The sequence below is a fragment of the Rhizobium sp. 01N424 genome (assembly GCF_056399485.1).
The window spans coordinates 1-54,942 of the sequence record NZ_JBFTRK010000011.1; the positions used below are offsets into that span (position 1 = coordinate 1).

Annotated in this window: 60 protein-coding genes and 6 pseudogenes; 36 read left to right on the forward strand and 30 right to left on the reverse strand. The window is 56.6% G+C overall.

Annotated elements, in window-relative coordinates:
* The first annotated feature begins 141 nt into the window (after window positions 1-141).
* On the forward strand, window positions 142-897 hold the full coding sequence (gene istB / locus AC1DNK_RS23350; protein ID WP_062653598.1) for an IS21-like element helper ATPase IstB: 756 nt from the start codon (window positions 142-144) through the stop codon (window positions 895-897).
* A gap of 132 nt (window positions 898-1,029) precedes the next feature.
* Here istB and AC1DNK_RS23355 read toward each other — a convergent pair whose 3' ends face one another.
* The 4 genes and pseudogenes from AC1DNK_RS23355 to AC1DNK_RS23370 form a co-directional block, all read right to left on the reverse strand.
* Entirely contained in the window at window positions 1,030-1,257 is a 228-nt protein-coding gene (locus AC1DNK_RS23355) for a hypothetical protein (protein WP_477943745.1), read from the reverse strand.
* Between the two features lie 433 nt (window positions 1,258-1,690).
* Window positions 1,691-2,794, reverse strand: a complete 1,104-nt coding sequence (gene darG, locus AC1DNK_RS23360; protein WP_477943578.1) for a type II toxin-antitoxin system antitoxin DNA ADP-ribosyl glycohydrolase DarG — start codon at window positions 2,792-2,794, stop codon at window positions 1,691-1,693.
* 12 nt (window positions 2,795-2,806) lie between these two features.
* A pseudogene (gene darT / locus AC1DNK_RS23365) lies at window positions 2,807-3,481 on the reverse strand (type II toxin-antitoxin system toxin DNA ADP-ribosyl transferase DarT).
* Entirely contained in the window at window positions 3,453-3,782 is a 330-nt protein-coding gene (locus tag AC1DNK_RS23370) for a helix-turn-helix domain-containing protein (protein WP_477943579.1), read from the reverse strand. Before AC1DNK_RS23370 ends, darT begins: the two are co-directional and overlap by 29 nt.
* A gap of 116 nt (window positions 3,783-3,898) precedes the next feature.
* On the opposite strand from AC1DNK_RS23370, the gene AC1DNK_RS23375 reads away from it, so the two are divergent.
* Window positions 3,899-4,060, forward strand: coding sequence for a hypothetical protein (locus AC1DNK_RS23375; RefSeq protein ID WP_477943580.1), 162 nt, complete (start codon window positions 3,899-3,901; stop codon window positions 4,058-4,060).
* A 477-nt stretch (window positions 4,061-4,537) separates the two neighbouring features.
* On the opposite strand, the gene AC1DNK_RS23380 is transcribed toward AC1DNK_RS23375, so the two are convergent.
* Both AC1DNK_RS23380 and AC1DNK_RS23385 read right to left on the reverse strand, forming a co-directional pair.
* Complete coding sequence (locus AC1DNK_RS23380; RefSeq protein ID WP_477943581.1) at window positions 4,538-4,768, reverse strand: hypothetical protein; 231 nt, start codon at window positions 4,766-4,768, stop codon at window positions 4,538-4,540.
* A 22-nt stretch (window positions 4,769-4,790) separates the two neighbouring features.
* Entirely contained in the window at window positions 4,791-4,952 is a 162-nt protein-coding gene (locus tag AC1DNK_RS23385; RefSeq protein ID WP_477943582.1) for a hypothetical protein, read from the reverse strand.
* Between the two features lie 334 nt (window positions 4,953-5,286).
* Here AC1DNK_RS23385 and AC1DNK_RS23390 point away from each other — a divergent pair, with 334 nt between their 5' ends.
* Window positions 5,287-5,466, forward strand: coding sequence for a DUF3309 family protein (locus AC1DNK_RS23390; protein WP_112517517.1), 180 nt, complete (start codon window positions 5,287-5,289; stop codon window positions 5,464-5,466).
* 181 nt (window positions 5,467-5,647) lie between these two features.
* Here the strand turns inward: AC1DNK_RS23390 and AC1DNK_RS23395 are convergent, their stop codons facing one another.
* Window positions 5,648-6,541: a hypothetical protein gene (locus AC1DNK_RS23395; protein WP_477943583.1), complete on the reverse strand. Its 894-nt coding sequence runs from the start codon at window positions 6,539-6,541 to the stop codon at window positions 5,648-5,650.
* Between the two features lie 550 nt (window positions 6,542-7,091).
* Here AC1DNK_RS23395 and AC1DNK_RS23400 point away from each other — a divergent pair.
* A pseudogene (locus AC1DNK_RS23400) lies at window positions 7,092-7,289 on the forward strand (helix-turn-helix domain-containing protein); the annotation flags it as partial.
* Between the two features lie 253 nt (window positions 7,290-7,542).
* Here AC1DNK_RS23400 and AC1DNK_RS23405 read toward each other — a convergent pair.
* Window positions 7,543-8,796, reverse strand: a complete 1,254-nt coding sequence (locus AC1DNK_RS23405; protein WP_477943584.1) for an ATP-binding protein — start codon at window positions 8,794-8,796, stop codon at window positions 7,543-7,545.
* 191 nt (window positions 8,797-8,987) lie between these two features.
* Complete coding sequence (locus AC1DNK_RS23410; RefSeq protein ID WP_477943746.1) at window positions 8,988-9,329, reverse strand: hypothetical protein; 342 nt, start codon at window positions 9,327-9,329, stop codon at window positions 8,988-8,990.
* Between the two features lie 248 nt (window positions 9,330-9,577).
* On the opposite strand from AC1DNK_RS23410, the gene AC1DNK_RS23415 reads away from it, so the two are divergent.
* Window positions 9,578-10,300 (forward strand): Crp/Fnr family transcriptional regulator, encoded by a 723-nt coding sequence (locus AC1DNK_RS23415; RefSeq protein ID WP_477943585.1) that lies wholly within the window; start codon window positions 9,578-9,580, stop codon window positions 10,298-10,300.
* A gap of 61 nt (window positions 10,301-10,361) precedes the next feature.
* Here AC1DNK_RS23415 and AC1DNK_RS23420 read toward each other — a convergent pair whose 3' ends face one another.
* Window positions 10,362-10,562 (reverse strand): hypothetical protein, encoded by a 201-nt coding sequence (locus AC1DNK_RS23420; protein WP_477943586.1) that lies wholly within the window; start codon window positions 10,560-10,562, stop codon window positions 10,362-10,364.
* 13 nt (window positions 10,563-10,575) lie between these two features.
* Here AC1DNK_RS23420 and AC1DNK_RS23425 point away from each other — a divergent pair, with 13 nt between their 5' ends.
* Entirely contained in the window at window positions 10,576-10,872 is a 297-nt protein-coding gene (locus AC1DNK_RS23425) for a hypothetical protein (RefSeq protein ID WP_477943587.1), read from the forward strand.
* 200 nt (window positions 10,873-11,072) lie between these two features.
* Here the strand turns inward: AC1DNK_RS23425 and AC1DNK_RS23430 are convergent, their stop codons facing one another.
* A complete protein-coding gene (locus AC1DNK_RS23430) occupies window positions 11,073-11,210 on the reverse strand; it encodes a hypothetical protein (RefSeq protein ID WP_477943588.1) in 138 nt (45 codons plus the stop codon).
* A gap of 416 nt (window positions 11,211-11,626) precedes the next feature.
* On the opposite strand from AC1DNK_RS23430, the gene AC1DNK_RS23435 reads away from it, so the two are divergent.
* From AC1DNK_RS23435 to AC1DNK_RS23465, 7 genes and pseudogenes are all read left to right on the forward strand, one after another.
* The gene (locus tag AC1DNK_RS23435) at window positions 11,627-12,100 is read left to right on the forward strand and encodes a hypothetical protein (protein WP_477943589.1); all 474 of its coding nucleotides are present in this window, start codon (window positions 11,627-11,629) and stop codon (window positions 12,098-12,100) included.
* A gap of 94 nt (window positions 12,101-12,194) precedes the next feature.
* Window positions 12,195-12,986 (forward strand): exodeoxyribonuclease III, encoded by a 792-nt coding sequence (xth, locus tag AC1DNK_RS23440; protein ID WP_477943590.1) that lies wholly within the window; start codon window positions 12,195-12,197, stop codon window positions 12,984-12,986.
* A gap of 128 nt (window positions 12,987-13,114) precedes the next feature.
* Entirely contained in the window at window positions 13,115-13,318 is a 204-nt protein-coding gene (locus AC1DNK_RS23445; RefSeq protein WP_477943591.1) for a hypothetical protein, read from the forward strand.
* Between the two features lie 99 nt (window positions 13,319-13,417).
* A pseudogene (locus AC1DNK_RS23450) lies at window positions 13,418-14,115 on the forward strand (DUF899 family protein).
* Window positions 14,116-14,571: 456 nt separating this feature from the next.
* Window positions 14,572-14,811: a hypothetical protein gene (locus AC1DNK_RS23455; protein ID WP_477943592.1), complete on the forward strand. Its 240-nt coding sequence runs from the start codon at window positions 14,572-14,574 to the stop codon at window positions 14,809-14,811.
* Between the two features lie 420 nt (window positions 14,812-15,231).
* Window positions 15,232-15,387, forward strand: coding sequence for an entericidin domain-containing protein (locus AC1DNK_RS23460; RefSeq protein ID WP_477943593.1), 156 nt, complete (start codon window positions 15,232-15,234; stop codon window positions 15,385-15,387).
* A 791-nt stretch (window positions 15,388-16,178) separates the two neighbouring features.
* The gene (locus AC1DNK_RS23465; protein WP_477943594.1) at window positions 16,179-16,556 is read left to right on the forward strand and encodes a helix-turn-helix domain-containing protein; all 378 of its coding nucleotides are present in this window, start codon (window positions 16,179-16,181) and stop codon (window positions 16,554-16,556) included.
* A 944-nt stretch (window positions 16,557-17,500) separates the two neighbouring features.
* On the opposite strand, the gene AC1DNK_RS23470 is transcribed toward AC1DNK_RS23465, so the two are convergent.
* Window positions 17,501-18,148 carry a cupin gene (locus AC1DNK_RS23470; protein ID WP_477943595.1) on the reverse strand — a complete coding sequence of 216 codons (648 nt, stop codon included), beginning with the start codon at window positions 18,146-18,148 and terminating at the stop codon, window positions 17,501-17,503.
* 1,254 nt (window positions 18,149-19,402) lie between these two features.
* Between AC1DNK_RS23470 and AC1DNK_RS23475 the strand changes: the two genes are divergently transcribed.
* On the forward strand, window positions 19,403-20,812 hold the full coding sequence (locus tag AC1DNK_RS23475) for a Dyp-type peroxidase (RefSeq protein WP_477943596.1): 1,410 nt from the start codon (window positions 19,403-19,405) through the stop codon (window positions 20,810-20,812).
* A gap of 149 nt (window positions 20,813-20,961) precedes the next feature.
* Here AC1DNK_RS23475 and AC1DNK_RS23480 read toward each other — a convergent pair whose 3' ends face one another.
* Both AC1DNK_RS23480 and AC1DNK_RS23485 read right to left on the reverse strand, forming a co-directional pair.
* Entirely contained in the window at window positions 20,962-21,942 is a 981-nt protein-coding gene (locus AC1DNK_RS23480) for a L,D-transpeptidase family protein (RefSeq protein WP_477943747.1), read from the reverse strand.
* A 193-nt stretch (window positions 21,943-22,135) separates the two neighbouring features.
* The gene (locus AC1DNK_RS23485; RefSeq protein WP_477943597.1) at window positions 22,136-23,023 is read right to left on the reverse strand and encodes an adenylate/guanylate cyclase domain-containing protein; all 888 of its coding nucleotides are present in this window, start codon (window positions 23,021-23,023) and stop codon (window positions 22,136-22,138) included.
* 208 nt (window positions 23,024-23,231) lie between these two features.
* Between AC1DNK_RS23485 and AC1DNK_RS23490 the strand changes: the two are divergent.
* Window positions 23,232-23,621 (forward strand): annotated as a pseudogene (locus tag AC1DNK_RS23490) (NAD(P)-binding domain-containing protein); the annotation flags it as partial.
* Window positions 23,622-23,768: 147 nt separating this feature from the next.
* The gene (locus tag AC1DNK_RS23495; RefSeq protein ID WP_477943748.1) at window positions 23,769-24,275 is read left to right on the forward strand and encodes a DUF1932 domain-containing protein; all 507 of its coding nucleotides are present in this window, start codon (window positions 23,769-23,771) and stop codon (window positions 24,273-24,275) included.
* 175 nt (window positions 24,276-24,450) lie between these two features.
* Here AC1DNK_RS23495 and AC1DNK_RS23500 read toward each other — a convergent pair.
* From AC1DNK_RS23500 to AC1DNK_RS23520, 5 genes and pseudogenes are all read right to left on the reverse strand, one after another.
* Window positions 24,451-26,472: pseudogene (locus AC1DNK_RS23500) on the reverse strand (ATP-binding protein); the annotation flags it as partial.
* Window positions 26,473-26,625: 153 nt separating this feature from the next.
* Window positions 26,626-26,808, reverse strand: a pseudogene (locus AC1DNK_RS23505) (PAS domain-containing protein); the annotation flags it as partial.
* Window positions 26,778-27,470, reverse strand: coding sequence for a hypothetical protein (locus AC1DNK_RS23510; RefSeq protein ID WP_477943598.1), 693 nt, complete (start codon window positions 27,468-27,470; stop codon window positions 26,778-26,780). The gene AC1DNK_RS23510 and the pseudogene AC1DNK_RS23505, both read right to left, overlap by 31 nt.
* Before the next feature lie 1,009 nt (window positions 27,471-28,479).
* A complete protein-coding gene (locus tag AC1DNK_RS23515; protein ID WP_477943599.1) occupies window positions 28,480-28,734 on the reverse strand; it encodes a hypothetical protein in 255 nt (84 codons plus the stop codon).
* Between the two features lie 62 nt (window positions 28,735-28,796).
* A complete protein-coding gene (locus tag AC1DNK_RS23520) occupies window positions 28,797-29,042 on the reverse strand; it encodes a DUF982 domain-containing protein (protein ID WP_477943600.1) in 246 nt (81 codons plus the stop codon).
* Window positions 29,043-29,164: 122 nt separating this feature from the next.
* Between AC1DNK_RS23520 and AC1DNK_RS23525 the strand changes: the two genes are divergently transcribed.
* From AC1DNK_RS23525 to AC1DNK_RS23545, 5 genes are all read left to right on the forward strand, one after another.
* Window positions 29,165-29,476, forward strand: coding sequence for a hypothetical protein (locus tag AC1DNK_RS23525; protein WP_477943601.1), 312 nt, complete (start codon window positions 29,165-29,167; stop codon window positions 29,474-29,476).
* 266 nt (window positions 29,477-29,742) lie between these two features.
* Window positions 29,743-29,886 (forward strand): DUF1127 domain-containing protein, encoded by a 144-nt coding sequence (locus tag AC1DNK_RS23530; protein WP_477943602.1) that lies wholly within the window; start codon window positions 29,743-29,745, stop codon window positions 29,884-29,886.
* Window positions 29,887-30,147: 261 nt separating this feature from the next.
* Window positions 30,148-30,519 carry a response regulator gene (locus tag AC1DNK_RS23535; RefSeq protein WP_477943603.1) on the forward strand — a complete coding sequence of 124 codons (372 nt, stop codon included), beginning with the start codon at window positions 30,148-30,150 and terminating at the stop codon, window positions 30,517-30,519.
* A gap of 192 nt (window positions 30,520-30,711) precedes the next feature.
* The gene (locus tag AC1DNK_RS23540) at window positions 30,712-30,918 is read left to right on the forward strand and encodes a hypothetical protein (RefSeq protein ID WP_477943604.1); all 207 of its coding nucleotides are present in this window, start codon (window positions 30,712-30,714) and stop codon (window positions 30,916-30,918) included.
* A 401-nt stretch (window positions 30,919-31,319) separates the two neighbouring features.
* On the forward strand, window positions 31,320-32,009 hold the full coding sequence (locus AC1DNK_RS23545) for an AprI/Inh family metalloprotease inhibitor (protein ID WP_477943605.1): 690 nt from the start codon (window positions 31,320-31,322) through the stop codon (window positions 32,007-32,009).
* A gap of 70 nt (window positions 32,010-32,079) precedes the next feature.
* Here the strand turns inward: AC1DNK_RS23545 and AC1DNK_RS23550 are convergent, their stop codons facing one another.
* Window positions 32,080-33,120, reverse strand: a complete 1,041-nt coding sequence (locus AC1DNK_RS23550) for a phosphatidylglycerol lysyltransferase domain-containing protein (protein ID WP_477943606.1) — start codon at window positions 33,118-33,120, stop codon at window positions 32,080-32,082.
* 143 nt (window positions 33,121-33,263) lie between these two features.
* Between AC1DNK_RS23550 and AC1DNK_RS23555 the strand changes: the two genes are divergently transcribed.
* Window positions 33,264-34,391: a flavin-containing monooxygenase gene (locus tag AC1DNK_RS23555; RefSeq protein ID WP_477943607.1), complete on the forward strand. Its 1,128-nt coding sequence runs from the start codon at window positions 33,264-33,266 to the stop codon at window positions 34,389-34,391.
* A gap of 180 nt (window positions 34,392-34,571) precedes the next feature.
* A complete protein-coding gene (locus AC1DNK_RS23560) occupies window positions 34,572-34,715 on the forward strand; it encodes a hypothetical protein (RefSeq protein ID WP_162702755.1) in 144 nt (47 codons plus the stop codon).
* A gap of 71 nt (window positions 34,716-34,786) precedes the next feature.
* Here the strand turns inward: AC1DNK_RS23560 and AC1DNK_RS23565 are convergent, their stop codons facing one another.
* On the reverse strand, window positions 34,787-35,311 hold the full coding sequence (locus AC1DNK_RS23565; protein ID WP_477943608.1) for a sigma-70 family RNA polymerase sigma factor: 525 nt from the start codon (window positions 35,309-35,311) through the stop codon (window positions 34,787-34,789).
* Window positions 35,312-35,635: 324 nt separating this feature from the next.
* Between AC1DNK_RS23565 and AC1DNK_RS23570 the strand changes: the two genes are divergently transcribed.
* From AC1DNK_RS23570 to ligD, 6 genes are all read left to right on the forward strand, one after another.
* Window positions 35,636-35,875 carry a hypothetical protein gene (locus AC1DNK_RS23570; protein WP_477943609.1) on the forward strand — a complete coding sequence of 80 codons (240 nt, stop codon included), beginning with the start codon at window positions 35,636-35,638 and terminating at the stop codon, window positions 35,873-35,875.
* A gap of 11 nt (window positions 35,876-35,886) precedes the next feature.
* A complete protein-coding gene (locus tag AC1DNK_RS23575) occupies window positions 35,887-36,270 on the forward strand; it encodes a hypothetical protein (RefSeq protein ID WP_477943610.1) in 384 nt (127 codons plus the stop codon).
* 210 nt (window positions 36,271-36,480) lie between these two features.
* Entirely contained in the window at window positions 36,481-36,645 is a 165-nt protein-coding gene (locus AC1DNK_RS23580; protein ID WP_477943611.1) for a DUF982 domain-containing protein, read from the forward strand.
* Window positions 36,646-36,759: 114 nt separating this feature from the next.
* Window positions 36,760-36,966, forward strand: a complete 207-nt coding sequence (locus AC1DNK_RS23585) for a hypothetical protein (protein ID WP_477943612.1) — start codon at window positions 36,760-36,762, stop codon at window positions 36,964-36,966.
* Between the two features lie 55 nt (window positions 36,967-37,021).
* Complete coding sequence (locus tag AC1DNK_RS23590; protein WP_477943613.1) at window positions 37,022-37,207, forward strand: hypothetical protein; 186 nt, start codon at window positions 37,022-37,024, stop codon at window positions 37,205-37,207.
* A gap of 816 nt (window positions 37,208-38,023) precedes the next feature.
* Window positions 38,024-40,669: a DNA ligase D gene (gene ligD, locus AC1DNK_RS23595; RefSeq protein WP_477943614.1), complete on the forward strand. Its 2,646-nt coding sequence runs from the start codon at window positions 38,024-38,026 to the stop codon at window positions 40,667-40,669.
* Between the two features lie 156 nt (window positions 40,670-40,825).
* Here ligD and AC1DNK_RS23600 read toward each other — a convergent pair whose 3' ends face one another.
* A complete protein-coding gene (locus tag AC1DNK_RS23600) occupies window positions 40,826-41,017 on the reverse strand; it encodes a CsbD family protein (protein WP_112386590.1) in 192 nt (63 codons plus the stop codon).
* A gap of 485 nt (window positions 41,018-41,502) precedes the next feature.
* On the opposite strand from AC1DNK_RS23600, the gene AC1DNK_RS23605 reads away from it, so the two are divergent.
* The 3 genes from AC1DNK_RS23605 to AC1DNK_RS23615 all read left to right on the forward strand — a co-directional run bounded on the left by AC1DNK_RS23605 (window position 41,503) and on the right by AC1DNK_RS23615 (window position 42,681).
* A complete protein-coding gene (locus AC1DNK_RS23605) occupies window positions 41,503-41,643 on the forward strand; it encodes a hypothetical protein (RefSeq protein ID WP_477943615.1) in 141 nt (46 codons plus the stop codon).
* A 93-nt stretch (window positions 41,644-41,736) separates the two neighbouring features.
* A complete protein-coding gene (locus tag AC1DNK_RS23610) occupies window positions 41,737-42,048 on the forward strand; it encodes a PepSY domain-containing protein (RefSeq protein ID WP_477943616.1) in 312 nt (103 codons plus the stop codon).
* A 21-nt stretch (window positions 42,049-42,069) separates the two neighbouring features.
* Window positions 42,070-42,681 (forward strand): general stress protein, encoded by a 612-nt coding sequence (locus AC1DNK_RS23615; protein WP_477943617.1) that lies wholly within the window; start codon window positions 42,070-42,072, stop codon window positions 42,679-42,681.
* Between the two features lie 486 nt (window positions 42,682-43,167).
* Here the strand turns inward: AC1DNK_RS23615 and AC1DNK_RS23620 are convergent, their stop codons facing one another.
* Window positions 43,168-43,716: a response regulator gene (locus tag AC1DNK_RS23620; RefSeq protein WP_477943618.1), complete on the reverse strand. Its 549-nt coding sequence runs from the start codon at window positions 43,714-43,716 to the stop codon at window positions 43,168-43,170.
* A gap of 201 nt (window positions 43,717-43,917) precedes the next feature.
* On the opposite strand from AC1DNK_RS23620, the gene AC1DNK_RS23625 reads away from it, so the two are divergent.
* Window positions 43,918-45,675, forward strand: coding sequence for an FAD/NAD(P)-binding protein (locus AC1DNK_RS23625; protein ID WP_477943619.1), 1,758 nt, complete (start codon window positions 43,918-43,920; stop codon window positions 45,673-45,675).
* Between the two features lie 252 nt (window positions 45,676-45,927).
* Here the strand turns inward: AC1DNK_RS23625 and AC1DNK_RS23630 are convergent, their stop codons facing one another.
* Entirely contained in the window at window positions 45,928-46,116 is a 189-nt protein-coding gene (locus AC1DNK_RS23630; RefSeq protein WP_477943620.1) for a hypothetical protein, read from the reverse strand.
* A 43-nt stretch (window positions 46,117-46,159) separates the two neighbouring features.
* On the opposite strand from AC1DNK_RS23630, the gene AC1DNK_RS23635 reads away from it, so the two are divergent.
* Window positions 46,160-46,396, forward strand: a complete 237-nt coding sequence (locus AC1DNK_RS23635; RefSeq protein WP_477943621.1) for a DUF2934 domain-containing protein — start codon at window positions 46,160-46,162, stop codon at window positions 46,394-46,396.
* A 256-nt stretch (window positions 46,397-46,652) separates the two neighbouring features.
* Here AC1DNK_RS23635 and AC1DNK_RS23640 read toward each other — a convergent pair whose 3' ends face one another.
* From AC1DNK_RS23640 to AC1DNK_RS23665, 6 genes are all read right to left on the reverse strand, one after another.
* Window positions 46,653-47,003, reverse strand: a complete 351-nt coding sequence (locus AC1DNK_RS23640; RefSeq protein WP_477943622.1) for an HNH endonuclease — start codon at window positions 47,001-47,003, stop codon at window positions 46,653-46,655.
* Window positions 47,004-47,130: 127 nt separating this feature from the next.
* Window positions 47,131-48,282, reverse strand: a complete 1,152-nt coding sequence (locus AC1DNK_RS23645) for a sugar ABC transporter substrate-binding protein (RefSeq protein WP_477943623.1) — start codon at window positions 48,280-48,282, stop codon at window positions 47,131-47,133.
* Window positions 48,283-48,327: 45 nt separating this feature from the next.
* The gene (locus AC1DNK_RS23650; RefSeq protein WP_477943624.1) at window positions 48,328-49,548 is read right to left on the reverse strand and encodes a CHASE3 domain-containing protein; all 1,221 of its coding nucleotides are present in this window, start codon (window positions 49,546-49,548) and stop codon (window positions 48,328-48,330) included.
* A gap of 339 nt (window positions 49,549-49,887) precedes the next feature.
* Entirely contained in the window at window positions 49,888-50,115 is a 228-nt protein-coding gene (locus AC1DNK_RS23655; protein WP_477943625.1) for a hypothetical protein, read from the reverse strand.
* A gap of 841 nt (window positions 50,116-50,956) precedes the next feature.
* Window positions 50,957-51,325 carry a hypothetical protein gene (locus AC1DNK_RS23660; protein WP_477943626.1) on the reverse strand — a complete coding sequence of 123 codons (369 nt, stop codon included), beginning with the start codon at window positions 51,323-51,325 and terminating at the stop codon, window positions 50,957-50,959.
* Between the two features lie 493 nt (window positions 51,326-51,818).
* Window positions 51,819-53,270 carry a CYTH and CHAD domain-containing protein gene (locus AC1DNK_RS23665; RefSeq protein ID WP_477943627.1) on the reverse strand — a complete coding sequence of 484 codons (1,452 nt, stop codon included), beginning with the start codon at window positions 53,268-53,270 and terminating at the stop codon, window positions 51,819-51,821.
* Window positions 53,271-53,343: 73 nt separating this feature from the next.
* Between AC1DNK_RS23665 and AC1DNK_RS23670 the strand changes: the two genes are divergently transcribed.
* Window positions 53,344-53,751, forward strand: coding sequence for an NUDIX hydrolase (locus AC1DNK_RS23670; RefSeq protein WP_477943628.1), 408 nt, complete (start codon window positions 53,344-53,346; stop codon window positions 53,749-53,751).
* A 70-nt stretch (window positions 53,752-53,821) separates the two neighbouring features.
* The gene (locus AC1DNK_RS23675; protein WP_477943629.1) at window positions 53,822-54,817 is read left to right on the forward strand and encodes an extracellular catalytic domain type 1 short-chain-length polyhydroxyalkanoate depolymerase; all 996 of its coding nucleotides are present in this window, start codon (window positions 53,822-53,824) and stop codon (window positions 54,815-54,817) included.
* Window positions 54,818-54,942: the final 125 nt, after the last annotated feature.

A 54,942-nucleotide genomic window follows, 5' to 3' on the forward strand; every position in this document is an offset into this window, starting at 1 on the left:
GATCGGCGGACTGACTTGCAAAAGCATCAGCGCACTCATCAGCACCTACAAGGCACCACGACATTCCGCCGAACCCGCCGCTGTCGGCGAGCATGCCAATCTTCGCGGCAAAGCCTACTTTCATTAAGGAGACAATCGAGAATGCTGACCAATCCCACTGTCGACACGCTGCGCCAACTCGGCCTTTCCGGCATGGCTTCCGCCTTCCAGGAACTGGAGATGCAACCGGAAGCGAGAGGCCTCCAGCACGGCGAATGGCTTGCGATCCTGCTCGAACGGGAACAGACCGCGCGTCGCCAGAAGCGCTTCGAGGCAAGAGCGCGTGCTGCCAAGCTCCGCCATGACGCTCAGGTCGAGAATGTCGATTTTCGCGCAGCACGCGGTCTCGACCGTAATCTCTTCCTCAAGCTTTCCACCTGCGACTGGATCAGGCAGCGGCACTCCTTGCTATTGATCGGGCCGGCCGGCGTCGGCAAAAGTTGGCTGGCCTGCGCCCTTGGCCACAAGGCATGCCGCGAGGACCTTTCCGTCGCTTACCACCGCGTCCCCAGGCTATTCGCCTCGCTCGCCCTGGCACGAGGCGACGGCCGCTATGCGAAGCTGCTCAAGAGCCTGGCCAAGACCGACCTTCTGATCCTAGACGATTGGGGACCGGAGAAGCTCAGCGACGAGCAACGACGCGATCTCCTGGAAATTGTCGAAGATCGCTACGAGCAGCGCTCGACCATCGTGACCAGCCAGATCCCCGTGGACCACTGGTACGATATGATCGGCAATCCCACGATCGCTGATGCCGTATTGGATCGCCTTGTTCACAACGCCTATCGCATCGACCTTTCCGGCGAGAGCCTGCGCAAACATCGAAACCTGTCAGCCGAGGATGCAACTCAGGCTTGACCGAGCCGATATACGTCGACATTGATAAACCACGACCCAGAGACCTTGCGGCCGTCCGGCTTAGCCTCGGAACCGCGTCCGGTATAACGCTGGAATAAGCGTCCGGTTAAAGATCGGAATTCCTGTCCGGTTTCATTGGAATACGCACCAAGTACCGAACGGCGGCTCATCGTCGTCGAAGTTGCCATTGCTCGCAGCGTCATAGGCGTTAATGCTTCGACCGCCACCGCGGGTGCCAAATGCAGTCAGTTGCACCATTACCTCCTTGGCGTGATCGATGGCCTCTTCCTCGCTGAATGCGTGCCCGTCAGCGACCTTGATCGACACCAACTCCCCGTCGTCGCCTAGCCCGATGATTATCTTTTTATAACGAAGAGGGTTTGGCTCTCGTCCTAATCTGAAATCGATAAGGCCGTTCCCGTAGACGTTCGCTACAGCCGTGAAATTTATCCACGTCAGGCCACCGGCCACCAAGGTCACTGCGAGCCCGTAAATGAGAAGCGGGCCGCAGGCGTGGTAGAGTTTGCCCTTGGCGTCACCGGCTTCAGAAATTGCAATCAGCGAACCGCCGTGAACAGCCAATAGGGAGGCGAGCAACCATTTGCCATAATCGAACTGTTTGCCGAGTGTCGTAAAAAACAGTTCTTTCTGTGTCTGGTAGCGGGTCTCCATCGATATAAACGATTGGGCTTCGACAGTCGGCTGACTGCCGGCACCATTAACATTTGCCGATGGAAACGTCTCTGCCACTGGGTTCATCCAAAGCGTTAGTTCGCCGAAGCTGTTTTTTTGATCAGTCACTCATTGCCGGAGCGACCGCGGCCTCGAGCTGTGTCGTGACCTTCGAAGGCTTGCCAAGATCGAGTTGCAGCCATCCGGCTTTAACCAGCCTGTCCAGTGCCAACTCAATGTGCGGTCCGCTGAACTGGCCTTTCCTGGTGTTCCAAGCATAAACAAGCCTCTGCGCCTCAAGCGCGCTGGTGGCTCCCTCGTGCTTGGCAACCCAGTAGACCGTCGCCAGCAACTCCAAGCCGAAAGGAGTTTCGAAGCCACTAACGAGGTCTGCCACGCGGTCAAACCTCTTTAGCGTCTCCGGTCGATCAGAAAGAAACCGCTCTGCTTCCTCATTGGCTCCCGGGATGATCGAGAGCTGCTTCGTTGGCTCATCACCACCATCAGCATATCCGGAAAGCAAATGTCCTTCGACGTCACGCAGCACATGACGAAGGTTCTCAGCGTATGGGCCGTAGGGGGCTTTTCGATAGGTGAGCGCAAGCTTCTCTCCCGCCTCTTGAAGGAAAAACATCAGCTTGTGCGCTTCGAGGAGAGTAACAAATGGGTCCATCAGTCCATTGAGATAGCGCTGGAGAAGGGCGACCAGTGCAGCCCGGCCGGGGCTCATGCTGGGCACCTTGCGATTCCGCGCAAGGGCTTCAGCATCAGGCGCTCCGTTCGGTTCATAGATGGTGACCGAGAGGCTTTCCAGCGGCTCTACAGCATCGATAATCTTAGGGCGAACTTTGGACCAATCGAGCCCACCTAGTCCCGAACCCAGCGGTGGGATCGCGATCGAGTTGATCCGGTAACGCTTGATGACGGACACGAGGTCAAGAAGGCCGCTGTCAATGTCTTCCATCCTGCTCTTACCCTTCCAATGGCGCTTGGTGGGAAAGTTGATGATGTACCGCGGTGACAGCTCTCCCGTCTCAAAGACAAACATTTTCCCGGGATTGACTTCGCCACGCTTGCAGGCCGCTTCATACGCCTTGAAGTTCTCAGGGAAGACGTTCTTGAATTGCAGAGCGATGCCGCGCCCCATAATGCCGACGCAGTTTACGGTGTTGACGATGGCGTCTGTATTCGCCTGTAGGATGTCGCCCACTACGGACCTAATCATTGTATCCCCCGATCAGTAGTACCAAGCAGGTAGCAATGCCACCTGAGGCTTGTGCGCCGTTTGCAGAAGGGCATTCTGAACCTGGTTGAATGTTGCCAAGTTCTGCGCTGCGATCCTATCGACCAAATGCCACGGGAACCGCTTATACATCAGAAATTCTGCTTGCTTCGCTTCTTTGACGTCCGATTGAGCCCAGCTGTTCGATGCGATGTGAGGCCAATTGAGCTGATCAAGCTGGTTCACATCCTTCCAGAAGCTCGTGTAGGCCGCGCCAGCGTTGCTACCTGTGAAGGCCCAGCTTTGTTTGGTGCCAGCCCACTCGATGACCTTATGTAGATCGGCCTCAAGATGAACTATTGGGCCTTGGCCGCCTCTATACAGAAGCTCAGGACTGTTGGCGCAATGGATGACATAAAGCATAACGGATCACGGGCAAAAGTAGAATGGCACAAAATCTGCCACCTTCGCGTCAGCGTAGCATTTAACCGGAAGCTCAAATCGCCTCGCCTTGATGGTGCCCATGCCGATCGTTGTCCCAGCGGCGTCCATCCCGACGATTGTGGAGTCGCAGAACAATTGTCCCGATGAGATGATCGAAGGAAGCCTGTCAACGTTCACGATATGGTAAATCTTCGGGCTTGCAGGAGGAGCTGTCATCTCAACCGCCCGCACCAGGGGGTGCATCATTCTCCATGAACTCCGGATACTGCACGACTTCGCTCTCGATCGTGTCCACGGACCTCTGCTGAACTTTAGCGAGCCTGACGCCGGGGCCACCGGCGACCAACTCACCATCGGCTTGGAACACGACGCCGGCCTGCTCAATCGCCCGCTGGACTGCCTGCACATTCCCGGCCGAACTCCGCTCCGTCCCGACGGTTTCCATTCGCTTTATGGTCTGGACCGACAGGCCGGTGGCCTTCGCAATGTCTTCTTGCTTCAGGCCGACGAGCGCTCGCCCTGCCTTCAGTTGATCGGCCGTGATCATCGGTCCATCCTCTAAATGTCACTTTTCGTATAATTTATGTACCGCAGAGATTGACGCGCTGCAAAACGTTCATTATACCTAGCGTACAACATAGCAATTCGCAAGGAACACTGCAGATGCCGAACAAGTCAGTTCCGGCCACGGCCAAAGGCATGCCCAAATTCGACCGTGCCCACATCATGCAGATGGCTTGGGCCATGTTTCGCAAGCAGTGGAATGGCAGCCGACCGGCAAACGAAGCAAGCCGCCGCAAGTCGTTCTCGCGCTGCCGTGGATGACGGCCAAGTGGCAGGCTGCCGAAACGCTCAGAACCGTCGTGGAAGCGGCGGGAGCATCGAGTGCTCGCCGCCGCGCTCTCCGAGGTCCGCCGCCTGCTCTCAAGGAAAGCGTTGGCGACCATAGTCCTATCGACCCTTAAACGGAATCCCGTTTCGGCCATTGGAAAGCCCTTTGTTACCATTTCGTCGCACGCGATTTATCCACACCATGGCGACGGAAGGCGAGAGCGTCTTCCGATCAATTAGTTAGCCTGTAGATACCCTGTGGAGAGGCAGTGGAGGGGATGTGCAAAAAGCGTGCCCCATCGAACGAGGGATGAAAAGCGTGACTTGCGCGGCATATGCGAATCCGCTCAGATACTATTCTCGGACGATGGCCTCCGCCGCAAAGTCGCCATCTCCGAACCAGGGCGCTCCGACGTGATGTCGAGAAGCGCCCTTTTCATTTCCAGGAATGCGGAGCCGTTGCCTACGGTCTCAGTCGCCTTCACCGATGTAGGTGAGGACGGGACTGCCGCCTGCCGTCACCTCGCGGACAAGCCTCATCTTCTCCAAATCAGAAATGACATGCCGGGAGAGACGACGGTCTCCGACCAGCCACGTACTGCCGACTTTCCGTTGATGACGAAACCGTCGAATTGCAGTGACTGCATCGCGCTGCGTCTTCGTCAACGCAGCTTCGACGGCATTCCCGTATCCTGTGGTCATGTTCGAACTCCTTGACCCGTGGCTAGGCAGCGATGCGCCTGGCGGCCTTATCGGCGAGCTTCCGATTGTCACCGTGCTCCTCGATGATCGTCTGTGCGTCCTCGACGGAGATCCTGTGTTTCTTCGCCAGCGTGATGGCGTCGTAAGGTTTTTCGGACGCAGGTGCGCCCTTGGCGTTAGGCATGGTAGTCTCCAGTGCTTCTGTGGTGGTGCAGCGCTATCAATGGTCCCTCTCGAAGGGACTGCTGCCGCTTGGATCAGATATGGTGATTCCGCGGACGGAATTCCATAGTCGCCCCTGATCGGTGACACTCTGGAGTTAGCTTGAAGGGCATTGGCGCGGGGAACCGACCCAGCTCGCTGATTTGTTGTCGTCGTCGACCGGATATTCTTGGAGATCGCCTACAGCGGGAACAATCCCAGCGTGTCCAATGTTTAGGGTAGCTGGACCGACAATACTGTCATTTTCAGGTCCGGAGCGAAGTCATTCAATTCGTAAGGAAACCTGGAGAAAACGCATGAGCACCCTTTTGATTATTGTCGTGTTAATCCTCGTGCTAGGCGGTGGCGGCGGCTACTATGCTCACGGCCGTTATGGAGGCCGCGGGCTCGGCGGCGTCCTCGGTCTGATTGTCGTCGTCTTGATCGTTCTCTGGCTGTTGGGTGGGCTCCATGGAGGCGCCGTAACTCCTGTGTGACATTACGCGGCGGGAGGTTCCGACCAACCTTAGAAAATCTGACACCGTGGGTCTCCTACCCACGGTTTTTGCAAACATGAGCGACGGAACGCGTCGTAAAAGTTAACTTCGTGTGGGGACGGTGGGATAAAAGGGAGCTCCGTCGATGGTGACACCATCGACGGAGTATCTTGCAGGCGGATTACGCGAGCGGGCCGCGACCTGTCAGGAGGACATCCTCTTCATCGTCGCGCTGGCGACCGCCAAGAGCTGCAGCGGCACTAGCAATAAAGGCACCGATGAGAAGTGAGATCGATCCGACAAGCGCCGTTGTGGCTGCGGCCTTTCTCGCCTTGTCAGCAGCAGTCTGCGCGGCGACCTTAGCCTCGTCGATTTGCTTGAGGACCATGTCTACCCGAGTACGGGCGTCCGCCTCTGACAATCCGGTCCGAGCGGCAACGATGCTCGCGATGTAGGTCCTGTCGCCTTCCGGAACTTCGCCCTTCGCGGCGTCGTTCAATAGAATTCTCGAAACCTCCGCCGAAGCCGCGCCGTCGTCTCTTGAAGCATTCGCGCTGACCCGCTCAGGCCGCAGAAGGGCGTCAGTGAAATAGGAAGTCGAGAGATCAGGTTGTGTCGAAGTGGCGGACGCCGCTGTAGCCGCTGTAGCCGCCGTTGCCGCAGCACTTGCGCCCGCACCTGCCAGCGAGGTCAGAGACGAAGCCAGAAAACCGACCACAAAAACAGTCGATATGGCCCAGCTGATGAAGCCGTGGGCTGTGTCGCGGAAGAAGACCTCGTCAGTGTGGATGGCTGCCCATTTCGTCCGGAGCCGTCCAGTCAAGTAGCCGCCAAGCGCCGAAGAGAGCCATTGAACAACGACGAGCCAGATCGCGGCTGTAATGCCCACGGTGGCAGCGGAGCTGCTCTCCCCAGACCAGGGCGAGACCATCGTCAGGCCAACACCAGAGCCCAGAAGTAAGAGAATGAGCGTGACGCCGATGGCCGCGAAAGCGCCCCCCAAAATCGGGCCCCATGAGATGGCGGATCTGGAGGATTCGACGGGAATATCTCCCTGTGTTTCCAAAATAGACATCTTTGACTCCTATCGTACGAAGAGAGCGAGAAGAATGATGATCGGCAGTGGAACACCGAGAAGCCAGAGTAGAATACCGCGACCCATGATGAAAACTCCTTTTGAAATGAATATCTTGCGCCCATCAAACGAGTGAGTTGAACAATGGTTCCAGAGCTTTACTTGGGTTGAGTGAAGCCGGGACTTGGCGTGGCAAATTCATTAAAGCCTCGCGGCCTTCGGGCGATACCATAGGGGCGGGGAGCAAGCACGCGTCTATGGATCAAGACCAGTGGGAGTAGTGGATTCCTGGGCGTTGCTGCTATCGGTCTCCAACGCGCGGCCTGACACCGCTTGTCCTTCCGCTCGCTAGCGTCCGACCCGTTCCATTGCACTCTCTGAGGTTAACGGCAGGCGTCAGTCTCAGACGGAAGCAGAGAGGTTCGCCTCGATCGGAGGTTTCGTCGCGCTCGCCGTATAATTGGTAATCGTCGATGCGGCGACGACTGCTACGACCTCCAGCACGTGCCGCTAATCGAAACTGACGTTCAACATGTTAGATCTTCCGCGCATGGATATGCGCAAGCAGGTTGGTCGCAATTTCGCTCGCCTTCGTCGGGAAATGGGCCTGACACAGCAGGATGTGGAAACGCGCTCCGGCTATGGCCAGCAATATCTCAGCGGCCTTGAAAGAGGGAAGCGAAACCTCTCCGGCATCACGCTAAATGAAATTGCCCACGCGCTGGGAGTGAGCCATGTCGAACTCGTCTTTAAGAACTCCCGCGTTCCCGTTGGAATGGTTGCAGCCATGTCAACGCAGGGCGCGACCACAGAGGCGACCGTTGCAGATTATCTGTCGCTCACGGTTCGCATGGGGGAGCTTGCAGAGATCTGGACGACGGCCCATTGGGTAATCGGCCCACCACCCAAACTTTCGGACCTTGGTGCTACGGTGAACAACGCAATGCGCTTCTCTCTAGGGCTGCCACCAGGCAAATCCTCATAAGCCCGATAAATCCACTTCACATCGACCAAAGGATTGAGAGGGGCGCAGCCTGGAGGCGTTCGGCAAACGGCGTGATGCGGTCATGATCATGCAGGACGAGGCCACGTACGAAACGGTCACCGACCGCTGCCTGCAACTGACGTAACCCGCGAAAATCATCGGCCTTGACGGTCGCAGACGCCTTTACTTCAATACCGATTATTCGCCCGCGCCGATCCTCAATCACGACATCAACCTCATCCAGATCCTTCGTTCTGTAATGCGAAAACGATACGCGTCTCTCAGACCAGGATGCCAACTTCATCAGTTCGGAGACGACGAAACTTTCTAGCAAGGCGCCAAATCGGGTCTTGTCGTTGGATAGCCTGGCCAGTTCGTCTTCGCGCAAAGCCGCCAGAAGCCCTGTATCGATGAAATGTATCTTTGGCGTTTTGACAAGCCGACTGAGCCGGTTGTTCGACCATGGCATCAGAGTTTTGATAAGGAATAGACGCTCTAAAATGGCTATGTATTTCTGAGCGGTGACGCCGGACAATCCCAGTGCAGAACCGAAGCTGCTATTGTTGATCAATTGGCCGGCATGTTCTGCAAGGATGTTCAGGAGGAGCGGCAAACGATCGAGCTGATCGATGTTGGCAACGTCGCGCACGTCACGATCTAGGATCAGAGTGACATAGTCTTCGAGCCACGAGACGCGCCGGGCCAACGTGGTTCGCCTCAACGCTTCAGGATAGCCTCCGGCCAGAACCATTCTCATCAATTCCTTGCCGAGAACAACCTTATCCTCTACGGCCGGTTCGTCCCCCGCAAACAGCCGGTCGAGCATAAGGCCTGGACTCGATCGGATTTCGGCCTGCGCAAAGGGAAGAAGCGGAATGACTGCCATCCGGCCGGCCAAGGAGTCAGCAATAGCTGGAATGGTCGAGAGATTGGCGGAGCCCGTAAGCAGAAATCGTCCCGGCTCCTGATCGTCATCCACGCTTGCCTTGATTGCAAGCATCAGATCGGGGGCTCGTTGGACCTCGTCGATAACCGCGCGCTTGATCCCCCGGATAAACCCGGTCGGGTCGGCCTTCGCGGCGTTCAAGGTTCCCGCATCATCCAATGTGATGTATGGCCGATCCTTGTCCGAGAACATGCGCGCGAGCGTCGTTTTCCCTGCCTGCCGCGGCCCGGATATAAAAACGACACGGGTGTCGGCTAGAGCTGCCTCCACAAGAGGCAACGCTTTACGATCGACAAGGGGCTTCGAATTCGAATGATCAGTCATACGGCCATTCTTAACTCAATGACCGTCCAATTTAAAGTGAAATGCCGTCCATTTTCAATCTAGCAAACGTCCGATCTTAACTAACATCACTTTTGGCCTCCGAGCAAAAGCCTTGGCAAGGAATTGGGAGAATGGCTGACTGAGGGAAGGGGTGCCGGTAGCAAACGCTCATGGCTGTGCTTTCGTTGCGCTTACCGCCGGGTGATCTCCGGGCATCCGCGACGGTTTGCAAACTGCATGCGCTCTGGGCCGCGGCGGGTATACCCCTGAATGACGATGCTTCGGGGCGTGACGCGGAGAACCTGCGCGCGACGAAGGCCCTCACCACGGGCAATGTCAAGCGCGTCGTCCGGATCGCATCCTCGGTCCCGTCTACGATCATATCGGTCATCGTCCCGATTAGGGTCGTAAATCCCGACCCCGCCAGGTCCGACCCGCAACTCCATGTCTTGCGCTCCCGCGATAACCGGAGCGACGGTCAGGCCACTCATTGCGGCGAGCCCGATCAGTACGAACTTGATGGTTCTGTGCATTTTGATCTTCTCCGTTTGATCGTCTGAAACATTGGGAGAGATTAATTGTTCCAGCGGGCAGGCGCAGCAGCGGCTTGAGCGCAAGCTTTCAGACATGGGGCCGATGGGGTCGGTCGACAATTCTTGCTATGTCGCCTCCTTAAGCATTGGGCTTTGTACGGTAAAAGACAGTCGGTTGTTCTGTATTTTCAGGTCATTAGGTTCGCTTGCATCGAGTCGGATTCACTCCGAACGCTGTGGGGACGAGAATGCCGACTGACGAGCGTCAATACCGGAACGAACTGCTAAAAAAACTTGACACAAGCGACCTCACGCTTCTCGCTCCCCATCTCGAATTCGTGACGCTGGACATTCCCTATCAGATCGAAAAAGCCCACGCGCCAGTCGATTACGTCGTCTTTCTGGAATCAGGGCTGGCGTCGATCGTTGCCAGACTACCGGGCGGGCGGGATATCGACGTGGGAATTGCCGGGCGTGAAGGCATGACCGGTGCTGCGATAGTGCTTGGTGGCGAGCAATCGCTGAATACGACCTTCATGCAGGTATCAGGTACTGGGTATCGTATCACATCTGCAAAGCTACAGGAGGTGATCGATGCTAGTGCCACGCTGCGCGGTAAGCTGCTTGCCTACGTTCAGGCATTTCTGGCGCAAATGTCCTCGACCGTGCTTGCCAACGCCCATGCCAAGCTTGAGGAGCGCCTCGCGCGTTGGCTTCTCATGGTTCACGACAGGATGGATGGCAACGCGATTTCGCTAACCCATGAATTTCTGGCCATCATGCTCGGCGTGCGGCGCCCCGGAGTTACGGTTGCGGTTCATATCCTGGAGGGCAAGGGTTTCATCCGCGCCAATCGCGGCAAGATTATTGTTGTCAACCGGCTCGGCCTGATGGACGAAGCCAAGGGCTCCTACGGAGCAGCGGAGGATGAATATCATCGGCTTATGGGTGTGAAAATTCGCAAGACCTAGCGTCCCCAATCATTTCTGAATGACACCATACCGGACAGGAAAGCCCGGGGCGACAGAGAAATCAGTAACTCTCGTCTTCACCGGGCTGCACGTCCACCGCCGACCCGGTTTTCTCCTGAGCTCGCCCAGGGCCAATGCGCGGAGCCAATCCTATGTCCTGAAGGATCTGGGCCTTTTCAGCTTGCGAGAATTCTTCCATGGCGCTGATAAGCTCCTTACGCCCGCCGCGGCGATAGATTTCAGTCAGCTCACTTAACTTCATGAGTATCTCGCAAATGGGTTCTGTTCGCGCCTATAATCAACTCCCAAGGCAAATGTTCCGCGATGGCGGTGCGGATGATCTCCACGCCCGTGCGCTGTTCCATCAAAGCATTTCGCGGGCGAAGACGGCTGCAACCGTCGAAATCGGGATCGTGATGATGCTGATCAACCCCCAGAGCGCGAACCCTGAACTTGGTCCGTTAAAACAGAAGGCGTTCAGAAGCGCCTTCCAGCGAATTATCCAGGGCAACGATAGCCCAATCGACATTCCAATCAGCCATACCATCAAATGTCCTCCTCCAGTATCCTGATGACAAAGGGCCGAGAAGAGGTATTCGTTCCAGCATCGCGCGAGCGAATGATCTAAAAGGGCTCGCCACGACATACAGATGCGCGCCACGCGATGCTTCCGGGTGGTCCGCCAGGTCGCATCAGCGCGGAGAAGTAATCACAAAAGGTGAGTGGCGTCGCGTGACGCAAGCGTGACAATACCACCAAAACAGGTTCCTGATCACTCCTCGTCTTGCAGATATTCAACCTCTTGCTCGACGTTGATGAAGAGCTTATCGATCATCCACATGCCAACGAAGGTGAAGAGCATGATGGCGACGATCCAAGATAAGCGTAGGTGAGACGGCAGCGTTTCCATTGTGTGAGCATGCTGAAGGTCGCATTTTCTCACAATTTGCCAATATGGATTACGCCTGCACAGCCGCACCGCAGGATGATCATCTCGCCGCTACCCCGACGGAGATCATTTCGCAGTAGGCGGTTCGAAGTAGGAGGTTGGAAGATGGCCGGCCACCATCTCCCCAGCAACCTTCGCGCCTCTTCCAACGCCGCCCTGATCCGTTTTGAACACGCAGCTTGCCCCGCTGGGCCGGACGCCTGGTGGTGGAACCGTAGGAAATGATAGGTCGGCTGGTTCGTGTCGTTTATGCGTATGCGGGATCGGCGGGCAAAGACGGGTTTAGCACCACCAGGCTGAAGGTGAGATAAAGTTTGTTAGGCGCGATGGAACTTAGGGACGACGCCGGACTTCCTTCCGCACAAAGGAGAACGGATATGCCAGACCATAAGAATTCCCCCGCGGTACAATCGATGGAAATCGAGCAGGCAGGACAGCGCAAACGAGCCTCGAAGGGCGATCTCGAGACTGGGCTTGAAGCCACGTTCCCCGCGTCCGATCCGGTTTCCGCAACGCACACCACAGTGTCCTCCGGTCGAACGGACACTGACACTGCCGACCGCGTAACGGAAGGCGAGGATGACTATGGACTGGTCGACCAGGCACTCCAATCGACGGGCGAAGGTCATCACGACGGCGTCCGTGCCGGGAGAGATGGCGTGCGCGCTCTCGGACGGGACGTTGATCGCCTGGGCGGCACTGCAAGTGAAATAGCTTCGGGAGCTACGTCGCTCGCAAAATCCGAAGTCCGCGGTTACGTGAAGGACATCGAGGCCCGGATCCGCGAGCGCCCTATTGCGGCGGTCGCAATCGTCGCTGCGCTCGCCTTCGTATTCGGAGCGACGCGCTGAGGAAGCCGACCCGCTCAATAAGACAATAGTCGACACGGGTCGACGGTCTGCCGAGGGTTCGCCGGAGAGGGTCAAACGCTCGATCGGGGATTTCTTGAAAATTGCCACGTACAATGTGAACGGCGTCTTGGGCCGATTGCCTGTCCTCCTAAAATGGCTGAAGGAGGACAGGCCCGACATTGTCTGCCTTCAGGAACTGAAGACCGCCGATGATAGATTCCCACGAGAGGAACTTGAGAAAGCCGGGTACGGCGCGGTTTGGCACGGGCAGAAGAGCTGGAATGGCGTCGCGATCCTGACGCGAGGTCAAGAGCCCCATCTTACCAGAAAGGGGCTGCCCGGCGATCCGAGCGACGCGCACAGCCGCTACATCGAAGCCGCCGTCGACGGCATCCTGATCGGGTGCCTCTATCTGCCGAATGGGAATCCCGCCCCCGGCCGGAAGTGGGACTACAAACTCGCGTGGTTTCGACGACTTCAGGAATACGCGTCGGAGCTCCTCGAACTGGAGGTGCCCGTCGTCCTGGCCGGTGACTACAACGTCATGCCGACGGATATCGACGTCTACAAGCCGGAGCGGTGGCTGAACGATGCGCTGTTCCGGCCGGAAGTCCGCCGTGCCTATGCGGATCTCGTAGCAAAGGGGTGGACCGATGCTGTCCGGCATCTGCATCCGCACGAGCGCATCTACACCTTCTGGAAATACTGGAGGAACTCGTTCGAGCGCGATGCCGGCTTGCGGATCGACCACTTCCTGCTCAGCCCGGCCATCGCCTCGTCACTCCGATCGGCAGATGTGCGCAGGAAGCCTCGGGGCTGGGAGCACACGAGCGATCATGCGCCCGTCATGATCGAGCTCGATTTGACAGCACTGGTGAACGACTGATGGGAGCGAAGACGAACACACCTCTACAGACACCTGACGGCCGATACATCATTGTGCGCGGCCGGCTCTGGCGAAAGACGAACCCGGGCCTTTCCGAAGAAACGCGTACTCGCTTGGTGGCGGAGCTGATGGCTGCTCGCAGAGCGGTAAAGGAAGCCGGCGACGACGATGTGCGACTGCGGGCTGTGCGCAAGGCGATCGACGCTGCGAAGATCGCGCTCGGCGAGCGGGGGCCGGTGTGGTGGCATGACGGCGCGCCTGATCTCAATCGTCACATGGCAAAGACGACGTCTTATGCGGCTTGGCATCGACGGATGACAGGCGGCCGTTAAGAACGGTCGAAAAATCGGATCGACCTTGTCGGCAACGGCCGCCGTCATACGTCTAGTTATCATGTCACGTGGAAAAGCGGAGCAAGGGAGAGACATGACATGAGCGAGTTGAGGTCAGCAACGGAACTGGCAGCGAAACGCGTCAGCAGATTTCCGAACGAAACCGCCGAATACGCCGCGGCAAGAACGGCTCTCCTTGCGGAAGAGATCGAAGCCCGGCGATATCTTACCAAACTGGCCGAACAGCGCATGCGGCTTCCTCCTGGCCCTGTCGTCGAGAAGGACTATCGTTTCAGGGACGAAAATGGCCGCGAGCTGGCTTTGACCGACCTGTTCGGAAAGCATCACACCCTGGTGACCTATTTTTGGATGTTCGGTCCGCAGCGCGAGAGGCCTTGCCCTATGTGCACGAACTTCCTAGGCGGCGTGAATGGGAACGGCGCCGACGTGAAGCAACGGGTCGCGTTCAAGATTCTCGGGCGCAGCCCGGTCGAGAGGCAGCGTGCGTTTGCGATCGAGCGCGGCTGGCAAGACCTCGATTTCGTAGAGACCGTTGGCGACGATTATGCCAGAGACCTCGGACTGCTCGACGACAAGGGCTATGAGTACCCGGCATTCACCGTTTACCAGAAAGACGGAAACACGGTTCGCGTTTTTACAACGGCGAGATGCCTGCCGAGGCCGCTGATCCCGGCCAGGATCCGCGAGGCGCTGTCGATATCGCAACCCTATGGAATATATTGGACATGACGCCGGCCGGACGCGGCACGGACTGGTACCCGAAGCTCAGCTATTGATCTGGCGGCGTCGACAGGCTGTCAGAGCTTCCCTCGTTGAAAGCGCAGGCCTTCTTTCGATATTGGCGCTTTCCTCAAAAGAGATCTTCAAGGTCCTCCAATCCGGTAAAGTACCAGAAACTGTCATTTTGCGCGGCGATCGACCGGTTGGGGAGCGCGAACATCTGCCCTGTCCATGAGGCCGAGGAAAGGGCATGGGAGGCGCCGCGGTCATGTCAAAAGAAGGATGCTGGACGCAGCGCCGCTGCGCAGAAGTCGCCGCAGCGCCTCGCGCGCTTCCGGACGTCTTGTGGCACGCGATATCGGGCAGGGCGGGCCGTTACCTAGAATGTTGTCCATTTTGGATTTCGGTGAAGAATGGTGCCAAGGCAGAGAGTGGTCTTTATCATTCACCGCCAGATGCGGCCAATAAGGCCATTCGCCCACCGAAACACACTAACTACCGGAAAACGCGTCTTGATCGAGAAAGTACTGGAACTAGACGGGCGCGATGCGGGTTTATCGCCACCAACAGAATGGAAGACCCAAATGAGCGATAAAGAGCAGGCGCCGATGGTGACGTTTAACAGGATCGATAAGAGTGCGCACTTTTCGTTCAGGGGGCGAAGGTATGAACTGCAGGGGAAGTACAACAGCCTCGATGACGCTCGACAGGTAGCGGAGAAGCAGTGCCGCGCCATGGGCTGGAACGGTTAACTCAAAATTAACCAAAGCCGAGCATCCTGTGCGCAGTTTCCCCATGTAAGTAGCTGGTATTTATCGGCCGCGCTCCCCAATGAGTGCGGCCTTCTTTTTGCGCTAACCGAGTAAATGAACGTGATACGCAATATCCGAGAGAACACGACCATTCTCGAAGTCGTCTTCACCCACGAGGGCGTCGAGCGATATGTCCATACCCTTGCGGTATTGTCTGCAAGATCTGTTGGAGCCGGCATCGCAAAGGCAGTCCAACAGTTCCAAAAAGAATGTCCCGGTGTCGCGCTTACTGATGGCGTCACCATCGCGCTTCGAAATGCGGACCTATCGTGAAATTCGTAAGCTGGTAAAAGACGGCCGATCGGGAACATCGAGCGGTTTGCGAAGTTAGTGTTTCCTTAGGCGCAAAGGAAACCTCACATGAAAATCATAACTGCAATTGCCGCTGCAACGCTGTTGACTGTGGCGCTCTCTGGCTGCGGCAACACAATCCGCGGCATGGGCAAAGATACCGCCAATACGGTGGACGCTACACAGAACGCAGGCCACCGAGTAAACCGCGCAGCCTCGAACTAAGTGAGGCTCAGATAGGGCGTGGGATTTATTCTGCGCTCTCTACGCCTTTTGGCTGAATTGTATTAACTGCGGATCTCCTTATTCATCACTGGGTCGGGGAAGTAGAATAAGATGATCGAAACCCCTATATGCCAAAAGCCCGTCGCACCGGAATGCGACGGGCTTTTTTTGTCTAGGCCAGTTTGATGGCCGCATCTCTTTGCTTCCGGCATTCCTCAACGAAGCCAAGGCATCGGGACCGGACCGAACGAAGCGCCGGCCAGCCGATTTTTCCGCTCGTGGCCGTAGCTGCGTGCGGGTTCAGTCAGGTCGCCTGAAACGATCCAGCGCGAAAATGCCGAGGCAACGCCGCGCATCATCGATGACTTGATCAATGGCGTCGGGTCAATAGGGGGTGCCGTCCTTGTCTGCGCAACAAGCGCCCTCGGAAGGTTCACGCGATTTTGCAACTCGCCAAGCGATGGAATTGCGTGGTGACAGGCGGAACTCTTGCAATCGTCGAACTATCTCGAACCGATCGAACTCGTTGTGAACGTCATAAGGATTACGCCGGCTGCAGCCGTCGCCTTCAACAGGTCGCTTGGAAGCAGCGCTGGGGCGGCCGAGCGTTGGCTGACTTGAGGAGGAGCCTACGCCTGTCAACGTCTGGCAGCCGGCTAAAAGGAAGACTTCCGACCAAAACCTCTCGCATAATCAGGGCCGAATGATAGAGTTGGCTTTTCTCAACCAATGGGAGCCGCGACATCGCTAACGTCAGCAATCCAGACCATAACCCACGCCGCGTAACCGACATGGATGCCCTCATCGGAGTGCGCCTGCGGGTCGCGCGCCTTTCTGCTGGGTTAAGTCAGACAGTCGTAGCCGACCATCTGGGGATCACATTTCAACAGGTTCAAAAATATGAGCGGGGCGCAAACCGCATTGCAGCCACGACGCTCAACAACGTCGCCGCCCTCTTCGGGGTTTCGATCCTCTATTTCGTGGAAGAGGGATCGGGGAAAGGTACGGCCGAGGAGGTACCGCTACGTCCGAAGTCTACAGACTTGGCCATGACCAAACGGGGCCAGCGTCTTCTGAGATATTTCGCGGCATCGCCGGACAAGGTTCAAGACGCGGTCTTCAGATTGCTTCAATCCACTGGAGGAGACGAAGGTGAAGGCGACGACTGATTGGCGGATGGTTTGATTTGTTACCGGGGAGGCCGGCGTTGGCCTCGCCGGGCGCAGTCGCCCAGATTGACCAAATCGACCATCCCGTCTGCCTCTCGGTCTCCAGTAGGACGCCATTAAAATCCACTGCCAGCCTTTAAATATGTCTACGGTAATTATCGTCGGCTTTCTCGGAGACCTAGTACCGACGATAGGCATACCCTGTTGCTGGCGCCCTGAAGGGCGTAGACAAGCCCCATGGCCGCACACCCATTTGATTCCTTCAGTGCAGATTCTGATGGACCGCAGCGTCTCTCATGGCTAGGTGTTCGGTAGACAGCGGGGCTTCTTCGCTAGCCCACACCAACATCGCCAGCGCGGCGATGGCCAGGTATCCCAGTTTGCTCGTTAACGCGCTACGCGCAGCTTGAGCACGGGTGCAGCCGGTCCTAGTTATCGAGTTCATTTTGTCGCACTCGCTGCAGGTTCGTGCTAGGAAACCTTTATGCGGCTCGGTCCAATCCCCAGATATGGGCTGGACCGGCAGAGCGCCCTTGGCTGTGGCTCAATCTTCCCAGATCCAACAATTTCGAACAGCTGGTAAGGTTCTCATTCTGTAAGACATACCGAGATGCAGAGACGCCACTTCACCAATTTTTGAGACGATACTCCCTAAAAATTGGACACCGATTGGTTCGAAATTCGAATTGTTGACTGGGCGAGCAACTAGATAGCACCCGACCACCGCCGCCTATCGAACAATAAAAATGGGGGTTCAGTGGGTCTCAATGCTTGCTGTCGTCTGCGGGTCAACAAGATCGTGGCCGAAGGGGTTTGCAGCCACCAGAAGGGCTAAAATCAAGATCGCGGCAGACAAAGAGATCGCGGGGGATGTCATGCTGAACCCTAAGAAGAGAAACGCGAACGCACTACCTATCGCGCTCTCGGACGATAGCTTCCAAGTGTCAAGCATTCGTAAAGGCCAGGGGGTTGCCGACGCCCATTGAAATCCTTGGATGTGCTAACGATCGGAACTTTCCAAGCCGACCAGACCTGGCGACGTTCGGTCCTGAAAACAGCCTCGGAGTAAGGAGTTTCGGGCATCCAACCACCGAGATTGGCCGTGACCATGCGACGACAGCGGGGCCGCTGGTGCCTTGCACGGGGTCAGTCTCGGGCAGATGTAGCTGGGCTATCCGGGCGCAAACTGCCTTTGAAGGAGGTGAAGCTTGGATGTCAGCTTCTTGTCCACGGGGATATGCGCCGACTACCTCGAAATCGTCACTAGCATCAATCCGCATGTGGCCTGTGCCGGCCGGGAGAAGAATACAATCTCCAGCGCTCAAGTCGATTTCGTTCCCGTCAGGCCCGCCGATCAGCAGCTTGGCATGGCCTTTGCCGACACCTAGCACCTCATGCGCACCCGAATGATAATGCTGGTAGTCAAACACACCGTTCCGCCAAAGTCCCGTCCAACCATGCGAAGCAAACAGTTTCGCAAACTCGTCCGATCCATCCTTTGTGATGAAGACGCCACGATAAAGCAAAACGGGAAGGGAAGGGTTGTTGGGAACCCACGCGCTCGCGTCGAAGATCAGTTTTTCGATGTCCACTTGCTGCCTCCGGCCTCCGTGGCTGATCACAACCTTGCAATGGCTGTCGCCGCTTTGCCCCGTGGTGACGTTCAAAAAAGGTTCCACGCTGCAACGGCGGCTGCGATCCAGAACAATCCACTGACCTCAGCTGCGATCAGATATCCGGCTGTACGTTCGCTCATGCTCTCCTCCATCACTCCCATATTGTGACAATGCAACATGTCGCGTGAAGGTTCCCACGTCGAGGTCCTTGGCGAGGCTTCGCTTGTGCTGTCGATGCACCAGGCGGGCTCCTCAAGTTGTTAGCGTTCTAGTAGGATTTTAGAACGGGAGCGCACCCATATCGCGAAGGGGCAAGTGCAAACCGTAATATCTAGGTCACCGACGTAGATCCAATCCCTGGAGTGCACCGGCCTAGCGCGGTTTGCCGGGATCGACCAGACGGCCATCGGTCGTCACTATAAGCAATTCAAAAGAAAGCCCCGCTTGCGGCGGGGCGAGTGGCGGGAGTGGACATAGCCGGCAGAGGAACAAGCCGGCACTTCATAAACGCGGGTTGACCTGTATTGGTTCCTTGCGGGACCGGTCGACGAACATTCGGCAAAAAGAGTTGCTTCGAAAGTTTCGATAGGATCGCGCCAAAACTTTCTCAGGAACCACAGCCCAAACATCGTCAATGTAATGAATAAGAGGACGCCCAAACCTTTCCTAAAGACGTTCAATATGGACACGCTGCTGACCGAGATTCCATGTGCGTCGCTGGAATGTCATTGCGGCTTTACAAGGAGAGCCGGGGACATCCTTTGACTTTCCAACCGCCAGCGGATCACTATGGCCGGCGCCATATCGCATTTTGCAAAGGAGTTGCCCATGCCTCCGCGTTCATGGGTGGAACGCGTCTTTAAGGTTGTGCGATGGAGAGACCATGCCGAGGGAGGTCATTTTGCGGCGATGAAGCGCCCCGTGGAACAGGCAGAGGACATCAAACCCTTTTTCGCGGGCTGGGTCGAAGTGCGTAAAGACCTGCCTGCGGAGGTAGATTGAACACTATCTCGGTGTCCGGATTTGCGCCGATGCCCGTGCGACAGCCTAAAAGGTCCCTGGGACAACGCCGCGAATTTGATCCAGATCAGGTCAAATTCCCCTAAATTTCGAGGGGGGAGGTTTTTACGCTCACCGCAACTCGAAAATATAAACCCAGAAATCATAGTTGCGTTGACTCTAATACATGGTCAGAGCCTCCATGCTCCGTCTCTAATGGAGGAGCGCAAGATGTCAGTAACGTTGAACACGTCTATATCCTGGAAGAATGCAACACCCGACGATGCAACTATGCTGGATAGTCTACAACCCAACATCATAAAAGCTCACGTTCGGGAGTTTTTGACCCTACTCTTTCTCCAATTCGAAGATCAAGCAGGTTCGAAGCACTTTCTCAAGACTTTATCGAATTCGATGATGAAATCGGCCAAGCAACACCTGGACGAAATCGAGGCGTTCAAGTCAACGCCGCCTGTGGCTGGAACACCCTATGTCGGCGTTGGTCTGACAAAGAAAGGTTACGACAAACTCGGAATAACCCAGACGCCGGGCGACAGTCTCTTTGGGAGCGGGATGCAGATGTCCGAGCTAAACGATCCCGATGCCAGTACCTGGGACCCGTACTTTGGCGATGACATTCACGCGGTTGTCCTTGTCGGAGATATGCTCAACGAGACGAAAGTTGCTGCGCACGACCAAGTTGTCAGCCTGATCAACAGCTCCTATGGCGTCAAAATTGTCGGCTCGCAGGATGGGTTGGGCCTGCACAACAACAACGGCCAAGGGATCGAGCATTTCGGCTATGTCGATGGCCGCAGCCAGCCGCTCTTCCTCACAGAAGATATCGAGGGCGAGGAGAACGGGACCGATGGGACCGCAAACTGGAACCCCGACTTCCCGCTTGGCCAGGTCATCGTCGCTGATCCGGCGGCCCCCGATCCAACCGTGCATTTTGGAAGCTACTTCATTTATCGCAAACTCGAGCAAAATGTTCGGCTCTTCAAGGAGGAAGAGGAGAAGCTGGCCGTTCGGCTCTTCGGTGCAGAAAACGAGATCGCGGGAGCCATGGTTGTCGGCCGCTTCGAGGACGGCACCCCCGTCACCATGCAGTTCGAAGACGGAGTTGAATCTCCGGTGCCCAACAACTTCAACTATTTCAGCGACAAGAGCGGCGCGAAGTGTCCGTTCTCCGGACATATCAGGAAAACCAATCCACGTGGGTCGGGCGGGTTCGAAGATCAGGATGGCGAACGCAAGCACCTTATGGCGCGACGCGGCCAGACCTATGGCGTCAGGACTGACAATCCGAATGACGGCCGGATTGACAACAAGCCGGACAAAAACGTCGGCCTTCTGTTTATGGCCTTTAACAGCGATATCGGCAACCAGTTCGAGTTCACGCAAAAGAACTGGGCGAACAACCCGGGTTTCCCACGTGTGCCGGCCGGTTTTCCTTCGCCCGGTGTCGACCCCGTTATCGGCCAGATGCCGAGTGATGGCCTACGCCCAGACATGGAGGGAGCGACTGAGTGGGGAAATCCCGCTTCCATGATAACGACACCGGCTATGCCGCGAGCCGTCACCATGAAGGGTGGCGAATACTTCTTTATGCCGTCACTGGCCTTCCTTAGGGCGCTGTGAGGTGAGGAGGTCAGCAGTCATCGCTGGCCTCCTTTTTTCACCACGCCTGCCCGCGGTCTGTGAAGGCGCTCAGCACAGCTGAAGGCAGGCTCAGAAGAGGCGTATTCAAGCTAGGTGTCCCGGGCCGCGGCATAAACGTCCGCAACATTCTACCGGTCAAACTCGACAATGACCCCGGGTTTGACCATGCTGCTCAGCTCTTCGACGTCCCAATTCGTAAGCCGGACGCAACCGTGAGATCCGGCCTTATCGATCAATGACGGTTCTGGCGTGCCGTGGATGCCGTAGGTCGGTTCCGAAAGATCGATCCAGACGGTGCCTACCGGGTTGTTAGGACCGCTCGGAAGCGTGAGTTTTGTCTTGTTCTTGCCTTGCTGAAAGTTGATTTTGGGATTGTAGACATATGGCGGATTGCGCGCCACACCGTTGACCTTGTGCTTGCCCGAGGGGGAGGGATTGTCCTCGCTGCCAATTGTCGCGGGATAGACGGCCAGGACTTTGTTGTTCTCATCGTAGGCAACAAGCTCGCCTGCCTTGCGATGCGCCTCAATCCGCTTGACGTTTCCTGTCCGGGGAGCGCCGATCACGGCTACGGACAGCGTTTCGCCCGGGACAAATTGCGCAGTCGGGTTCAGCGCATAGATCAGGTCGACGTCCATATGGAAGCGCTCAGCCAATTTTTCGGCGATGCTGGTATAGCCAAGATGGGCCATTTTTGCCTGATCGGCGTAGTCTTTCGGAATCTCCGCAACGATGTCGTCGCCGTCATCGGGGGCAATAATGTAGGGCCCGACGACGTGCTTGTCGTCGGACAGTTGCGCTACTATGTCAGCGTCCAACTTTCCATCGACGGGAAGTCCCTGCAGCATTTCGAAGCCCGAGATCGCTTTCCGAACGTTTGCGCCATCCAGTCCGTCAATGACCCCCGGGGACGCGCCAGCACGATCTAGCAACACCTGAAGGTGAATGATCACGGGATCTGGCTGGGCGTTTCGTGGGCTTTTGTTGTTCTCCTCAGACAAGAGAGTTGAGAGATCGGCATTATTGATCGCCTCGGGCGATAAACCTTGAGCGTGAGCTGCTCCCATCGATGCGAGGGAGATGACGGAGCTGAGAAGGAATGTTTTCATCATTCCGCCTAATGCTGCCAACCTGCCTGATGTTCCATCGACGCGCGCGATCACTGCCTTGGCGAATGCTTGCGTTCGCTGCCGGCTCCGACAGAAAGGCGAGCTTTTGAGGAGCGATATGGTTCTTGAAGCGACCATACGTCATCTCGATCGTTCCTCGCATGATGCCCATCGAGCAACCGAGCCTTTGTCCTTACTGCGACTTCTGACCTACAATGATCTCAGCAAGGCTTACAAATTTTCCCGCCGGATAACGTTGAAGATAGGCTTCAATCATTGCCGGATTGCCGCTGTCGCGAACGCTTTCCCAAAACGACACCTCCACCGCGGGATCCTCGCTGGTCGCCGGGCCACGATCAAGGCGTGTCCGGGCGAGGTCGGCAAAGGTTCCGTTTGGATAGCGCTCAAGATAGATGCGAAGCTCTGCACCATCATCGTCCTCCCGGATCGACTCCCAGAATGCCACCTCAGCGGCGTCGCCCTCAACGACCAATGTCGCGTCCTTCGACGGCGAGTCGATAGATTTGGGCACTGACAGCATGGGGTCGTAGTCCGGGTCAAACAAGACCTTAAATACGCGAACCGGCCGAGGAATGTTCTTGACGCTATGTTCGCCCATATCCTCAAATTTGGCAGCGACCCGATCGCGCAGGTGATCGCGAACGCCCCGCGTCACACAGATTCCGCCAATCTCGGCTAAGCCCTCAAGGCGCGCCGCGATGTTGACACCATCGCCAAAAATGTCTCCATCCTTGACCATTACGTCTCCGATGTTGATGCCAATGCGAAAATTCATCTGATGATCTGGCGCCTCATCGGCGTTCGCGCGGCCGATGGCAAGCTGAATTGCTATCGCGCAGTTGAAAGCCTGAACGACGCTTGGAAATTCGGCAAGGACACTGTCGCCGGCCGTTCCGAATATCTGGCCGTTCGCACTTTCAATCAGACCGTCGACCACTGTCCGGTGGCTTGTGAGTATAGCAAGGGTTTGCTCTTCGTTGACGTGCATTAGACGTGAGTAACCCTCGACGTCCGCAGCCAGAATCGCGGCGAGTTTTCGTTGCAGGGGTGGTGCTTCCAAGATCGATCCGATCCGACGGTTTGTGTTTTCAATAGAATGTGCAATCTGACGAGGTTGTTCCGCGACATGGTGCAACGGCGATCTTTGCCTTGAAACGAATGTTTGCCTTTCGAGGACAAGACCGGTGGCCCGCGCTTGCACCGAACTCTGGCGCCTCTAGTTTCAAGGTGAACAAGAACGCTGGAGAGATGCCGTGACGAAGATCGCAGTGATTGGGATGGGCGCGATGGGCAGTGCGGTGGCGAGGACACTGCTCCGCTCGGGCGCAGAGATCGTCACTCACCTTGAAGGACGCTCGGCTCAAACACGAGAACGGACGACGGCCTCAGGGGTCAAGGACATCGATCTAAAAGCATTGCTGACGTCGGACATCATTCTGTCCATCGTTCCGCCCTCACAGGCATTGGCCGTAGCCGAACATATAGGCAGGCTAGCGCGCGCCGAGAACTCTGCCTGCGTCTTTGTTGACTGCAACGCCGTCTCGCCAGAGACCGTGGCCAAGGTTGCAGATGCTTTCGATGAAAGCGGTATAATGGTACTGGATGGCTGTATCATCGGTGGGCCGCCGGAGCCGGGCAAGCGCGGCCCACGCCTTTATGTCAGCGGCGGAGCTGGGCAGGTCGTCCCAGTGCTCGTCGAATACGGCCTCGATGCTCATTTGCTGGAAAGCGGCTTGGGCGCGGCCTCCGCCCTGAAAATGAGCTACGCGGGCATCAACAAAGGCTTGATTGGACTGGCGACCGCGATGCTCTTGGCTGCAGCAAAGAGCGGAGCTGATAAGGCGCTGATGTCCGAACTGGCAGAAAGCCAGCCCCAACTTTTGGCGAAGCTTTCGACGAGCATTCCTGACATGTATCCGAAAGCATACCGCTGGGTGGCAGAGATGGAGGAGATCGCCGCCTTCCTTGGAACGAATGCGCCCGGTGCAAGTGTATTTGCTGGGATAGCGGGCGTGTTTCAGAAGATGGCGGTCGACAATTCGGGTGACCAGGTCCTGGCGGCGGCTTTATCCGAAATGCTGGAGACGGGATCAGCCCACGGCAGTATCAATCGCTACGATGCACTCAGCAATGGGAATTTCGATGCCGGCAGCAAGGGCCTCGAAGCCGTTCCAAGCGCTCGGGAACGGCAGGATCATGCGGAATTGGAAGACGAACTAGAGGAGGGGCTCGAAGACAGTTTCCCGGCCAGCGACCCTGTCTCGGCGACTGTTACCAGTATCCCGGGTCGCGCCAGGGCTTCGGAGAATTGATAGATGCGGTCGATCCCAATCAGTTGTCGTTGATCGCGTCATCGATCTCGACGCCGATGGCAATGGCCGCAGTATGTTTTGCGAGGTCGGCTGGCAGGGCGTCGTCCGCGTTGGAGACGGATGGTAGGCTCTCAACAGCGAGTCATCGCCTGTCCAAAGAAGATTTCGCCCCAAATCAGGACTTTATCAATTCCTGTACCCGCTTCGTGAGTGTGCCTATGTCGAAAGGCTTGGTGATGACCTGCATGCCCGGTTCGAGATGACCGTTCCCGAGAACTGCCGTTTCGGCATAGCCAGTCACAAACATGACTTTGAGTTCGGGGCGAAGCTCACGCGCCGCGTCGGCGACCTGCCGGCCGTTCATTCCGTTCGGTAGTCCGACGTCTGTGATCAGGAGATCAATCCTCACGTCCGAGCGCAGTATCTTCAATCCTTCCGGACCGTCACCGGCTTCCAACGTGCGATAACCGGCGTCCTCGAGTACATCGACGACCAGCATGCGGACCAATGCCTCGTCGTCAATCACCAGTACGGTCTGTCCATTTTCGGACTGGAAGTCGCTAAGTTCGGCCTCTGCGGTGGCGGGAATGTCTTCCGCAGTCGCGTGACGAGGCAGGAATATCGTAACGGTGGTCCCTCGCCCGACCGCGGAGTGAATCCTGACGTGGCCGCCGGACTGGTTCACGAAGCCGTGGATCATCGACAGACCCAACCCCGTGCCGAGGCCAATAGGCTTTGTCGTGTAAAATGGTTCGAACGCACGCTTTGCCACTTCGGATGTCATGCCTACGCCGTTGTCCGATACGGCCAGTGACACATAATCTCCGGCAGGTATTTCCCGCAGGCTCCCTGCCGCCCGGTCGATCGTTCGGTTGCCCGTCTCAATTGATATCAGGCCGCCATCAGGCATCGCGTCGCGAGCGTTGATGCAGAGGTTGAGGAGCGCGTTCTCGAGCTGGTTGGGATCGACCAGTGTTGGCCAAAGACCTTCGGTGGCATGGAACTCCACAGCCGTCTGAGGACCAACCGTGCGGCGAACCAAGTCCTCCATATTCACCACGAGCCGGTCGACATTCGTTGATTTCGGCTCCAGCGTCTGTCGCCTGGAAAAAGCCAATAGGCGGTGAGTAAGCGCGGCAGCCCTCTTCGCTGCACCCTGCGCGCCCGTCATATAGCGCTCGAGTTCGGCAAACCGGCCCTGCTCGATCCGGGTCTGCATCAGGTCGAGGGAGCCCGAGATACCTGCCAGCAAGTTGTTGAAGTCGTGGGCGAGGCCACCAGTAAGCTGTCCGACGGCTTCCATCTTCTGACTTTGCCTTAGCGCTTCCTGAGCCTGCTCCAATTCGGCTTCACGCTCCTTCACGTGAGTGAGGTCGCGTCCGACAGCGATAAAGTTCACGCCGTCCAATTCCGGGGCGACTGTCCACTCGATATGCTTCCAGCCGCCATCGCTTGTGGCGATGCGGTTTTCGAAACGGGTCGGCTGACGAGTCATTGCCATGCGGCCTATCGCCTCTATCGTCGGTGGCTCGTCCTCAGGATGCATGAAAGTGGCATAGCCTCGGGAGAGAAGCTCTTGCTCGCTCCATCCCAGTACCAGTTTCCAAGCAGGACTAACCGCCGACATCATCCCGCTATAGTCAGCCCTTGCCAGCATGTCCTGTGAGAGATTCCACAACCGATCACGTTCTGCGGACCGGGCCTCGACTTGAGCCTCGAGTGTCTCGTTGAGCTCTCGAAGACGCGTTTCGCTTTCCCGCAACGCGTGAACGCCGCGCGCCCGCTCAACGGCGATCCGGGTGCGCTCCGCGAATTCCTTGATCAGAGCGAGTTCTCCATCGCTCCAGTTGCGCTTTTCTCCATGGTTGACGAAAAAGACTGCCACGAGCTTACCTTGTTCAAGCACGGGCACGTTGACGAACGCCCGCGTGCTTTTTCGTTCCAAGGCGTGAGCGGCCGCACCGGCCGTCCTGGAATCGGTTCTTGTGTTATTAATGACAGTAAACTCGCCGAGCTTGAGACTATCGACGAAGGTTCCGTACGCGCGCAGTGGCACTGTGCCGGAGAGCGATTCGACACCCATCGCGGTCCAGTCGCGATCTGTATGGAGTGTCTCCGTGTCGGGATCTACCGCGGAATACCCGACCCGGCTGCTGCCGAGCGTTTGCCCGAGAACTTGTGCGGCGGCATACGCGATATCAGCAGGTTGCTCAAGATCGCGGATGGCGTTGGTCAGATCGACAAGAGCGTTACGTCGGATCTCCGAGGACTTTCTTGCCGTGATCTCCAGGGCTGTCCCGGTCACCCGCAAACAGCGGCCGGCCGCATCGAACGCGCCACGCCCCTTCGCGGCAATCCATCGCTCAATGCCGTCTTCTTTTCCGATCGTGCGATATTCAACGTCGTACAAAGCTCTGCGAAAAGGATCGGCGGCAGCGAGGAAAGCCGCCGTAGTCGCGTCCCGGTCGTCGGGATGCAGCCCGTTGTAGAAATCGTCCATGTTCACCCCGACTTCGGGCGAAATGCCGAACATCGCTTTCGTGCGGGGGGCCAGATCAGGATGTTTTCCACCAAATCAACATCCCAAAGGCCAACGTCAGCGTTGGCGACGGCAAGGCGAAGGCGCTCCTCGCTGGCCGCAAGTGCCATTTGCTCGCCGTTAAGACGCCGTTCGAGCAGCACACGGACCGTCGTTTCAGGGGTGATATTGAGGACAGCTGCGACGCTACCGTTCTCGTCGCGCAAGGCCGACAGTGAGTAGTTGAACCAGGCAGTCTCAGTTCCGCCACCTTCGAGACGCGCCATCTCAAACGGTGCGTCCTCGAAATAGAGTGGGGCGCCTCCCGCGCGAACGCTGTTGAACTGGGGTTGAAGCTCGTCCCAAATCTCTGCCCAGACCATGGAGCCGGGCTGGCCGAGGGCCGCGGGATGTTTCGCAGCTAGGATGCGTCGATACGGATCATTGTAGATAAGAGCATAGTCCGGACCCGACCAAAGGCAGATGGGGAAAGGAGAGTCGAATATAGACCGCGCCATTAAGCGCAACGCTGGCGACCAACGTGTTGTCGGACCCAACCTGGTTTTCGCCCAATCAACAGCTCTAGCCAGTGAACGAACCTCCCCGGGGCCTGCAAAAAGCGAAGCCGCATCAAGACGCGTTTCGTCCTGGGTATCTGATAGGTCGTCGATCGTCACGTTCACTCCCAAATGCGCGCGAAGTCTATGCTATATAGAACAGACCTCCAATCTCTGACAGGGCCGTTGAGAAGGCCGCTTATGCAAAGATGCTTTTAGTCTCAACGCTTCGGATGGCGGCCCTGCGCCACGGCGCCTGAGCGAACTTCCTCGCACAGTTTGCGACCGTTCTCGGGGTCGGGTAGTATCGAACTGGTCGACATCTGGCAGCGATCGCATGGCTTAATCATTGCCCGCAGTGATCTCGAAAACCGCGATCGTCATCGACTTCAGTATGCAAGAAACCGGTGCCAGTCAGCCACCCTTGTCGAGATGTTCCGACCGTTCCCAAGGCAGTCTGGCGACGAGGTGAAGCACGGCCGCTGCCGACATTGAGACTTCGTGTCGTTGGCCGTTCCGAAATGCCACCAGCGTCTTCAACGTTCTGGCTGTGGTTAACTCGCTAGATGCTGGCCCACATGGGCAGTTTGTCGAGAAACTACGTGCAGGCGTCACTGCCGGAAGCCGCACCAAGGCGCTCAACCGTTCCCAGCGCTCTGATACTTTAAGCGCGTCGCCTGGTCGAAAGACCGCAAGTTTGGGTCCGGTGGGCGTTGCCATTGCCAGTGCGTGGATAGCGTCTGAAAACGCCTCCAGCTGGGCAAGCTTGGAGACAAACTGTGCGAAACCAAATGTTCTGGATTTCGCGTCGCCATCCTTGGGACGCACGTCTATGACCGCGACATCGGGACGGTTGTTGGCTAGCCACGTCACTGCCTCATGGCACGTGTCCAAATGCGTGACGTCACGAAAGCCAGCTCACCTAAGATCTCCTCGACATCAGGGCAATGATAGGCTCGTCCTCTTAAAGAAGAGCATTTTTCTAGCGGAGACTGTCCACGCTTACCTCCCTTGGTAGCCTGGTACCGGATACCAGTATAGTTCGTATGCTACATTTGCAATATCGCGCGATCACAACGCGGGCCGTGAACCTGGCTGACGATCGTCAGGAAGACGCGATGGCCAATGGTTATTCGGCGGTCCTGCTTCTATGTCGCTCGATTACCTCTCGCCATCGCATCACGTAGCCATTGACGATGGCTCTATTCACTCCGGAAGCCAGCAGTCGTCTTTCGAGATCGTTCGGATTGAATTGGCCAAGGGTGGTTCGCTCCGGGTAGTGTTTGAGAGTGTACCGAAACATATCCTCCCAGCTGCGGCGAACTCCGATAGACTCGTCAGCCAAGTCTTCGCGGCACAGATTAATGACCTCGATCAGCGTCATGATATTCTCCAGTCCGCGGTTTGTTTTCACCAGTCTTGCTGGTGGCCGGTTACGCTGCAATCTCAGTCCATAGCGATGTTTGCTTCCTTCGCGGCGGCGATAAATGCAAGCCGCGCGTCTTCGTGTGGCACCCTGCGATCCATCGCTGCGAGGCAGATTTCCTGCGCGGCCCAGAAAGCCTTTCCGGAAGTGACTGGCCATTGCGAAATCAGAAGGTCAAATGCGGTCCGCATGTTCGAAACAGGTATAAAACCCGATCGCGGTCTAATTTGCACTACAACTATCTTGGACCAGCCTGCCAAAATCATGAAAGTCCGATGTTTCCGATGTCGATCTCAGTCCGTAACACGTTCGGCGAGCATACGTTCCGGATCTGGAGGGAACATTGGGGACGGCCAGCCCTTAGACAGATGATTGAATGGAGATCGTTATGTCGGACAACAGCACAAAGACCGTTACCGCAACGTTTCAGACACGCGAGGGTGCCGACCTCGCTATCGAACATATGGTCCAACACGCGGGGCTAGACCGCGCCGATATTTTTGTGGAAGCCGGCGGCCACTCGAACAGCTCGGGAATAATACCAAACGGTGGCGATGCTCCCTCGGTACACCACGGTGCTAGAATGGATGCTGCGCTCGGCGGCGAAATCATCGTTTTGGTCATGGTCAGAGCCGACCAGATACCGACCCTCCATCGCATTTTTGGCGACGCCGGCGCAATCCACGTTTCCAGTCGCTAGGGCTTCGCTCAAAGCAGGAGCGATCAGCACGCTGCCGTTCTCATGGAACGATATGAAGGCAGTGGCGGCAAATCTTCTGCCACGGTTGATTCAAATGACGCGATGACTTGATGACTTTTTAGTCAGGTTATGCGCTTTCTGCATGGCTGGGATCGCGCCTTAGCGCTGCAAAATTAGCCTGACCTCCATTACATGAAGGTCATCGAGACAAACGAAGCGCCAAGGACTGGCAGCTGTGTTTCGAAAGCCCACGAAAGGGGRTAATCATGAACGTAGCACGCACTCTGAAGAACTGGCGCAAATATCGTCAGACGGTCTCTGAACTGGGCCGCATGTCCAATCGCGAACTCCACGATCTCGGGATTGATCGCAGCGAGATCCGCAATATCGCACGTGCTGCCTCTCTCTAACCGGTAGCGGACAGCCAATTCTGGAGCGCCTGCCGATATTCGGCGGGCGCTTTTTCATTGTCCACTAATATCAAGTCGGCTTCTCGTCATCCCGAAATTTCTGGTGATATGCCTTGCGCGGCCCAACCTATTCTTCCAACGCAAAGACAAATCTTTATTTTTATTGACAACTTGAACCCAAACAGATCGAGGACAGTTATGTTCGCAACCGTACAATCGGTTGAGTTTGCCTACCAAGTAATCTCACAGAGAAGAAATGGCATGAACATTAAACCTATCGCCGTGGTTGTCGTAGAAGACGAGCTACTCCTGCGGATATCGATCGCCGGTGAGCTTGAGGACGAGGGCTTCCTTGTGTTCGAGGCGTCTAACGCGGACGAAGCCATTGCTATAATTCAGGCGAACCCTAAGATCCACGCTTTGTTCACCGACATCGATATGCCAGGCAGCATGGATGGGCTCAAGCTCGCCGCCTTCGTTCGCGACAGATGGCCGCCGATCAAGATCATTTTGACGTCTGGGCATCATGACCTGGCGGGCAGTGGGTTTGACATAGATGGAAAGTTTTTTCCCAAGCCATACAAGGCCACTGAAGTGGCAAATAAAATTCGGCAAATGACGGCGATCTGCTGAGGGGGAGCGTGGACCGTCGACAGCCTCAGATCGATCGGTCGCCGATGCGGTGTTCGTCCGACAAGGGACGATGTCAAAGTTAATTGGCAGTGCTCACCGATCGGCCTATGTTGGGTCGTCGGTCGGAATGCAATGGCAGCGACCGCTTGGGAGTTTTACGAGCTCTCGCCCCTCTAACAGGGAGGGCGATCTATGTCGGAGCTATTCCGCGCGATTTCGTTCAATGATGACGTGACCCCGGCATTCGAGGCCATGGCTGAGTACTGTGCAACGCACCGCGTCACTCCGGACAGCCTGGAGGGATGCTCCTTGGCATCGCGCCTCTTCGACCTTTTGCAGGCCGGATATACGACCAAAACCGAGTTGTTGGCTGCTTTGGGCGAGGCACGGCAATGTTAGTGGTTCGCGCGATCCCCAACGCAGCTAATCAATCTCTTCCCCCTGTCATGGGGCAACCCATGAAAGAACCGGCTGTTGATCTCATTCTTCGGATCGGGAGTTCCGTCGGCAGGGTACCGAGCTCCGCAAGATGATGGAAGCGGATTTTTGAGGCATCCATTTTTCACCGTCCTGGCATCCGGTTTAGCAGGTACCAACACCTAGCTCCCAAAAGCTGTAAGGTTTCAGAAACGTCGTTCAGAGTGAGGTTTCGACCTTCCGTTTAGGGAAACGTCCTGGCATCCTCGAAATCCATCCTATTGGCTAGCCCGCCAATCCTCACCCGGAAGAGACGTACACTCTGTACGGCGTCGTACTAACGTGACAATTTGCGATCGACGCAACGGCGACGGGGGATTTTGATGTTTGGGCTCCGAGGTATTTCTCTGGCAATTGTCAGTGCCTCACTCAGTATTTTTGCTCCGCCGGCGCTGGCGCAGGTCAGCGACGACATCGTCCAGGCGACTACGGGGACTTGGCTCATCGCTTCCGCCGATGGTTCACTCGGTTGCAGAGTGCAACTGTCAAAGGACAAAACGATCGGTGGATACGCATTAACTGAAGAAAGTCCGTGCGGGCCGCCATATCATGACATGCTTGCCGCATGGGACTTTGCCGAACCTGGCATCGTCTTCCGCGATGCCACCCGGAAATCCGTACTCGGTTTCGAAGAACAGGAGGGCGGACCGTGGCGCACGCCGCTGGAGGTCGAGCCGGCGGTCTACTTGGTGCCAGAACCAGGCACAATGGAAAGAGTACCCACCAAGACGGCTGTTTCCGGAACTTGGGCTCTTTTGGATCGAAAAGGGAAGACGCTATGCCATGTCACCCTACTTGATACACCAGCGGCGGGCTACGACGACGCCAACGCCCTTGAACTCTCCAAAGACTGCAATGGCACTGTCCGAAAGACCAAAATTACCTTTTGGCAGATTTCCGAGATTTATCTGTCCTTCTCTGCAGGAGAGGAATCGTCTTACGGCTGGATGCCAGCTGCCGACGGCTTCGTGACCGACGATGGGAAGTACCGGCTTCAACGTGAGAAGAAGTAACGCAACAACCGGACGGCGCGGGGACGATTGCCTCGCCCAGGATGCCGCTTTGAACTCGCAAAAAGCGTCCCTAGAGGGTTTTAAGAAGCCGGAGAAGAGCAAGAATCTCTAAGGGCGTCCGCCGTTTGAAGGCGATGTACATCGGTTCCTCGTCGCCATGGAACCTTCGTTTGAAGGCGGCTTGACCTTGGAGATTGAAAATATGGGTATTCACAGCACGGGAGTCGAAAGCACGCTTGAACAGGCTTCTCCAAAATCCACTTTCCAAAAATCCGCTTCGCCCGATGGCCGCAAGAGGCGAGAGGCCCAATGTCACAACAGCGCGTCCTTCCTCCCGAAAGCGGTCCGCCGCGAACCTCGTCAGCCCGATTTCGGCGTGGGATGTCGTCCCCGTGAACTTCCGCTTGAAGGCGGCGGTATATCCAGTCACGGAGCCATTACTAAAGAGCGGATCGAAATCGAGGATTGCGACAGGACGGTTGTCCGGATCAAGGATGAGAAAGCGGCGCATGTCTGGTGACAGGGCACTTAAAAAAGGCCTGTTGAGGAAGCACATTTCCCGCCGGTTGACGATTCGACCCGATCTCCAGTCTTCTGAAACGGCTTCGATCTGCTCTTGCGTGGTTTTCGTCCCATCGCATTCTACTATCGAGAAGCCTTTTTTGATAAGCCAGCGCTCAGAATAACGTACGGTCTCGTTTCGTTTGCCAGCGAAGTCATGGGTATCAAGAGTGAGACGGGTGTCCACGCCCATGCGATTGACGCGGTAACCGAGCCCAGCCAGCACGGAAGCCGTCTGCGTTCCGATCTGAACAAAACAGGGGCGACCTGCGGCTTTCACAAAGCCTTCAATATATTTGCGTCTTTCGATCGGGGCGGCCACCGGATCACCAAGGACAAAGGTGTGGCCCATCTTGGTGGCGTAGGCCAAGTATCCGCTATCATCGCCGTAATGGCGCAGGTTTCCCTGAACCGCTGTCGAATAAGCTAAGGAGAAATCTCCATGTTTTCTACAGAGATCGAGCTTTTCTTCGCTGGGATAGGGCGTGTTCGGAAGGTTAGCAACGTGGCGATCGAACACTGAATCGATGAATCTGCGAACACCCGGCATGTCGAATCCCCCCGCTGGCAGCCAGCATCCTAGCAGTGCCAGAGGCAACATGAATCACCTAACGCGAATACTGTTTTAGGGGCTTCTACATGAGCTTTCGGCGAACACTGTTGCTATTCGGCACAGCCGTGCGATGTTGCGTCATGGAATCCGATGACACAATCGAGAAGGCCGTGATCGTCGGGGGAGGACTCTCGGGACTGACCGCCGCGTACGAGCTCAAACGCGCAGGTATAGCTGCGCGTATCTTCGATAAAGATGATCAGATTGGTCGAACTTGGCTCGATCGCCATCCTCAGTTGTCTCTGAATACACACAGGAGCGTGTCCCACCTGCCGCACTTGGAGTACCCCGGCGGAACGCCGGCCTTTCCACGAAGGACAGACGTAGCGGTTCATCTCCAGGAGTTCGCGCGACGGCACGATCTGTCGGTTGAGCACGGTGTGACGGTTTCAGATATTAGGCGAACTAAAGACTGTTTCACGATGCAAATCAACGCCGCGTCGATCCGGGCTCGGAACGTCGTCATCGCGACGGGCAGGGACCGCTACCCCGTCATGCCGAATTTGCAAGGGGGTGACGCCTACCGCGGCTTGCTGATCCACTCATCCCAATTTGGTGATGCCAAGCAGTACGAGGGAAAGCGGGTTCTGGTCATAGGCGGAGGCAATTCCGGCTTCGACGTCCTCAACCACCTTTCTAGGGTTCGTCCGGCCCAAACGTGGGTGTCTGTTCGTAGCGGCTCGATTATACTACCGAAACGTTTGCATGGAATTGCAGTCCATCGATTGTCACCTTTGATCGCCTCGCTGCCCTCGAAGGTCGCGGACGTTTCGATCGCCTTGACGCAGTTTTTGGCGTTCGGAAGCCTGGCGGACACAGGACTTCCAGCGGCCCACAAGGGTGCAGCGACGCGTCTCTCGAATGAACAAATCGCCATTCCTGTCGATGACGGGGCAGTCCGCTCGATAAGGGATGGGAGGACGAAAGTCGTTCCGGAGGTCTTGGGATTTTCGGGAGAGATGGTCTCGCTTGCGGACGGCACATCCATCGATCCAGAGATCATAATTGCCGCCACGGGATACGGCGCGGGCCTCGGAAGCCTAATTCCCGCCTTGGACGGAACGGAAGGGGTGAGTATTCGGCAGAGCAACCCCCACGAGGGCCTTTGGTTTGTTGGTATGACACCGGGCCTGATCAGCTATTTTCACAATGTGCGGCGTGAGTCCCGTCAGATAGCCAATGCTATTCGCGCACGAAGATATCGTTAGTTCACCTAGACTTCGCCGACCTATTGTTGCCTCAAAACGGGATCGATTGCCGTGGCCTGGCAGCGCCTGCTGCTCCTTCAACCTCTTATAGTTGTCCGGCGGCGGACGAAATTCGCGTATTAAGCCTCGGTTAAGGTTCGTTAGCAAATATGAATATGCATTTTGCAAATGGAGGTTCGAATGTCGCAGGCTCATCTGATCGATCATCTTGAAGCAGCCAAGAAACTTGCCGAACTCAGCGATCAACCGTTCGTCGCCTACTTGATAAAGATGGCGAAGGACGCCGCGATTAAGGCGGAGTCCGAGCGAAGACGGGTCGCGTAAGTTGACGCGATCCAAGAGCGCGAGAGGCGGACCTTTACGTCAGTTGAGTGAACACTTGCGTTGCTTGCTTGTCACGAAGCTGCAGTCGCTTCCACCACACTGCCATCTCCCAAAAGGTCGGCCAAGTGGTGGCGAGCACGAGAAACCCGACTTTTTATGGTCCCGAGTTCGCAACCGCCGGAGTGTGCTGCTTCAATATAAGACACACCGGCGGAGACAAGCATAAGTGCCTCGCGTTCGTTGGTGGAAAGACGCAGCAGCGCGGTATTTACGTCAATTGCCCGCATGTTCCAGTCCTGACTGGCTGCCACCGGCACATCTTGCAACGCCACGTCCGAAATCAGCCCGCAGCTCTCGCGTTTCGCAGCCCTGTATCGGGTGGCGTAAAGGTTGCGCATAATGGTGAACATCCAGGATTTCATGCTCGTTCCGGCAGAGTATTGATGCAGATGTTCAATGGCACGCTTGAGCACTTCTTGAACGAGATCGTCGGCGTCGTTTTCGTTGGACGTAAAGCGGTAAGCAAATTTCCGTAGAGCCGGCATCAGTTCAACGATCTCGCGGCTCTGTGCTGTGCTTGCTGGTACGTATAGCATTGATGATCTCCCAAAGAGCCACAACGCAATGCCTACGTGGACGTTCCCGACGAATTCCGTACGATAGCGGACGCATTTATTTTGTCTCGCGTCATTTCTACAAATATGAATTGGTCAATTACGCTTGAATTGTAACAACTTAGGGAGTGAAATAATAGGCTGATCTATGTAAGGGGCTCTTTCACGAAGGGACTAACATGTCCGGAAGCGGACAATTCATGCTAGATAACTGGTAATTCGGTGTATCCTGAAGATCAGCCGCTGCCACCGGCTGGGCCCACTGAGAGAGGAAACACGCTCTCGCCCGCAACAGAAGGCGACACCATGTTAATCGATGACCTCACAGATGCAGAACAGCTTCAGCTTTTTCAAGATGTTTTCACCGAATGGGCCGAGGCTACAGGTAACTCGCTCGAAACACAGCTAGCCAAACAGGCGGCTTCCATTGCCCTCAATTTGATCGCCTTCGGAGCCGACACTCGCGAGGCGCTCACCGCCGACCTGCATCGGTCGATGGGAGTCATTTCCTCTGCATCAAACGATAACATCCAGTCATATTCTTGAGAGGATTGTTGATGACCTTTAGCGACCTATTGGGCAAACATGTACTTGTCGTCGACGACGATTATCACCGGGCCAGCGAAACAGTGCTTTCCCTAGAAGATCAAGGAAGCGAAATCGTAGGTCCTTATCCGAATGTGCCGGAAGCAATCGAAGTTATCAATCACGCGGTCGTCGATGCCGCTGTTGTCAGTGTCCGGGTCCAACTCGCAGGCGTGGTCTCCCTAGCTGATCGACTGCTCGCTCATCGGATACCCTTCGTCTTGATAACAGAAAACGACGAACCGCAGCTGCTACAGCGTTTTGGCAAGGTGCCCGTTTTGAAAGAGCCTCTCGAGCAGGAGCAAATGGTGATCGCATTGGCGGTCGCGGTGGCCCAGTCAGCGACCCGCCATTGACGCTCGTTCATAAGTGAACTTGGAAATGCAGAACATTCGCCGTACTACCTCACGGCGCGTCAAACTGTCCATTAAGAGCCTGCTATCATTTGCCTAATCCTATTTGCGACTTCAGTAGGCTGATGACGATTGCCCCGGAGCCTGTTAGCAGCGCTTACGCGCGGCGCCAGCAATCCAAGCGGCGCATAATCTCGCCCCTCATTTAAGCTCGTGATTTCGCGATGGCCTGTCACTTCTGGGAGGGCTCTTTGGGCCGCCCAGCCAATCTGCACTGCAACGATGGACAACACGGTACTGCATGAAGACGCGCGTCTCGCGTTTCATCGCCGTCGCAACACCGGTCTTATGTCTGATATTGTACCATGTCAAAATTAGTTGGCGGCACCGGCCGATGGGTCGTATGTTGGATCGTCGGTCGGAATGCAATGGCAGTGACCGCTTGGGAGTTGATACGAGCTCTCGCCGCCCCTCTAACAGGGAGGGCGATCTATGTCGGAGCTATTCCGCGCGATTTCGTTCAATGATGACGTGACCCCGGCATTCGAGGCCATGGCTGAGTACTGTGCAACGCACCGCGTCACTCCGGACAGCCTGGAGGGATGCTTCTTGGCATCGCACCTCTTCGACCTTTTGCAGGCCGGATATACGGCCAAAACCGAGTTGCTTACTGTATTGGGCAAAGCGCGCAAATCTTAGTGTCTTGCAAGGTTCTGACGCACCCAACGAATTTCCACCGATTACGGGACGAAGAATGAAACAGTCGGCTGTTGATCTTATCCTTCGAGGAGAGCGATTCGTTGTTCGGGTGACCGAGCTAGGCAAGGTGACCGAGCAGGATTTTACAGGCATTCACTTTGCACTTTCCTGGGCGTCAGGACAAAGCGTGCGCCTTGGCTTGCGGCTGCCCGACCAGCCCGTCTTTACCTCAGAATCGTAGTCGCAGTGTGCCGTATCCCACCAGGAATAATTTTCTCAAGTGCAAGGCTGACTTTGCGTTATGGTGTCGAAAGCCAGCGATACCATTGTTACTTTAGAGGACGGAATTCTGTGGCAGCACGTAGCTGCCATAGTCTCATGCGGTCTTCGGCACCACATTGGTCGCCTTGGGACCTTAATCTTCCTGCCAGGCTCTGTGTCTAACAACACCTTCTGGCCATCGGGCAGGGATTGAATGATGAACGCCCGAGGCGCGGAAATTTGGACGCAGATATCCGCTCCGCTGTCATCCAGGTTAAAGAGAACCCCTCGTTCAATTTCGAAAATCAGACCGTTCCAGTGGCGATCTATGCTCACCGTGGCATTTTACGGGCGGCAGCACGCGGTTGCTTGTGGTCGCCTCCAACCAGAAAACACAGCGTCAGAAGCACACGACTTCGGGTCGTCGCTTGATCCATCGATCGATCGGAAGCGGTCCTTCTTCCCAACCGACTGGGCTCCAGTCTATGACGAAGGAGCGTGGAATTAGGATATGCCTGGCGTTGCGCCGAACAATTAGCACGCTGCAGTCGCAATCCATCGGTTCTATCATCAACGCACGACACCCGCCGTCTGTATCGATGGTTTCTATGACAATTCGCATCGCGCAGCTCCAAGTTTAAGAGCTCCGCTTTGTGCAATCGACCTTGCTTCCAGGGTCGCGTCGCGGCGCGTTCCCCGCTGGCCAAATGGTGAATGCAAATCGCCCGCACCACCGGTGGGGAACCTTGATTGAGGTTGGGACATTTCGACTGTTTATCAACACGGGGAAGACGCCATGGCTGACAATCTGTCGAAGTACCGCGATAAGCGGGATTTCAAGAAAACCGCTGAGCCCAGCGGGGAGACTACCGTTCAGTCGTCAAACCGCCAGCGTTTCGTCATTCAAAAGCATGATGCGACCCGTCTCCACTATGACCTACGCCTCGAACTCGACGGCGTTTTCAAATCTTGGGCTGTCACCAAAGGACCGTCGCTCAATCCCCAGGACAAACGATTGGCCGTCGAGGTCGAGGATCATCCCCTCGACTACGGTGATTTCGAAGGCACCATTCCCAAGGGACAATATGGTGGCGGTACCGTCATGCTATGGGACCGTGGATACTGGGAACCAGAAGGAAACAAGAGCCCAGAGCAAGCATTGGCGAAAGGCGATTTCAAGTTCACCCTCGATGGCGACCGACTTCACGGTAGCTTTGTTCTCGTTCGAATGCGTGGCAAGGAAGGTGAAAAACGTACCAACTGGTTGCTGATCAAGCACCACGACGATCATTCGGTCGAGGAAGATGGCGCAGCAGTGCTCGACGAGAATCATACGTCGGTAGCGTCGGGGAGGACGATGGAAGCGATTGCTTTGGGAAAGGGCCGAAAGCCGAAACCGTTCATGACAACAGGAAGTGCTGTCGAGGCAGACGCCGTTTGGGATAGCAGCCAAGGACTTGCCAATGAAGGGCGGAAAGCCGGAACGAACACCAAGGCTAAAGGCAAAGCTATCGTCTCTGACATGCCTGAGTTTGTGGAGCCGCAGCTGTGTGAAACATTGGAGCGGCCGCCAACGTCCTCCGGCTGGATTCACGAGATCAAGTTCGACGGATACCGAATACAGATGCGCATTCAGGACGGCGAGGTGGCTCTGAAGACTCGGAAGGGGTTAGACTGGAGCGCCAAGTATCCCGCGATTGAGCAGTCAGGTTCAAAATTACCCGACGCGATCATTGACGGAGAGATTTGCGCCCTTGATGAGCATGGCGCTCCGGATTTTGCAGCGCTGCAGGCCGCTCTTTCGGAAGGCAAGACCGACGACCTTGTCTACTTTGCTTTCGATCTCATTTTCGAAGGTGCCGAAGACCTCCGCGAGCTTCCGTTGTCAGGGCGCAAGGAGAGGTTGGCGACTTTGTTGTCCGACGCTGGTGATGATCCCCGTCTGAGGTTCGTCGAACACTTCGAGACCGGCGGAGACGCTGTTTTGCGGTCAGCATGCAAGCTTTCTCTTGAAGGGATCGTCTCGAAGAAAGCCGACGCCCCCTATGAATCAGGGAGGACGAAAACCTGGGCCAAGTCAAAATGCCGGGCAGGACATGAGGTCGTTATCGGGGCATACGCAACCACGAACGGCAAATTCCGGTCGCTGCTGGTCGGCGTAAATCGCGGTAATCATTTCGTCTACGTGGGTCGGGTGGGAACGGGCTACAAGGCTAGCGTCGTCGACGAGCTGCTGCCGCGCCTCAAGAAAATCGAGGCATCAAAGTCACCATTCACCGGGATTGGCGCACCGAAGAAGACCCCGGATATTGTGTGGCTGAAGCCAGAACTGGTCGCGGAAATCGAGTTTGCCGGCTGGACCGCTGATGGACAGGTCAGGCAAGCAGCGTTCAAAGGACTGCGTGAGGACAAGCCAGCACGCGAGGTGGAGGCTGAGAAGCCAGCAAAACCGGCGGCGACCGATCTCCCGGACCCGACCGGCAAGCCGACGGCACCGAAGCCATCAAGATATCGTAAGGGTGCGAAAGTCGACGTCATGGGCGTTTTGATCTCTAGCCCAGACAAGGCCCTGTGGCCTGACGCTCTCGATGACGACCCGGTTACAAAAGTCGATCTGGCGAAGTATTACGAAGCCGTTGGCCCATGGCTCATCGAACACATCAAGGGACGGCCATGCTCGATCATCCGGACGCCGGATGGTATTGGCGGAGAGCAATTCTTCCAGCGCCATGCCATGCAGGGGACCTCCAACCTGATCGAGCAAGTGAAGGTCAAGGGCGACAAGGCACCCTACCTGCAGATCGACCGCGTTGAAGGGTTGGCAGCAATCGCGCAGATCGGTGGCACCGAGCTTCATCCATGGAACTGTGAGCCAGGCCAGCCGGAAGTACCGGGTCGCCTGGTGTTCGACCTCGACCCCGGTCCTGACGTCGATTTCTCGACCGTCGTTGAAGGGGCACGGGAAATTCGGGACCGGTTGGAGGAACTGGGCCTCGTCAGCTTTTGCAAGACGACCGGAGGAAAGGGCCTCCATGTGGTGACGCCGCTATTGGTGCCGAAGGGCAAGAAGCTGTCATGGGATGAAGGCAAGGCGTTTGCCCATGATGTCTGCCAGGAGATGGCAAGGGATAGTCCCGACCTTTATCTCATTAAGATGTCTAAGGCTCAGAGGAATGGCCGCATCTTCCTGGACTACCTGCGCAATGATCGAACTTCGACCGCAGTCGCACCGCTTTCCCCGCGAGCACGTCCTGGCGCGACCGTGTCGATGCCGCTGAACTGGACACAGGTGAAGGCAGGTCTCGACCCAGCGCGATATACCATCCGTACGGTGCCGGGGCATTTAAAGAACAGCAGCGTGTGGGAGAGCTACTGTGATGGTCAGCGCTCCCTTGAACAGGCGATGAAGCGATTAAATAGAGGGAAGACGAGAGCCGTATAGCATATCGAACGTCATGTCATTCGAATGTCCATCACTGGAAGAAGGTCCGTTGGCAGCGACGCAGGCAACACAATGCCGACAGTCTCCACGCGGACGGCAACAAAAAAGGCCCACCGGGTAGCACCTCTGGTGGGCCTTCTTCACGTCAACAGAAGCTTACGCTTTGTCGACAACCTTCTTAACTGCATCCTTGGCTTCGCCTTTGGCCTGCTGCGCATCGCCCTTGGCTTCCTGCGCAATACCGTTGGCTTGCATCTCACGGTCGCCAGTGGCTTTGCCGACACCCTGACGGGCTTTGCCTGCGAGTTCGTTTGCCTTACCGGAAACCTTGTCAGCTGTGCTGCCCATCGAATTTCTCCTTTTCAGAAACTGAATTGTTTCAGTGGGATATCAACGGCAGTCTCAAGAGATTGTTCCATGCCCGGGCAATCCTTTGGTGCTACCGGCTGATGGATTTGACCACGCTGCGTGCCCAGCCGTCGCCGCGACCGGCGGCGAAGTAGAGGTTTCGCTTAGAAACGGCACCCGTGGAGTACGATCGGGTCGTCGTCGCCGAGGGCAACGGCCCGGCCACCCGTGAGCTTCTCGTCTCTGGCGAGGAGGAGCCTCGATGGCTCAACGTGACGGTGGGCGATTTCATAGTTCCCACGGGTGACGGGGACAACAGCCTCAGCCGGAAGAATCGCTGGTCGAAGTTAGGGTCGCGCTAACCGGCGACGCGGCATGGCGCGCCACGCGCATTGCAGCTTGTGATTGTCGGCGACAAATAAACCCTGTGTCTACGTCGAGAAGGGAAGGGTGTGCCGAAGTTCGCTCAAAGTGGTGCAGAGACCATGTCACATGTCGCCCTGCAGCAAACCGCTCTGCGATCCGTCCACACGCCCGGCGTCGAGCAAGTCGTCAGAGAGCTGTTCAGTTCAGACGCCGACAATTTCGAACTGCTTGAGAGCGAGACCATCTCGCATAGTGCTTAAAGCACGAGTTACAACAGCCTCGCGAACAAATAAATCATTGGAACTTCTAGGTTTTCAACGTGTTTTCGTTCCACCCAACAGGAGGTAACACCAATGAAGAAAATCACCCTTCTCACCGCGAGCCTTGTGCTTATAGCATCTGCGGCTTTCGCCCAGAGCCAGACGCCAACCACCTCGCAGACGACGCCTGCGGTCAACACCGAGCAGAACCCTGGCGCCCCAGTCGCTGGCAAGAACAGCTTCACCGAAGATCAAGCGAAATCCCGGATCGAGGAAGCCGGTTACAAGGATGTATCCGGCCTGAAGCTGGACGACCAGGGCGTCTGGCGCGCGGCCGCTTCCAAGGATGGCAAGCCAGCAAATGTCTCTTTGGACTTCCAGGGCAACGTCACGCTCGCGAAGTAACACCATAACGGAGAAATTCCCATGAAAACCACGATCACAGGACTTTACGACGGCTACGACGACGCCAAGGCAGCCGTGAAGGCGCTCGAAGATGCGGGCGTCCCCTCGGACGATATCAGCATTGTCACCAATAAGGCAAACGGCGACCCCGATGTCGAGGGGCAGGGCAACCGAGCGGGTGAAGGTGCCGGCACCGGCGCCGGTATTGGCGCAGTCGCGGGGGGCGCAGGTGGCCTCCTGACAGGCCTCGGCATGCTTGCGATCCCCGGCGTCGGCCCCGTCGTTGCTGCAGGCTGGCTTGCTGCGGCGGCAGCCGGTGCGGTCGCTGGTGCGGTTGCGGGCGGCGCAGTTGGCGGTATTGTCGGCGCAATGATTGATTCCGGCGTGCCGGAGGAGGACGCGAACTTCTACGCAGAGAGTGTTCGTCGTGGCGGTTCCGTCGTGACAGCCCGTGTCGAAGATGACCGACGCGCACCTGCCGAGGCGATCCTCAATTCGTCACGTGTCGATGTCGCAGCTCGCCGTGCGAGCTACACCGAGCAGGGTTGGACACGCTTTGACGAAGCTGCGGATCCCTACACACCGGCGCAGATCGCCGCTGAACGCGACCGGTATCGTGACAATCGTCTGTAATCACAGCAACACAAAAAATGGGAAGCCTCGCAGCCTATGCGGGGCTTTTCTTGCTGATCACCGGGGAGCCCCACTGCACGACCGAGATACACAGGAACCCCGTAGCGCTCTCGTTTCCTAAGATGCTCTCGTGTCGACTGGTCAATCAGAACGAATTCCCGATCGCCGCATGGCTTCGCTCGTGAAGTGGACGCGCGAACCTCGCTCCGCAACCCGAGCGACCTGACCAGACCCCGGCATTGTTGTTTCATAGCGTCGATGATGACCGAGCGACTCCAACCATTGGCGTCAGGTTCGCCGATCGAATGGCTTGGGGACGCGACAGAGTTCACGACAGCTCCTCTCAATTGAGGCGCAGAAGTTCCGACCAACCGGCCGCGTCTGTCAAGCTTCCATCATGGGACGGTTTTCCCGTTGGTCAAGCGGTGTCACTCCGACGGCTCATGGTCGATCGTTGGGCCATTTCTTGGGAAGTTTCCTCGCTGGCTAACCGCCGGAAGCAATCAGTCCGAGCAGTTCAAACCCCGATGCCGGCTTTGCGAGAAACGAAATGCCAAGTTCGTCATCGTGATGGGCAAGCGTGATCAATCCGGACGTAACGATGATTCTGATTTGAGGCCATTGAGTGCGAACCGTCGCAGCCAGACCAAGGCCGTCCACACTCCCGGGCATATCGACGTCGGTGAAGAGAATATCGATCTTGTTATTTCTGAGGTGAATAAAGGCTTCGTCGGCGTTCGCTGCTTCAAACGTACTATGTCCTGCCTCTTCAAGGAAATCGACAAAGTTGTAGCGGAGCTGGGGCTCGTCCTCTACGATAAGCACGCTGTGGCTCATGCCGAAACGGTCAGGCGTGTTCGGGCGTGCGCGCGAGATTACCTCTGCACCATCCTTCGAAGCGCGTGTCAGCTCAAGCAGATCACGTTCGAGCACGGCCTGTGCCCAGTGTTTATTGTCCTGCCCGAAGGGACGTCCAGCTTGCTCCCAGAGAGCATAGGCACGTGCGGCGGTCCAATCGTTTCTATTTTGATCCATAGCTAGGTCTCGCAATCGTGAAGTGGGCAAGTGTGCCGGAAATCCAAACGCGGTCAGCGAGGACTGTTGCTGCCCCGTTTTCACAGGCGGAGAAAAATGCGGAAGCCTTGATTTGGTTCCGCGAATTTCCGGGAACTTGACGCGATTCCGGGGGCTCTGAGGGAACCTGTTCACAGTCGGATCAGGAGACATCGGAACCATGTGGATAAGCCCACGTTCCTTACTCCCCAACTTCCGCCGACCATTCTGGCGCGATTATCGAAAGACTTCATGACACGGATAGCTATTATCGGATCGGGTCCAACCGGCATTTATGCGTTGAAGGGCCTCATCGCGTCGGAGAGGCCTCTTTCCATTACGATCTTCGAGGAGACGCCAGATGCCGGGAAGGGCACGCCGTACCATCCGGCCGTAAACGACCGCGCGATGCTGGCCAACATCGCTAGTATCGAGATACCGCCGATCTGCGAGAGCCTTGTCGATTGGCTTTGCTCCAGAACTGACGACGAGCTCCAGGTGCTGAGCATAGGACGACGGGCAATTGGTGACCGTGAGTTTTATCCCCGCGTCGTGCTCGGGGACTATTTTGCGGACCAGTTTTGGATGCTGGTGAAGCGCGGGATTGCGGCTCGTCACGCCATCGACGTGAAAGCAGGTCACAAAATCCTCGATATCAAGCTCGGGAGGGACGATATCTCACTTTCATTCGCACGTCGCGGCGGCGAGGCTGGCGAAGCGCAGTTCGGTCACGTCATAATGGCCACAGGTCATGACTGGCCGGAAAACACCGAGGTCGCGCCCGGCTATTTCTCGTCTCCATGGCCCGCCGACGCGATCCGGCGGATTGGGCCAGTCGAAGTGGGTGTCCTCGGCACCTCGTTGAGCGGAATCGACGCCGTCGTTTCCGTGGCCACAGCTCATGGCATGTTCATTCGTGATGAGGATGATACGCTCCACTATCAACCAGAGCCCGACAGCGAGGGTTTTCATCTCACCATGATGTCACGCAAGGGATTGCTTCCCGAAGCGGATTTCTACTGTCCGATGCCCTACAGGCCTCTTGTTGTGTGCACCAAGAGCGCTGTCGAAAGACTGATTTCCGACGTTCCCGATCGTCTCCTGGACGAGGTCTTCGAACTCTTCAAACAAGAGATTGTCCTGACCGATCCGGACTACGCCGCAAGGATAGGACTGGGACTGTCGACGGTCGAGGATATCGCCGACAGGTATTTCCGGGTCCGCGAAGAGGCAGACCCGTTCGTGTGGGCGGCGAGAAATCTCTCTGAGGCAAGAGCTAACAAGGCAACTCGCTCGACAGTCGAATGGCGCTATGCGATCCTGCGCATGCATGAGGTCGTCGCCCTCGCTGTGCCCCACTTTAAAGAGAGCGACCTAAAGCGTTTCCACGAGCACTTCAAAACGGTGTTCATTGACGACTATGCTACCGTCCCCCACCAATCCGTCGAACGCCTACTGGCCCTGCACAATGTCGGCAAACTTCGGGTACGCGCCTTAGGCGACGATTACGATATTCGGCGCACCGACGACGAAACTAATACGATCGTCAGCACGGACACCCAGAGTATGAGCTTTTCGGCGTTCATTGACGCCACCGGCCAGCATGCACTGTCGGCATCGGACCTTCCATTCCCGAGCCTGCGGCGCGCCGACGTCTTGAGGGACGCGAAGACCACAATCCGAGAATTGGACAAGGCCTACTCTTCTTTCCGTAGGACCGGGGGCATCGACATCGATGAAGACTTTCGGCCGCGCGTCGGACCAGACCTGACCAATCATCTCTACTGCGTCTCCGTACCGTTTCTGCTTCACAAGCTTCCCTTCGTCCAGGGAATTACCAGCTCGCATGAACTCGGGAAGCGAGTGGCGCGCGCCATCCTAGCCTCAATCAGCAGGGACGAGCGGCTGTTTCAGTTCGGCAGCTCTGGGGAACCGACGTAGACGGCTATACCGACAGAAACTACTGCCTCGCGGATGCCGCCTCGATAGACTTCGAACCGACGGGCGCGCCCTCGGGCTACGGCACGCAACATGTCAGGTTCTTCATCGATGCTTGATTGCGCAAGCATGTTCATGGCAAAGCGTTTGGCGATCTCGATGACCGTTCCACTGTAGAGCCGGCTTCCGGGTGAGCGAACGTCCCAGCGCTACCGTCTTTTTATCTAGCCCCTCACGGCTTTCGTCCGTGCGCAGTCACTGGTCATGTTCCGATCGCGCCATGTTCACGGCATCGCCGAAATCAGCCTCCACCTGGTGGCAGTCGATGTCAGTGTGATAATCATTCGATCCTCTTGGGGTGGCCAGCTCGTGTTTCCGACGACCACCGCCCTTCACGGAGAGTTTCGTGCCATCGAAAAATCTTCGACGCGCTTCCAGGAACATTGGACGGACTTCGCGATTATCAGTCACCAACAGGAGAACGTCGATGGATAGAGATCAAGAACAACGTGAGCGCGCCTACAAGATCTGGGAAGAAGAGGGCCGCCCAGACGGCCAGCATGACGACCACTGGCGTCGGGCGGAAGAGCAGCATGAGAAGACCGAAGAGGAGGCAGCCGCGGTCACTGAAGCCAACCAACACGCCTCCGATGAATTCAACCGCAAAAATAGAAAAATGGCATCGCCGATCGACAGGCCGCCATCCAGTGTCGCCCCGGATTGATTTCATCAACAATACCAAGCCACCTTGGGCCACTGCCAGAAATCAAGTTGGCCCACCTTTGTGTGGGCCACCAGAGCAACGTGCCTTCGTCCCGGCTGCAATTTTGCTGATTGCTGTCTCGACGCCGCGGGTGTCAAAGGAAGCGGATCAGTGCGCTTCTGGCGAGATTATCGGAAACGTCAGTTGTGAGTTGTGCGAGATCGGGGCTAGGAATGGCGATTACTATCCCGGCCAGTCTCTTGAGGGGTGCCAGTTATCAAGAAGGCCTTCGATTTCGGCTAGAACCCTGCTTTGAGTCCTTTGCGACATCGGAAAATCCGGGTTGCTTGGTCCGTATCCATCCTACGAACTTTTGGATCGCCGGGTCTTCACGAAGTGCCGTGATGGTCGAGAAAGTTTTCGCCAACTGTCCGTCAGTGAAGACTGCGTGTATCTGGCGGTGACAGACACGATGCAGGGCGATGGTGACTTTGCCGCCTTTACTTTTCGGCACGAGGTGGTGATGTTCTATCTGACCCTCAGGGATAACGCGGTCGCAAAGCGGGCAAGGCGTTAATTCCTGCTCAATATGCCATGAAGAGACTTCGTTTCGGATCTTGCGTGCCATTTGCCCTCAATCGAATGCACATCTGCGCTTACTGCAAACTTGGTCTCGGCGCCGCCAACCAATCATTCGGATAATAATCTCATGTGCCGCGATCAACTTCTTTAGCATCTGATTATTGAGGTCAGACCTAATGGGTTTCAGACGACCACGGGAAATTCACATATTGGTCCCGGGTGTCGTAGCAAATGTTGCCGTACATTTTGAGGTATTTATTTCTTCGGGCATCGTCGGCATAAACTGCCGCAGGATTTTCAAGATCGACGCGATACTGATCCATATTGTCTCTGGTAAGCGCGATCGGCAAGATATCCATCGCCTGCGGTATGCTTTTTCCGTCGAGCCAGTCGGCCGCAAACTCCCCCATGGCATATCCGAATACGGGCGAATTCAACGAGATGCTCGCCTTATATGGACTGTCACCTTTCCTGATTTCGGACACGGCTTCTGGCTCGCCATCGATCCCCCCTAGGAACTGCTCGGATCGATCTTTGCCGGCCGCGCGAAGGGCCTGCAATGCGCCGAGCACGACAGCATCGCCGCCGAGCACGACGTCGACATCAGGATTGGCCTGAAGAATGACATTCATCGTTGCAAAGCCGCCTTCCTTGCTGACAGGGTTTGGTGCAATGTCGGCGACGATCGTCACCCCAGGCATTTCGGCGAGCGCATTGCGCATGGCTTCGAACCGGGGTGTTAGGAATTCCATCGTATCCTGGGTGAGCAGAACGACTTTGGCCTTTCCGCCTAGCCTGCTCTTAATGTAGGGAATTGCAGCATCCGCCAAAGCTTTACCCGTTGCGTACTGGGGAGCGTTCAGTAGCAGAGTCGCGGGCGGGGGAACAATTGTGCCGACAAAGCTTCCCGCCCATATTGTCTGCTGGAGACCCACACTTACGGCCGCCGGATCCGACGACGTCGCGACCAGTGCTCCAACCTTTTCTTGTCGATAGCGGTCGATCTCCGCGATTGCCTTTGAGACGTCGTTTTTAGCGAGGGTTCGAGAATATTTCAGCCCACGATTCCGAGCCGCCATCTCGAGGCCGTGGTTCACGCCTTGCAAGAATTGGCGTTCGTTTTCCTGGATGTAGGCCAACTCCCTTTTCAGGCCGGGAGGCCTGGAGCAGGCCTGCCGGGCTGGATCGTACAGTGCAAAGGTTGTTCTTTGCGTTATCCCGGGTGAACCTGTTTGCGCTTGTGTCGGGCCGAAAGCCGCCAGCACAACGCAAGCCGTCAAAATGCTGCGAGAGCAGTTCAGTGTGGTGCCTCGATCAAGACGCATTGTCCCTTCACCCGGAGTAGAATGTACGACGGCGCACATCGATTCTTACCCTGTCGCCGAGGCGCTGGGCTCTTCCAATTGGAAGCACAATCGCGCGGCTGTCCCGGGATTGCGAGTCCGATATTCGATTTTACTGCCGAGATTTGAGCACATCGCATTAACGATGCGGGTGCCGACGCCTGTCCCCTTGGCGGGTTGGCCTTCCGCACGTCCAACACCATCGTCCTCGACGAGCAACTCAACGTTTCGATCGAGTCTGTTCAAACTCACTCGAATCTCGCCAATTCCGTGCGGATAGGCGTATTTGAAAGCATTGGTCACCAGCTCGGTGACAATTACGCCAAGGTTGACACTGGCATCCGTCGGCAGCTCTACAGCGTCGATCTTAAACGAGATTGTTACCCCGTGGCCCTGGGCGCGCAGTGAGGTGCGAAGGTGTTCGAGCAGGCCCGCCAGATATTCGGTGAGATCAACAGCGCGAACGTCACCGGAGCCATAAAGGCGCTTGTGAACCAGGGAAATTGCAAAGATACGATCTTGTGTCTCGGCTAGCGCATCCTTTGCGGCTTGATCTGCCAATGCCTTGGATTGCAGGCTGACAAGTGACGACACAAGGGCGAGACTATTGGCAACGCGGTGATTGACTTCTGACAGCAACACTTCGGCCCGATCCCGAGATCGGGCCAGATCCAGCGTGCGCCCAGCCACCCGGTCTTCAAGTTCGGAATTGAGAGCGTGCACCTCGTCGCGTGTGGCACGCAGCGCTCTGGTATAACCGGAGACTCCATAAGCTGCTCCACCGATCACCGCGATGATCACAAGTGATCCAAAGCCAGACACAAGCCGAACCCATCCGGTGTTGGCCCGCTGCTCAGCGACGCCGGTCGTCAGTTTATCGTCCGCTCTGCCGATGATACCGGCGAAGAATACGTTGGCTTCATCCGTCAGCGCCTTGCCGCTGTTAGTGCGGAAAATCGCCAGTGCCTCGTCGTCGCGCTTTTCGCGCTTCAGTGCGATGGTTCGATCCAGTTCCGCGAATTTGGCAGCAAGAAGGGTCTCTAAGCGCGTCAAGGTTGCATCGGACCCGGACGATGGAGAGAGGAGTTTCTCAAGTGCGGACAGATGGCGCTGAGCCTGTATCTTCGCAGCCTGATAGGGTGCGAGATAGATCTCGTTACCCGTCACCATGAACCCGCGCTGACTGGACTCGGCAGTCTGCATCGCATTTCGCAACTCGACCGCGGCGATCCGTATATCGCGTGCCAATATCGCCTCCTCAAAATAGGACTGCGCTCGTTCCCCCAGCCAATAATTCATGGCGACAATCGCCGTAAGGGCCAAAAACCCGACAAGCAAAAACGCGGACGTGGATCGAAGGGGCGAAGGGCTCGGTATAGTCATCGGCGCATTGGTGCCTGATTTACGATCGGAGCGCTACAACCAAATGCGAAGTTGCACTGACTGGTGATCAAGACTGGGCTGGGCCGTCCACCACCGAGCACACATCGCCGTGGAGATCCGGGCTCGGCACCTTCGATCGACACGAGCTATTCCTCCCGGATAGCGTGGAGATCGCGAAGGAAGACGGTTCGACGGCCTGATCCGTCAACTAGCGGCCAGCACCTTTTCCAGATCTTCTTCGGATATAGGCCAAGCCTCGATGAGACCACCCGATTTCAAAATAAGCGTCATCGTCCGATGATAGGCTTCCCACATGACGTCAATCGGCTCTTCATCAACCCGCAGGTCAAAGGTCCCCGCCGGGTGTGGCTTGGCCATCCCAGCCAGTTGGAAGGGCCGAGTGATGGAAATGCTTTTAACCGTTGTCTTCATGCCATTGATCCGTTTCCTTGGGATCGGGCTCGAGTTGTCGAGCCCGCTCGTGAGGTGGGCGGCATCTCGGTACCGTTACTGGCCCGAAACGAGTGCTCTTGAAGGCACCTATCGCAATTGGGGCCTCCAGTGACGTCTTTCATTGGTTGCTGCTGTTGGCTGGAAGGGACGATGTCCTCCAGGGTGTGGCGCTTGTCCTCGACTAAGCCCTTTTCTATCACTTCAACTGAAGATCGATTTGACATTCTCTGCCACTGCGTGGACCCGGAAATTTTGTAAATGCGAAACTACGCGCCGAGGGGTTGCCACTTTCAAACAACAGTTCGGGTCAATTGAACAAAACTACTGGACGGTCATGGACGCAGCCCCCTTGGCTGGCTATGCCATTCTCTCTCGGCCAATTTCCTTTCAAACCGCGCAAAACTTGACGGATCGATGCTTTAATTGATGGGATCGTTCCGAGGGGCGAAATGATGTAAACGCCTAGGCCGGCTTTGCTTGGAACGCACCGCACCCCCCTCGTTCTCCCAGGCGGCCAGGGCAGCAGGATCAGAGTTCAAGCGCTGCCGTCGAGACGACGGATAATTCTCAGTAGCTATGGTCGCGCCTTCAATTCGGCGGATGATCACGATTTCTGCCAAATGCGGCTCGCCGGGGTCGGGTCGGATATCGGACGTCGCGTAATTCGCTCGTTTCAAGATGAGCCTCAGCAATCTCTGACCTTCGGATATGTGGCTCATTCTCAAGTCCTCTATTTCAGAAGGACACACGCCCTTCCAATGCGAATACCGTAGTCCAGTAGCGCGCGTACCCGTCTTGAAAATGCAGCTACGTAGCCTTGTTAGTGAACGCGACGCCCTTGAGGCGTTACGCCCTGGAGGGCATATCTGTGCAGGCCCGAAAACGGCAGGATTTTGGAGCCCGTATCGGTCATGTCGAAATTTCGGTGCAGCGCGTTAGCAAGCTGAGCTGGATCTTTCACACCTTCACGGAAGAGCTTGATTAAGAGCTTGGCTGCAGCGTTCATATGGCCGTCTGAGTGTACCGAGATATTTCCTGTATAGCCGCAGCTCACAAGGATGCCCTGAAGCATCGTCAGGTCTTCTGTTTCCAGATGGGAAGTGCTGATTGCGGAAGACATCAAGTCCTCCTTTCGGTCGGGGCGAAGCTTGACAGCCTCAATCGGCAGCGCCCGTTCAATGGCTGCCAAGGCGGTTACCCTGCTCTCAACGACAACCAATAGCAAACGAATTCTTGGCGGTGACAGTCAGGGCAAAGCTCCAAACTGCCGATCGGGGGGTCCGATACCGTGCAGTAGCTCTAATGGGTCAGTATCCTGAGGCCTTTCCAGCTGATCTAAGCGACACGGGCATATCGCAATGCCCCGCCCCGACGGCGCGTAGGGGATAGGGTTCGCCCACACACGAGGGGGTGGGCGAACCCTCTGGCGTAAGCTTGGCAGAAGCGATCCTTTACAAGGCAACTCTCCTCTCACGTTCGAGAGCTATTGTCTCGGGCCATGGTGGCGTGGGATGAGGAAGTTCCGCAGCTTTACGCCTTCGCTGATTGCAGATCGACAGTATCTCATACTGGATTTCAGCGTGATTGACAGGAAACGACCACCGTGGATCACAGGTCTATAGCCGGTGCCGCCTCGTTAGACCGTGTGCTCTCCCGCTGGCAAATGACATGAGGCTCGCCAGTTACCGCCAGAACCGCTTCGCGTCGAGAAGATCGTCGACCGATGCTTGCGCCCTTTCAATCAGCGCCTCCTTGTCGGCATGCGAAACCACGGACGACCTTGCGGGATGCTCAGCGAGGCCATGCTTCTCAAGCACTTCATACCCGGTAGCCAGATCGTTCAAGGCGCCGAGGTCATCCTGGAGCGCTTCGATCGCGGCAAGAAATTTCCTGTGCCGGCGCGCTGCGCGCTTGTTCTCGAACAGCGAAACGAAGAATTCCGTGGTATAGCGAAGCTTCTTCGCGTCCTTGCGAATCTCATGACGATGCTCGTCATCGACCTTCATCAGATTGTGCGCAGCTTTCTTTATCCGCTTGCGCTGTTTGTCCAACACACGCGCCGCGAACTCCTGAACACTTGGTACATCCGCCATTCCGCTCCCAATTCCGGAGAGGTATTCGCCGCATTCGAGCCATTCGAAGAGGTCGAGCATCAGCGCTCTCGATCTCAATGAATCCAAGGCTTCAATCGCGTCACGATAAGCGGCCTCTTTGGCCGCTTTCAGCCTGGGGACGAGATCGGCATCGGTGGCCTTTGCAACCAGCACATCGACGTTTCTGGCCTCGCCGAGAACGGTGACAATCCAGCGGAGCTCTTCCTTAAGCCGATGTGGTTCGTCGCCGGGAATGAACGCCTTGAACAGCGAGAAGGCAGACAGCAGCCGGCGAAGGGCGACGCGCGCCTGATGAAGTGCGTCTACGTTGGGGTGTTGGTGGAGCACGTCCACGTTAAGTCGAAATTGCCGGATGCAGGATAAGGCAATGGCCTGGAACGCGGAGGCCGCGTTCATATCCGTTTCGAGATCGACGCGCTCGGCCTTGAAAGCCTGTTTTTGCGCCTCTATCAGCGCGAAGCCCCGTTCAGCTTTGGAGCGCATGCCGAACCGAAAGCCTGCGACGCCGTCGATCTTTCTCGCGCAGACGAAAAGGTCGCTGATCTTTCCATCCTTCAGTTCGATTTCAGCTTCGCTTATGGGGGAACGACGGTCGCCCGATATGACTTCACCGCGGTCGATGACAACTTCGATGCTTGAGCCGTTCTCCTCAAGGTCCCATTGGCGTCGTTCGATCAAAACGTCAAAGACCGGCTCCAGCTTCAGGTCGGTGCCAAACTTGCCGATGAGTGGGCTGGTGTGGTCGAGGACGGGTTCGTCCCCCCCGATCGGCACTTCCCATTCCGATCGCGCAAAAAGCGACCGGGCCGGGCCGGTGGCTTTCACGGTCTGCACGTGCGCTTCACCAACCTCTCGGATGCGCAGCGTGTACCCTTCCTGCCAAAGCGCTCGATCCCTCGTATCGAAATAGGTCGATCGTTGCTTTAAAATCTTCGCAGGTTCGCCAAGCAGACGGGAACCGAGAAGGCTCTCTGTCGCTTCATCTGAAAGGTCGAGCTTAATTTCGGTCTCGGATGACACGATCTACTCCAGTTAGTAGTGGACGCTCTCAAACGCTGACCTAGCTGTCATAGTTCAGTGGTACAGCGCTTTGATGAAAGTTAGAAAGAAATCGAAAAGCAATATGCTCTCGGATGACCCCTCATTCTCTTTGACCACGACGTCAGCTCGTGACATCCAGCAGGCCGGAGCGATCTGCTATCGTCGCAATGAAAAGAAAGAGCTCAGCATCCTTCTCGTTGGCAGCCGCAGGAGCGGTCGCTGGGGCGTTCCAAAAGGGCATCTCGATCCCGGTGAGACCAGTCACCTCGCCGCGGGACGGGAATCGTTCGAGGAGGCCGGCGTTGTTGGCGCGGTCAACAGAGAAGTCTTCGGCACTTTCTACTATACAAAGGATAGCTCACCACATCGCTATCAGGTTGCCGTCCATCTCCTTGAGGTTTCCGAACTGTTGGCAAACTTCCCCGAGAAAGCGGTGCGGAACAGAAGTGGTTTACACTGAAGGCCGCCGTTCGTGACGCCGCCCAGCCGGGCCTTCAGGCCCTGCTCGAAAAGCTGGAAGCCATGGGCCGTTGACGTTCAGCTTCGCCAAATCGCTGTCGAGGGCAATCCGCTCGCAAAAGAAAGTCGCCAGGATCTTGGAAGCCGTTCTGCAGCCGCCGGCGCGCAAGCGGAGACGAAGCGCCTCGCCGCGGCTCGTGACAACGGTAGGGTTCGGCACCAATCCCGGGCGGCTCGTCATGAAATCCTTTCTACCTGCCAACCTGCCAAAAAAACCGGCACTGGTAGTCGTGTTGCACGGATGCGGGCAGACACCTGAAAGTCTGGACGCCGCTTCCGGCTTCTCGCGGCTGGCAACGGATAGGGGCTTTGTAATTCTCTATCCGGAGCAGACGAGAAGCAATAATTCGCAGTTATGCTTCAACTGGTTTCGCCCCAGCGCCGTCGCCCGCGACCGCGGCGAGTTGCTCTCCATCAAGCAGATGATCGAACATGCCAGTCAGCGGCATAAGATCAACGCGAACCGCGTTTTCATCGTCGGGCTTTCAGCCGGTGGGGCCATGACCGCAGTCCTGTTGGCAACCTATCCGGATCTTTTTGCGGGCGCGGCGATCGTCGGTGGAATGCCGGTTGGCGCCGTTCGCGATGCGATGTCGGCTCTTCGTGCGATGAAATCTGGCGCTGCCGCGCCCACTGACGGATGGGGTCGAAGGATCACGACCATTTCGCCTAAACCGCGGTTGTGGCCCCCAATTACCATCTGGCACGGAACGGCTGATCGCGTCGTCAACCCGGCGAACGCAGATGCCAGCATCGACCAATGGCTGGGAGCCATGAGCATCGATCGCCGATTAGGTGATGTCCAAACAAAGGCTTGGGGCCACCTGCATTCGTGGAAGGCTGCCAATGGGTCCGCAGTTTCCTTCTATTCGATCGAAGGCATGGCCCATGGTCTTCCCATCAAATCCCGCGGCGGCACCCAGCGCCTGAAAGACCCTTTCGTGCTCGCGACCAACGTTTCAGCGCCTGTTGAATTGATGCGGTTATGGGGGCTGCCTAGACGCTGAGTTAGTCACCGCAGTTACTCGTGCGCGTCGATAACGCTGGAGGCTATGCGCGGTTCTGCTCGCGTCAGGTGTATGCTGCATCGGATGCGGCGCTGGCGAGGCTGCCCGCGCAGCCTCGCGATTGT

Coding starts and splice junctions, on each gene's coding strand:
- istB (WP_062653598.1), top strand. CDS start 142: ATGCTGACCAATCCCACTGTCGACACGCTGCGCCAACTCGGCCTTTCC.
- darG (WP_477943578.1), bottom strand. CDS start 2,794: ATGATTAGGTCCGTAGTGGGCGACATCCTACAGGCGAATACAGACGCC.
- AC1DNK_RS23370 (WP_477943579.1), bottom strand. CDS start 3,782: ATGATCACGGCCGATCAACTGAAGGCAGGGCGAGCGCTCGTCGGCCTG.
- AC1DNK_RS23375 (WP_477943580.1), top strand. CDS start 3,899: ATGCCGAACAAGTCAGTTCCGGCCACGGCCAAAGGCATGCCCAAATTC.
- AC1DNK_RS23380 (WP_477943581.1), bottom strand. CDS start 4,768: ATGACCACAGGATACGGGAATGCCGTCGAAGCTGCGTTGACGAAGACG.
- AC1DNK_RS23385 (WP_477943582.1), bottom strand. CDS start 4,952: ATGCCTAACGCCAAGGGCGCACCTGCGTCCGAAAAACCTTACGACGCC.
- AC1DNK_RS23390 (WP_112517517.1), top strand. CDS start 5,287: ATGAGCACCCTTTTGATTATTGTCGTGTTAATCCTCGTGCTAGGCGGT.
- AC1DNK_RS23395 (WP_477943583.1), bottom strand. CDS start 6,541: ATGTCTATTTTGGAAACACAGGGAGATATTCCCGTCGAATCCTCCAGA.
- AC1DNK_RS23405 (WP_477943584.1), bottom strand. CDS start 8,796: ATGACTGATCATTCGAATTCGAAGCCCCTTGTCGATCGTAAAGCGTTG.
- AC1DNK_RS23410 (WP_477943746.1), bottom strand. CDS start 9,329: ATGCACAGAACCATCAAGTTCGTACTGATCGGGCTCGCCGCAATGAGT.
- AC1DNK_RS23415 (WP_477943585.1), top strand. CDS start 9,578: ATGCCGACTGACGAGCGTCAATACCGGAACGAACTGCTAAAAAAACTT.
- AC1DNK_RS23420 (WP_477943586.1), bottom strand. CDS start 10,562: ATGAAGTTAAGTGAGCTGACTGAAATCTATCGCCGCGGCGGGCGTAAG.
- AC1DNK_RS23425 (WP_477943587.1), top strand. CDS start 10,576: ATGGGTTCTGTTCGCGCCTATAATCAACTCCCAAGGCAAATGTTCCGC.
- AC1DNK_RS23430 (WP_477943588.1), bottom strand. CDS start 11,210: ATGGAAACGCTGCCGTCTCACCTACGCTTATCTTGGATCGTCGCCATC.
- AC1DNK_RS23435 (WP_477943589.1), top strand. CDS start 11,627: ATGCCAGACCATAAGAATTCCCCCGCGGTACAATCGATGGAAATCGAG.
- AC1DNK_RS23445 (WP_477943591.1), top strand. CDS start 13,115: ATGGCTGCTCGCAGAGCGGTAAAGGAAGCCGGCGACGACGATGTGCGA.
- AC1DNK_RS23460 (WP_477943593.1), top strand. CDS start 15,232: ATGAAAATCATAACTGCAATTGCCGCTGCAACGCTGTTGACTGTGGCG.
- AC1DNK_RS23465 (WP_477943594.1), top strand. CDS start 16,179: ATGGATGCCCTCATCGGAGTGCGCCTGCGGGTCGCGCGCCTTTCTGCT.
- AC1DNK_RS23475 (WP_477943596.1), top strand. CDS start 19,403: ATGTCAGTAACGTTGAACACGTCTATATCCTGGAAGAATGCAACACCC.
- AC1DNK_RS23480 (WP_477943747.1), bottom strand. CDS start 21,942: ATGAAAACATTCCTTCTCAGCTCCGTCATCTCCCTCGCATCGATGGGA.
- AC1DNK_RS23495 (WP_477943748.1), top strand. CDS start 23,769: ATGCTCTTGGCTGCAGCAAAGAGCGGAGCTGATAAGGCGCTGATGTCC.
- AC1DNK_RS23515 (WP_477943599.1), bottom strand. CDS start 28,734: ATGACGCTGATCGAGGTCATTAATCTGTGCCGCGAAGACTTGGCTGAC.
- AC1DNK_RS23520 (WP_477943600.1), bottom strand. CDS start 29,042: ATGATTTTGGCAGGCTGGTCCAAGATAGTTGTAGTGCAAATTAGACCG.
- AC1DNK_RS23525 (WP_477943601.1), top strand. CDS start 29,165: ATGTCGGACAACAGCACAAAGACCGTTACCGCAACGTTTCAGACACGC.
- AC1DNK_RS23530 (WP_477943602.1), top strand. CDS start 29,743: ATGAACGTAGCACGCACTCTGAAGAACTGGCGCAAATATCGTCAGACG.
- AC1DNK_RS23535 (WP_477943603.1), top strand. CDS start 30,148: ATGAACATTAAACCTATCGCCGTGGTTGTCGTAGAAGACGAGCTACTC.
- AC1DNK_RS23540 (WP_477943604.1), top strand. CDS start 30,712: ATGTCGGAGCTATTCCGCGCGATTTCGTTCAATGATGACGTGACCCCG.
- AC1DNK_RS23545 (WP_477943605.1), top strand. CDS start 31,320: ATGTTTGGGCTCCGAGGTATTTCTCTGGCAATTGTCAGTGCCTCACTC.
- AC1DNK_RS23550 (WP_477943606.1), bottom strand. CDS start 33,120: ATGCCGGGTGTTCGCAGATTCATCGATTCAGTGTTCGATCGCCACGTT.
- AC1DNK_RS23555 (WP_477943607.1), top strand. CDS start 33,264: ATGGAATCCGATGACACAATCGAGAAGGCCGTGATCGTCGGGGGAGGA.
- AC1DNK_RS23560 (WP_162702755.1), top strand. CDS start 34,572: ATGTCGCAGGCTCATCTGATCGATCATCTTGAAGCAGCCAAGAAACTT.
- AC1DNK_RS23565 (WP_477943608.1), bottom strand. CDS start 35,311: ATGCTATACGTACCAGCAAGCACAGCACAGAGCCGCGAGATCGTTGAA.
- AC1DNK_RS23570 (WP_477943609.1), top strand. CDS start 35,636: ATGTTAATCGATGACCTCACAGATGCAGAACAGCTTCAGCTTTTTCAA.
- AC1DNK_RS23575 (WP_477943610.1), top strand. CDS start 35,887: ATGACCTTTAGCGACCTATTGGGCAAACATGTACTTGTCGTCGACGAC.
- AC1DNK_RS23585 (WP_477943612.1), top strand. CDS start 36,760: ATGTCGGAGCTATTCCGCGCGATTTCGTTCAATGATGACGTGACCCCG.
- AC1DNK_RS23590 (WP_477943613.1), top strand. CDS start 37,022: ATGAAACAGTCGGCTGTTGATCTTATCCTTCGAGGAGAGCGATTCGTT.
- ligD (WP_477943614.1), top strand. CDS start 38,024: ATGGCTGACAATCTGTCGAAGTACCGCGATAAGCGGGATTTCAAGAAA.
- AC1DNK_RS23600 (WP_112386590.1), bottom strand. CDS start 41,017: ATGGGCAGCACAGCTGACAAGGTTTCCGGTAAGGCAAACGAACTCGCA.
- AC1DNK_RS23605 (WP_477943615.1), top strand. CDS start 41,503: ATGTCACATGTCGCCCTGCAGCAAACCGCTCTGCGATCCGTCCACACG.
- AC1DNK_RS23610 (WP_477943616.1), top strand. CDS start 41,737: ATGAAGAAAATCACCCTTCTCACCGCGAGCCTTGTGCTTATAGCATCT.
- AC1DNK_RS23615 (WP_477943617.1), top strand. CDS start 42,070: ATGAAAACCACGATCACAGGACTTTACGACGGCTACGACGACGCCAAG.
- AC1DNK_RS23620 (WP_477943618.1), bottom strand. CDS start 43,716: ATGGATCAAAATAGAAACGATTGGACCGCCGCACGTGCCTATGCTCTC.
- AC1DNK_RS23630 (WP_477943620.1), bottom strand. CDS start 46,116: ATGTTCCTGGAAGCGCGTCGAAGATTTTTCGATGGCACGAAACTCTCC.
- AC1DNK_RS23635 (WP_477943621.1), top strand. CDS start 46,160: ATGGATAGAGATCAAGAACAACGTGAGCGCGCCTACAAGATCTGGGAA.
- AC1DNK_RS23640 (WP_477943622.1), bottom strand. CDS start 47,003: ATGGCACGCAAGATCCGAAACGAAGTCTCTTCATGGCATATTGAGCAG.
- AC1DNK_RS23645 (WP_477943623.1), bottom strand. CDS start 48,282: ATGCGTCTTGATCGAGGCACCACACTGAACTGCTCTCGCAGCATTTTG.
- AC1DNK_RS23655 (WP_477943625.1), bottom strand. CDS start 50,115: ATGAAGACAACGGTTAAAAGCATTTCCATCACTCGGCCCTTCCAACTG.
- AC1DNK_RS23670 (WP_477943628.1), top strand. CDS start 53,344: ATGAAAGTTAGAAAGAAATCGAAAAGCAATATGCTCTCGGATGACCCC.